Raw genomic sequence first — 55,938 nt, forward strand, 5'->3', positions numbered from 1 at the left:
CGGGAGGGCCGTTACCCTAGGTGATCGTGAACGAGGGGCGGGTGGTGCGACGGCGGCTCGGGTTCGGCGGGACGCTGCTGGCCGTGCTGTTCGCCTGCGTCTCCCTGACGCCGTCGCTGCTGCCCCGCTCGTGGCTCTACCAGGGGGTCATGGGCGCCGTCACCGCCATCATCGGCTACGGCGCCGGCGCGGCGCTGGGCGCGCTGGGCCGGTCGGTGATCGGCTACCGGCCGTCCGAGCGGGCGCGGTCGATCGCCTGGCGAGTCCTGATCGCCGGCTGCGCCGCGGTGGGGGCGACCACGCTCTGGTACAGCTACGACTGGCAGCGCGACCTGCGGGCGCTCATGGGCATGGACACGCACATCACCTGGTTCCCGCCGGTGATCCTCGCCGTGGCCCTCAGCCTGTTCACCGTGATCCTTGCCCTGTCCAGGCTGGTACGCCTCGGCGGCCGCAAGCTGATCGGCTGGCTCGACCGGTTCCTGCCGTCGTACGCGGGGCACGCCATCGGGGTGGCCGTCATCGGGCTCCTGGTGGCGGTGCTGGCGAACGACGTGCTGTTCAACGGGTTCGTGGCCAGGGTGAGCGACGTCTCTTCTGTGGCCAACAAGGGCACCAACCCGGGCGTGCGCCCGCCCGTCTCCCGCCAGTTGTCGGGCGGCCCCGCGTCGCTCGTGAGCTGGGAGTCGCTGGGCAGGGAGGGCCGCAGCTTCGCCGGCAGCGCGGTCACCCCGGCCCTGCTGACCGCCTTCTCCGGCCGTCCCGCCGCCGAGCCCATCCGGGTGTACGTCGGCCTCGACGCGGCGGCCACACCGCAGGCGCAGGCGGAGCTGGCCGTACGCGAGCTGGAGCGGACCGGCGCTTTCGAGCGGCAGATCATCGCCGTGCTCGGCACCACCGGCACCGGCTGGGTGGACGAGCACATCGCCGACTCGCTCGAATACATGTACAACGGCCGCTCCGCCATGGTCGCGGTGCAGTACTCCTACCTGCCGAGCTGGGTGTCGTTCCTGGTCGACAGGGGCAAGGCGGCGGCCGCGGGCAAGGCGCTGTTCGAGGCGGTGCACGCCCGGCTGGCCGAGGTGCCGCCCGGCGACCGTCCCCGGCTGGTGTTGTCGGGCGAGAGCCTCGGCACGTACGAGCTGGAGCGGGCGTTCAGCGACCTCGACGACATGGTGGCCAGGACGGACGGCGCGCTGTTCGTCGGCCCGCCGAACGCCGACCCGATCTGGCGGCGGCTCACCCAGGACCGCGAGCCCGGCAGCCCCGTGTGGCGGCCGGTCCACGAAGGCGGCAGGACGGCCAGGTTCGCCCAGCACCCCTCCGACCTGAGCCGCCCGCCCGGCCCGTGGCCGCATCCGCGCGTGGTCTACCTGCAGAACGCCTCCGACCCGGTGGTGTGGTGGACGCCGGAGCTGATCTACCGCAGGCCGGCCTGGCTGGAGGAGCCGCGCGCCCCCGGCATGAACCCGCAGATGAACTGGTTCCCGCTGGTGACCTTCTGGCAGGTGCTGGTCGACATGACGGCCGCGCTGTCGGTGCCTCCCGGGCACGGGCACCGCTATAACTCCGACATCGTGGACGGGTGGGCGGCGGTGGCCGCGCCGCCCGGCTGGAGCGCCGGCGACACCGGCAGGCTGCGCGAGCTGATCAGCTCGCGCTGACCCGGCCCTCGTCGTCGCTCTGCTGCGCGGGGCGCCGTACCGATCCGGGCGCGGACGGCTCGGGCCTGCCCTTGAGCCGGTCGGAGGAGTGCAGCTGCCAGGGCACGCTGGTCACCATGACTCCGGGTTTGAACAGCAGCCGCGCCTTCAGCCGGAGCGCGCTCTGGTTGTGCAGCAGGTGCTCCCACCAGTGGCCGACCACGTACTCGGGGATGAACACGGTCACCACGTCGCGCGGTGAGCGCCTGCGCAGCGTCTTGACGTAGTCGAGGACGGGCTGGGTGATCTCGCGGTAGGGCGAGTCGAGCATCTTGAGCGGCACGGGGATGCCGAGGCGCTCCCACTCCTCCCGCAGCCTGCGCGCGTCGTCTCCCTCGACGCCCACGGTGACGGCCTCCAGCGTGGACGGCCGGGTGACGCGGGCGTAGGCGAGGGCGCGCATGGTCGGCTTATGGATCTTCGAGACGAGGACGATCGCGTGGTTGCGCGCGGGCAGCAGGGTCGGCTCGTCGTCCTCCGCGATCTCCAGTTCGGCCGCCACGTTGTCGTAGTGGCGCCTGATGCCCTTCATCATGAGGAATAGGACCGGCATCACGATCACCACGATCCACGCCCCGACCAGGAACTTCGTCAGCAGCACGACGATGAGCACCAGCCCCGTCATGATCGCGCCGAAGGCGTTGATCGTCCGGGAGCGGTGCATCTGGTGCCGGACCCTGGGCTCGGTCTCGGTCCTGAGCCGGCGGGTCCAGTGGATGACCATGCCGGTCTGGCTCAGCGTGAACGACACGAAGACGCCGACGATGTAGAGGTTCAGCAGGCGGCTGACGTCGGCGTCGAACCCCCAGAGCAGCAGGCACGCGCCGAGCGCCAGGATGACGATGCCGTTGGAGAAGGCCAGCCGGTCGCCGCGGGTGTGCAGCTGGCGCGGCAGGAACCGGTCCTGCGCGAGGATCGCGCCGAGCACGGGGAAGCCGTTGAAGGCGGTGTTGGCGGCCAGGAAGAGGATGAGCGCCGTCGCCGCCGAGATGACGACGAAGGGCATCGACCCGCCCCCGAACACCGCGTCGGCCACCTGGGAGATGATCGGCTGCTGGTAGTAGCCGGGGCCGACGGGCGTGCCGTCCGGCCTGAGCAGGTCCTCGGCCACCACCGACGGCTCGGCCACCTTCACCCCGGACGCCAGGCCGAGGGCGATGATGCCGCTGAACATGCTGATCGCCACCAGCCCCATCATCAGCAGCGTGGTGGCGGCGTTCTTGCCCTTGGGCTTCCTGAACGCGGGCACGCCGTTGCTGATGGCCTCGACGCCGGTCAGGGCGGCACAGCCGGTCGAGAAGGCGCGCAGGATCAGGAACGCCGCGGCGAAGGCCGTGAGGTCGGTCTGCTCGGGCTTGATGGTGAAGTCGGCGCTGGGCGCCTGGATCTGCTCGCCCAGGACCAGCGACCGGAACCCGCCCCAGGCGATCAGCCCAAGGACGGCGGCCATGAACGCGTACGTCGGGACGGCGAACGCGGCACCCGACTCGCGGATGCCGCGCAGGTTCACCACGGTCAGCAGGACGACGATGCCGACGGCGACGGCGGTCTTGTGCTGGCCCACGAATGGGATCGTGGCGCCGACGTAGTCGACGCCGTTGGCGACGGACACCGCGACGGTCAGCACGTAGTCGACCATCAGAGCGCTGGCCACGGTGAGCCCGGCGTTGCTGCCGAGGTTGGTGGTCGCGATCTCGTAGTCGCCGCCGCCGCTGGGGTAGGCGTGCACGTTCTGCCGGTACGACGCCACGACCGTGAGCATCACGACCACGACGGCGAGCGCCACCCACGGGCTGTAGGCGTAGAAGGAGGCGCCGGCGAGGGAGAGGATGACGAGGATCTCCTGCGGCGCGTACGCCACGGACGAGAGGGCGTCACTCGCGAAGACAGGCAGGGCGATGCGTTTTCGCAAGAGCTGCTCGTGAAGTTGCCCGCTACGCAAGGCACGTCCCACGAGCACGCGTTTGACGAGATCCGTCACCTTCGACACGTAACGAGATGCTAGTCCTCTGCCAGGGGGATCGAACACGGCAGCCCCCATCGGGCCATACTGGTGTCGAGCAACCTGCCGACCGCGGACATGCGGGGGGAAATGCATATTGTGATCATGGGATGTGGCCGGGTGGGTTCGACCCTCGCGCACATCCTCGAGGACGGCGGTCATTCCGTCGCCATCATCGACCGCGACCCGCAGGCGTTCCGGCGGCTGCGGGCCGGGTTCCGGGGGCGGCGGGTGACGGGTGTGGGCTTCGATCGCGACGTGCTCACCGAGGCGGGCGTCGAGTCCGCGACCGCGTTCGTGGCGGTCTCCAGCGGCGACAACTCCAACATCATCTCCGCCCGCGTGGCGCGTGAGACGTTCGGCGTCGACAACGTGGTGGCCCGCATCTACGACCCCCGCAGGGCCGAGGTCTACCAGCGGCTGGGCATCCCGACGGTGGCGACCGTACGCTGGACCGCCGACCAGATCATGCGCCGCATCCTCCCCGAGGGCGCCGAGCCGCTCTGGCGCGACCCCACCGGCACCGTGGTCCTGGCCGAGGTGTCCGTGAACCCGGCCTGGATCGGCACGCGCGTCGTCGAGCTGGAGCAGCGGGCGCGGACGCGCGCCGCCTTCATCAACCGCATGGGTGAGGCCGTGACCATCGGGCCCGACACGGTGGCGCAGGAGGGCGACGTGCTGCACGTCATCGCCGCCGAGGGCGACATGGACCGGATCAACAAGGTGCTCGCCGCGGCACCGGAGGAGGACGACTGATGCGCGTCGCCATCGCCGGAGCGGGCGCCGTGGGCCGCTCCATCGCGGCCGAGCTCCTGGAGAACGGCCACGACGTGCTGCTCATCGACGTCGACCCCGCCGCCATCAAGATCGACAGTGTGCCGCGCGCGGAGTGGCTGCTCGCCGACGCCTGCGAGATCGCCTCCCTCGACGAGGCCGGGCTCAACAACTGCCACGTCGTGGTGGCCTCCACCGGCGACGACAAGGTCAACCTGGTGGTGTCGCTGCTGGCCAAGACCGAATACGGTGTGCCGCGCGTGGTCGCCCGCATCAACCACCCCAACAACGAGTGGCTGTTCAACGAGTCGTGGGGCGTCGACGTGGCCGTCTCGACCCCGCGCCTGCTGAGCGCGCTGGTGGAGGAGGCGGTGAGCGTCGGTGACCTGGTGCGCCTGATGACGTTCCGTCAGGGGCAGGCCAACCTCGTCGAGCTCACCCTCGCCGACGACGCCCCTGTGGTGGGCCAGCGGGCCGGCTCGGTGCCGTGGCCCGTCGACGCCGCGCTGGTGGCGATCCTGCGCGAGGGGCGGGTGCTCGTCCCCACGGCGGACGATCCGCTGGAGGCGGGCGACGAGCTGCTCTTCGTGGCCAACCAGGAGGTGGAGCAGGAGCTGGCCCACCTGCTGTCGCAACACTGAAGCCGGCCCGCGCCGGCGCGCTCAGGACTCCCAGACGAACTCGTTGACCCGGTTGGGGTCGTCCTTGTCGGCGCAGAACCTGTGGGTGCTGGGTGACTGGTCGGGAATGTAGACGTCGATCGCGCCGCTGATGTCCTTCCCGCAGACCAGGTTCCCGGGGTCGTCGTCGGCGATGGCGGGCACGGCCGCGAGCAGCAGGGCCGCGGCGGTCATGGCGAACGCGGCGGCAACACATCTGAACATGATGATCTCCGTACGAATGAGACGGCAGTTCGCCAGATTTCTTACCCTCTGTAGCGGATCGCGCACTTAACGGTTCCTTCCAGGCGTCTTTACGACTTTTCTGGATGTCCGGCGATCGGCGGGTAGGAGATGCCCATGCGCCACAACGTGCTGGCTTGTGACTATGACGAGACCCTGGCCCGCGGCGGCCACGTGTCCGAGACGACGATCGAGGCGCTGGAGCGGCTCTCCCGCACCGGCGTCAAACTCGTGCTGGTCACCGGACGCGAGCTCGACGATTTGCTCTCCGTGTTCCCGCACCCCGGCCTGTTCGATCTCATCGTCGCCGAGAACGGCGGCCTGCTGTACGACCCGGGGCAGCGCACCTGCGACGCCCTGGCCACGCCTCCGCCCCCCGCGCTGGCCGACCGGCTGCGCCGCGAAGGGGTCAGCCCGCTGGGCGTGGGTCAGGTGGTGGTCGCCACGCGCGAGCCGCACGACGTACGCGTGCTGGCGACCATCCGCGAGCTCGGGCTGGAGCTGCAGGTGATCTACAACAAGGGCGCCGTCATGGTGCTGCCGCCCGGCGTGAACAAGGCGAGCGGCCTGGCCGCCGCCCTCGACCGGCTGTCGTTGTCGCTGCACAGCACGGTCGCGGTCGGCGACGGGGAGAACGACCACGCGTTCCTGACCGCCGCCGAGTGCGGCGCCGCCGTCGCCAACGCGCTGCCCGCGCTCAGGGACTCGTGCGACCTGCGCCTGGCGGGCGAGGCGGACGACGGGGTGGCCGAACTGGCCGCGATGATGCTCTCGGGCGACCTGGACGCGGTGGAGGTGCCGCGCCGCCACGTCCTGCTCGGCCATCGCGACGGCGAGGAGGTGCGCCTGCGTCCGTACGGCTCCGGGCTGCTGGTGGCCGGCCCCTCGGGCAGCGGCAAGTCCACGGTGACGACGGCGCTGCTGGAGCGGCTCGTGGGCGAGGGCTACCAGTGCGTGATCGTGGACCCGGAGGGCGACTACGCCGACTACCCCGGCGTCACCGTGCTCGGCGACCCCGACCGGGTGCCCGGCGTCGAGGAGGTCGCGCACGTACTGGAACAGCCGCGGCAGAGCGTCGTGGTCAACCTGATCGGCCTGCAGTTGCGCGACCGTCCCGCGTACTTCGCCGAGTTGCTGCCCCGGCTGACCGGCGTACGCGCCAAGCTCGGCCACCCGCACTGGGTGGTGATCGACGAGGCGCACCACCTGCTGCCCGCCGAGGCGCGGCGCGTGCCGCTGGGCGAGGCCGCCGACCTCGGGTCGCTCCTGATGATCACCGTGCACCCCGAGGCGGTCAGCGCCGAGGCGCTGCGCCTGGTGACGGCCACGATCGCGGTGGGCAAGGAGCCAGAACGCACGCTCGCCGCGTTCGCCGAGGCCCTCGGAGAGGAGACCCCCTCGCTCGAGCCGGCCGACGGGGGCGACCTCGCGTTGTGGGAGCGGGGGGCCGGGACGGCCCGGCACCTGACCCTCACGCCCGCCACGGTCGACCGCACCCGCCACCGCCGCAAGTACGCGGCGGGCACCATGGCCAAGGACAAAAGCTTCTACTTCACCGGTCCGGGCGAGCGGCTGCGGCTGCGGGCGCGCAACCTGCACACCTTCGTCGAGCTGGCCGAGGGTGTGGACGACGACACCTGGCTGCATCACCTGCGCAGGGGCGACTACTCACAGTGGATCCGCGACTGCCTCGGGGACGCCGGCCTGGCCGACGAGGTGGCCGAGCTGGAACGGGCGGAGACGCCGGAGCCCGCGGAGAGCAGGCAGCGGGTGGCCGACCTCATCGGCGAGCGCTACACGCTGCCCGCCGAGCCCACCGCCTTCGACCCGGACCACGACGACCGCTGACCGGCCACGCCACTGATGCTCCAGCGGTAGTCCAGCGAATTGCTTTGACAATCAAACCTTCCATTGATTAGAGTTTTTGATTGTCAATGCAATCCGGCGTTGCAGCGCAGGCTTTCCAGCGGCACCCGCACCGACCCTCCATCCGGGGAACACTGCTGTGCCTGTTGCTGACTCTCCGCACGACCCTGAGTCAAACAAGGAGACAACCATGATCCTCGTCACTGGAGCCACCGGCAGTGTCGGCCGCCACGTCGTCGACGGGCTTCTCGAGGAAGGCCAGTTCGTCCGCGCGATCAGCAGGAACCCCGACAGCGCCAAGCTCCCCCCATCGGTCGAAGTCGTCGCGGGCGACCTCGAGACCCCCGAGGCGCTCCCGCTCGACGGTGTCAGGGCGGTCTACCTGGTCGCCATGGGCGACCGCCCGCACAGGACGGCGCAGGTGCTGGCGGACGCCGGCGTCACCACGGTCGTCCTGCTCTCGACCAGCGAAGTGCTGGACGACACCGACGAGCAGCCCGGCGCCATCGCGGCCCGGCACGCCGCGTTCGAGGACGCGCTGGAGCGGTCCGGGATGTTCTGGACGTTCCTGCGGCCGAACGAGTTCGCGGGCAACGCCCTGCAGTGGGCCGCCCAGATCCAGGAAGGCGACGTGGTCCACGCGCCGTACGGTGACGCCTGGTCGGCGCCGATCCACGAGCGCGACGTCGCCGCCGTGGCGGTGCGCGCCCTGGTCGACGACCACCTCCGCGGCGCCAGGCTGGTGCTCACCGGCCCCGAGGCGATGACCCATCGCGACCAGGTCGGCCACATCTCGGCGGTGCTCGGGCGGCCGCTGGCGTTCGAGGAGATCCCCGCCGCCGCCGTACGCGAGAAGATGGTGGCCTACGCGCCGCCGGAGATCGTGGACGCCCTGCTCGGCCGGCTCGCCGAGACCGTGGGCAAGCCGCCGACGGTGACCACCACCGTCCAGAACGTCACCGGCCGGCGGCCGCTCACCTTCCGCGAATGGGTTGCTGAGCATGAGCCCGAGTTCCGCTAAGCTCTGTCCATGCGCCAGCACCTCATCGACGAGCTCATGCTGGCTCTGACGGACCTGCAGAACGCCTCCGAGATGGCCGACGCGGCCGTCTCGGAGCGGCTCGGCCTCAACCGCACCGACTCCCGGTGCGTGGCCTATCTGATCACGCGAGGCCCGATGGCCTCCGGCGAGCTGGCGGAGCTGGCGGGCCTCACCCCCGGCGCCCTGACGGTCGCCGTCGACCGGCTGGAGAAGGCCGGTTTCGCCGAGCGTGTCCGCGACCAGGCCGACCGGCGGCGGGTGCTCATCCGTCCCACGGAGAAGGCCCGCGCGCTGGCCCGCGACTCATGGGGGCAGGCGGTCAAGGAGGCCGAGGCCCAGTTCTCCGCCTACACCGACGAGCAACTCGTCCTGCTCACCGAGTTCCTCAAGGGCCAGGTGGCGCAGCAACGGCGCAACGCCGAGCGCGTGCGCGACTCCTCCACCTGGTCGTGACGGTCCTCAGCCCCGCACCTCGATCGTGCCCGTGGGGCAGCGCCGGGCGGCCCCCCGCACCCGCTCGTGCAGCGCGGCCGGCGGCTCGGGAAGGAGCACCATGACGACGCACTCCTCCTCGTCCAACCCGAACACCTCGGGCACGGTCAGCGCGCACAGCCCGCTGCTGCAGCATCTCTCCGGATCAACGGTGACGTGCATGTCGCTCACCAGGTGATCGGAATCTCGACCAGGCTCTCGATGAGGGTCCCCTCCGTACGCCGCAGTTCCTCAGGCGGGATCGCAAGGCGCAGGGTCGCAAACCTGCGCAGCAGTGTTCCCAGCGCGATCTCCAGCTCCACCCGGGCCAGCGCGGCGCCTACGCAGAAGTGCGGTCCGACGCTGAAGGTGAGATGGGGGTTGTCCGCGCGGGTGATGTCGAGGTCGTCGGGCCGGTGGAACACCTGCTCGTCCCAGTTCGCCGACTCCACCGCCGGGATGACGCCGGACCCCTTGGGGATCGTCACGCCGCCGACCTCGATGTCCTCGGTCACGTAGCGCAGCATGGACAACGAGCCGCTCATGAGCTTCCAGCGCAGCAGCTCCTCCACCGCGCCCGGCAGCAGCGACTCGTCGGCGCGCAGCGCCTGCACCTGGCCGGGCTCCGCGAGCAGCTTGGCCACGGTCAGTCCGAGCTGGCTGGCGGTGGTCTCGTACCCGACGAGCAGGAGCAACCGGCACCACCAGTGCAGCTCGTACTCGCTCAGCCGGGTGTCGTCCTCGTCGTGAACCTGGATCAACGCGCTGACGAGGTCGTCGGCCGGCCGTTCGCGCTTCTCCTCGATCAGCGCGCTCATGTACGCGTTCAGCTCGCCCAGCGCGCCGTGGATCTCCTCCCTGGTGTACTTGCCGGTGGACAGGAAGTGGTCCGTCCACCGGCGGAAGCGGCCCTGCTCCTCCGGCGGGACGCCCAGCAGGTCGCAGATGACGCGGATGCTCAGCGGGAACGCCAGTTCCTCCGACACGTTCACGGGCGGGGACTTGGCCGCCATCGCCTCGATCAGCTCGTCCGTGATCTCCTGGACCCGCGGCCGTAACCGCTCCACCCGCGTCGCCGTGAACGCCTTCATCACCAGCCGCCGCACGCGGGTGTGTTCCGGCGGATCGGGATCCATCTTCGAGTCCTGGAACATCATGTTGTTCTTGGACACCCTCGGGGCGTCCGGCCGGTTGAGGTTACGGCTGACCCTCGGGTCCGTCAGCACGCTCTTCACGTCGTCGTACCGCGTGACCAGGTAAGCCTCGTCCCCGCTGGGGAGGATCACCCGCTGTACGGGCGCCTCCCGGATCGTGCCCAGCTCCTTGGGGACGGCGAGCGGTCCCGGGCGGCTGAACGGGTACGGGATGGGATTGGCGCTCACGGCTGCCTGCCTCTCTTGAATCGTTCACCACGCGACGGGGACCTCGCGCAGGCCCAGGTCCAGCGGGCTGTCATGGTGGCGCAGCGCGCTCGGCGGCACGGCAAGGCGCAGGGTCGGCACGTTGCGGATCAGGGCTTCCAGCGCCACCTGCAGCTCCAGCCGGGCCAGCGCCGCCCCCATGCAGAAGTGGGGCCCGGCGCTGAAGACGAGGTGCTGGTTGTTCTTCCTGGTGATGTCCAGCCGCATCGGGTCCGGGAAGACCGACTCGTCGAAGTTGGCGGACTCCAGGATCGGGATCAGTCCGGAGCCCCGGGGGATGGTCACGCCGCCGACCTCGATGTCGTCGGTCACGTAGCGGAGCATCGACAGCGAGTGGCCGGCGATCTGGCAGCGCAACAGCTCCTCGACCGCGTCGGGGATCAGCCCCGGGTCCTCACGCAAGCGTTCCAGCTGGCCCGGATGGGTGAGCAGCAGGACGGTGCCGCTGCCGAGCTGCGTCGCCGTGGTCTCGAACCCCGCCAGCAGCAGGATCACGCACCAGACGTGCAGCTCGTGGGCGCTCAGCCTGCCGTCGTCCTCGTCGTGCACCCCGATCAGAGCGCTGATCAGGTCGTCGCCGGGGTCGCGGCGCTTGCCGTCGATCAGTTCGCCCATGTACTGCCAGGCCTCGCCCAGCGAACCGCGGAAACGTGCCTGGTCCTCCGGCGGGACGCCGAGCAGGCCGCAGATGACCTGCAGGGTGAGCGGCACGGCGAACGCCTCGTGCAGGTCGACCGGCGGGCTCTGCTTGAGCAGGTCCGTGACCAGTTCCTCGGCGACCTGCCGCACGTGCGGGCGCAGGGCCTCCACACGGGTGGCGGTGAACGCCTTGGCCATCAGCCGCCGCATGCGGGTGTGCTCGGGCGGATCGCGATCGATCCGCGGGTTCTGAAACACCTTCGTCTTCTGCTCGGTCATACGCGGAGCCCCCGGACGGTCCCGGTTACGGCTCACGCGGGGGTCGGAGAGCACCCGGCGGATGTCCTCGTACCGCGTCACCAGGAACGCCTCGTCACCGCTCGGCAGAGTCACCCGGACGACCGGCTCCTCGCGCAGCGTGGCCAGCTCCACGGGCGGCTCGGCGGCGCGCGGCCAGGCGAACGGAAACCTCAGCGGCGAGGACTGCATGGATCGTCTCCCCATCAACGACGGATCACCGTGGTCCCCATCGTGGTGGGAGCCGCTTGAGGGTGGGCCGAGAAGCGCTGGAGGTGCCCGCCGCCGCCTCCAGCCATCCTCTAACAGGCCCTGAAATGGTGAGCGCGATCACGCAGTCGTCGAGGGAAGGATGGCCCATGCGTGTCTTGTTCGTCACCACGAACTGGGGTTCGCACTACTACCATCTCGTCCCGCTCGTCTGGGCGATGCGCGCCACCGGCCACGAGGTGTACGTGAGCTGCGAGCCGGCCTTCGCCGAGACGATCGTGCGTTCAGGGGCGACCGCCGTTCCGACCAGCCGGGACGTCGACCAGGACGAGCTGATGAAGCGGGTGCTGGCCGATCCGCCCGACTGGCCGGACATCGCCCCTGAGGGCGTGTCCCAGGCGGAGTGGGACGGCAGCTGGCGCGCCGTCTCCCGGCGGGCTTTCCCGATGTTCGCCGAGCTCGCCGCGGAACTCGCCGGTGACGTGCTGCGGCAGACCCGGGCGTTGCGGCCCGACCTGATCGTGTACGAGCCGACCAGCTTCGTCGCGCCCCTGGTCGGCGCAGCCATGGGGATTCCCGCGGTCCGCCATGTGCTGGGTGTGGACGTCATCTACATGGCGCGTAACATCGTGCCGCCCGTGCTGCGTCCGCTCGCGGACCGGCTCGGCGTCGGCGACGTGGACATCCTCGGCCTGGCCACGATCGACAACTGCCCGCCGGCCATGCAGTTGCCGTCGCAGGTGAACCGGATCAGAACGCGGTTCGTGCCGTACAACGGCTCGGGAGCGATGCCGGACTGGCTGCTCGAGCCGTCGCCCCGGCGCCGGGTGGGGATCAGCTGGGGCCTGTGCGCCTCGGACCGCGGTCGCGGATTCCTGGTTCCCGAGCTGGTCAAGGCGCTGTCCGAGTTCGACGTCGAGGTCGTCGTGACCCTGTCCGCCGCCGACCGCAAGAACCTGCCGGAGGGCGAACTGCCGGGCAACGCGCGGGTGGTGGAGTCGCTGCCGCTGCACCTGCTGATGCCGTCGTGCGACGCGATGCTGCACCAGAGCGGCATCAGCACGATGCTGACGGCGCTGAGCTACGGCGTGCCGCAGTTGGTGCTGCCGCAGATGCCCGACGAACTCATGGAGTCGCGACCGCTCATCGCCGCCGGGGCCGGCATCGCGGTGGCCCCGGAGGCCGGGCTCGACACGATCGCCGAACGCGCCGCCGAACTGGTCACCGTACCCTCCTACCGCGAGGCCGCAGGCAGGCTGCGCGAGGAGATCAGGCGGCAGCCCTCCCCCACCGAGACCGTCAAGGAGCTCGAAGCCTTCGTCCGGGGCTGAACGTCCCGAAGCCCGTCACGTCGATAGGAAGGTGCCAGCCCGTGATCGAATCAACCCAGCAGCCCGTCTCTCCCGCGGAGGCGGTCTTCCGACTGTCCAACGGCATGTCCGTCGCAGCCATCGTGCTGGCCGCGGCCCGCCTCCGGATCGCGGACGCGGTCGGCGACGGGCCCCGGTCCGTGAGCGACATCGCGGCAAGACTGGGCGCCGACGAGGACGCCCTGACCCGGATGTTGCGCGCACTGGCCGCGTTCGGCATCTTCCGTCAGGTGGACCCCACCACGTACGTTCACACCGAGATGTCGCTCGCCATGCGTACGGACCACCCGGAGCGGCTGCACGACAGGTTGATGACCGGCGGCGACTGGGGCTGGACGATGTGGGGCAGGCTCCCCGAGGCGATCCGGACCGGGGAGCGCGCCTTCGACAAGGAGTACGGCACCGACTTCTTCGCCTATCTCGATGCCGACCCGGACGCCCAGGACATGATCTACAACGGGGTGACCGCCTGGTCCGACCAGATGCTGCCGAGCATCGTGGACGCCCTCGACCTCACAGGGGTGCGCACGTTCGCCGACATGGGAGGCGGGAAGGGCGCCCTGCTCCGGCTGTTGCTCCAGCGCCACCCGCACGTCGAGGGGCTGCTGTACGAGGACGAGCGCACGTTGCGCGTGGTCATGGACGACCTCAGGACCGGTGAGCTGGCCAGTCGCTGCCGGCTGGCCTCCGGCGACTTCTTCGAGAAGGTGGAGCACGCGGCCGACCTGTATCTGTTCAAGCTGACCCTGCACATGTACGACGACGAGAAGGTCGCCAGGGCGCTGCGCAACTGCGCGGCGGCCGCGGCGCCGGGTGCACGGGTCGTCATCGCCGACCCGCTGCTGACCGATCCCCCGCAACATCCGTTCGCGCCGAGCATGGACCTGCACATGCTGCTGGTCATGGGCGGGCGTGAACGCACGGAGAGCGGCTACAGGGCCGTGTTCGAGCGGGCCGGGTTGCGCTTTCGCGGTGTGACGCCCACCGACAGCGTGCTGTTCCTCGCGGAGGGCGAAGTGGTGGGCTGAGTCCCCAGATCACAGGGCGGACGGCACACGCGGCCGCCCGCCCTCTCATGTTCCCGATGTCACCAGGGGATCTGCCGCCGGCTCCGGAGGAAGACGCCCGTGGGCCCGTCGTCGGGGAGGGTCGCCGCCCAGACGACGTCCGTGGCGGCGTCCTGCGGCGTCTGCTCCGCGTCCGGGTACATCCGGGTGCGCACCTTGCCGGGGTTGACGGCGTTCACCAGGACGCCGCGGTCGCGGGACTCCGCGGCGAGCAGCACCGTGACGGCGTTGAGCGCGGCCTTCGACACCGCGTAGGCGGGGGCGCCCGCGAACAGGCCGTTGCTGAACGCGCCCGCGCCGCTCGACACCATGACGATCCGGCCCCAGCCCCGCGCCAGCATGCCGGGCAGGAACGCCTGGCTCATCCGCCAGGCGCCCAGAGTGTTGACCTGGAGGTGCCGCTCCACCAGCGGGAGCGGCACCGAAGCCGGCGAGGTGCCGCCGTCGAGCAGCACGCCGGCGTTGTTGACCAGGATGTCCACCGCCTTGACCTGCTCGAAGCAGCGGCGCACGCTCGCGCCATCGGTGACGTCGAGCTCCACCGCCAGCGCGCCGCCGCCGCACGCGGCTGCGACGCGCTGGACGCCGCGCTCCTCCCGCCCGGCCACGATCACCCGGTGCCCGAGCCCGGCGAGCGCCTCGCAGACCGCCCTTCCGAGGCCGCGGCCGGCCCCCGTCACCAGTGCGGTCATGCGGGTCGCCGGCGTGCTCACGCCGATCCGGCCTTGTCGGCGACCGGTTGCTTCGCCTCGCCCTCCGCGGTGAAGCGCAGACGGCGTCCGAAGCCGGCCACCAGGAACCCGGCGCAGATGGCGAGCGCGCCGACGCCCAGGTAGTAGTACTGGTCGGGAACCACCTCGGCGATGTGGACGATCTGGCTGCTCAGCCCCGCGCCCAGGGCGCTGAAGAGCCAGACGAGACCGATCGTGCGCCCGATGAACGTCGAGGAGGTGACCTCGGCGGCGGCGGCGATACCCACCGGGCCGATGATGACCTCACCGCAGGCGATCAGGAAGAACACCGACAACAGCCAGAGGGGCGACACGGTGTTCCCGCCTTCGGCCGACGCGGCGGCGCCGCACATGATGACGAAGCCGGTGCCCGCCAGGATCAGGGCCGCTCCGAACTTCATGGCCGAACTGATCTTGGCGTCGAAACGCACCCACAACCAGGCGAACACCGGCGCGGAGACCAGGATGAAGAACGGGATCGCGGACTGGAACCAGCTGCCCGGGAGAACGAAGCCCAGCAGCTCGCGCTCGGTGGAGTGCTTGGCGAAGAGGTTGAGCATCGATCCCGCCTGTCCCGCCAGCATCCAGAACAGCGAGAATGACAGCAGCAACCAGAAGAACGCGCGAAGACGCTGCCGGCCGCCGCCGTCCAGCTCCGGGTTGCGCGAGAGAAGCCGGAAGTAGAGGAACGGCACGGTCAGCGCGACCAGGCCGAAGAGGCCGATGAGGTGCATGGGGGCGAAGGTGCCGGCGACCACGTCCACCGTGATCAGGGCGGCGAGCACGACGACGGCCGTGACCGCCCGGCGCGACATCTTCGCGCGCTCCTCCTCGCCGGCCGGATGCGGCGCGTGCTGACCGACCTCGCCGAAGTGGCGCGAGCCCATCGCGAACTGCGCGACACCGAACGTCATCCCGACGCCCGCGGCGGCGAAACCCCAGTGCCAGCCGAGTGTCTCCCCGAGAAAGCCGACCACCAGGGGCGCGATCAGCGCGCTGATCTGGATGCTGACGTAGAGGATGGAGAAGGAGGCCTCGCGCTTGGCCCGCTGGCCGGTCCCGAAGAACCCGCTGATCAGCGCGAACATGTTGGGCTTGAGTAGGCCGGTGCCCAGCGCGATCAGCACCAGGCCCGCGTAGGAGCCGACGTCTCCCGGGACGGCCATGCTGTAGTGACCGAGCGCGATGAGCACGCCGCCCCACAACACCGCCCGCCAGGCGCCGAAGACCCGGTCGCCGAGCCATCCGCCGGGCAGGGAGAGCACGAAGACCAGGCCGATGTAGGCGCCGAACAACGCCGAGGCCTCGCCCATGGACAGTCCGAGCCCGCCCTCGTCCCTGCTGGAGGCGGCGTACAACGTGAGGATGGCCATCATCCCGTAGAAGCTGAAACGCTCCCAGATGTCGGTGAGGAAGATGGTGGTGAACCATCGCGGGTAGCCAAAAGCTGATCTTCTACTCATGTCGCGCTCCAGGCGGCACTCGAGGAGCATGCTCCTCATGATCTTGAAGCGGGTCCGACGACCCCTGTTCAGCGGCTCACGAGCAGCCGCCGTGCTCCCGCAGGATGGGCAGGAGCCGGTTCGGCTCGGTGGGGAGGAGGTCCGGTCCGGCGTCCTCGGCGGCCATGGCCGCGGTCTTGACAGCCGTCACCTGGTCCAGGGTCATGCCCATGAAGTAGACGATCTCCTCGTGGTTCGTCGTCTCGGCGAAGCTCTCGAACCCCGTCTTGTAGTAGAGATCCACCCGTGTCGGAACCGGTGACAGATCCGGGTCACGGCCCGCGCGCAACTCGGCCACGATCCGCGGCACCGGGAAGCCCAGTTCGACGCCCCTGCGCAGGTGGTATTGCTCGCCCTCCACCTCGACCAGGGGCGGCGGCGGAGCCGTACGGCGCTCGCCCTCCTTGTGGTAGACCGGCAGGGTGAGCAGGTCGTACCGGAAGATCTCGTCGAGCAGGGCGGCGGTTCCGCCGGGCAGCGTCGGGCTCATCGACTCGGCCCACCACCGTCCCAGCAGGTCGCGGGCGTCCTCGCTGCCGTAGAGGTAACCGAGGGCGGGACCGTACGCCTGCTGGTCGGCGGCGGCCAGCGCCTGCGCCGTCAGGAGCGGCGCCGCCCGCGGGTCGTCGCTCTTCTCCACCCACGACTCGAAGTCGCGCAGGATCTGGGACTGGGTCAGGCCGGCCAGCCTCAGCGCCGGAACCCAGATGTTGCGCAGCACCATGTACTCCGCCATGATCCGCGCCCAGTACAGGAAGCGCTGCATGCGCTCGTTCTCTTCGAACGTCATCGTGTTGTGGCTGAGCACGTACTCGAAGTCGTCCGTGTCACCGCGGACGGAGACGATGCCGTATTGCGCCTTCTTCTCCGAGTACTCGGTGTTGGGCAACATCAGGAGCGGATAGACGGCGATGCGCGAGACCTTGCGGGCCAGCCGGTCGTAGCCCTCGAAGAAGGAGTCGATCGTCTCGCCCGGCGCTCCCCACAGCAGCTCGGCGTAGCATTCGAGACCCTCTTCGCTCAACCAGGCGACGAGGTCCTCCCACGCGTTGACCTTCATGTTCTTCCGGTTCATCTCGCGCAGAGCGGTGTCATTCAGCGTCTGCAGGGCGAGGGTGAAGGAGCTGCGCAGCCCGGCCTGCTTCATCTTCCGCACGATGGAGTAGAAGACCTTGGACTTGTTCTTCGCCCACGAGCTCTCGAGGGCTTTCGGATAGCCGTACCGCTCGCGGATCCCGATCAGGTCGTCGACGAACTCCTCGTCGATGGGCAGCAGCCCGAAGTTGGCGTCGCACAACGCGATCGTGTGCACGTTGAGCTTGGCGAGGAGCTCCAGTTCCTCCCGCAGCCGCTGCCTGGAGAACGCCCGCACGCGTTGCCCGGTCGCGCCGCCCCAGTAACAGAACGAACACTTGTACGGGCAGCCGCGGTTGGTCTCCATCAGCGCCACGTCGTAGCGGAACCTGCCGTCGTCGCCGATCAGTTCGATGGCCCCGGTGAGGATCGGCGACGGGATGATGTCGAGGTCGCTGATCCGTTCCCGTTCCGCCGTCGTCACCGTGGCGCCGGACACGTCGCGAAAGGAGATCCCGGAGATCGCGTGGAGGTCGTGCCGCGAGCGGCCGTCCAGGCAGGCTCCGAGCAGGTCGCGGAAAACGAGCTCGCCCTCGCCGTTGACGATGACGTCGACGTCCGGGAACATGCCGAAGACGCGGTCGGCCTGGTTGGCCACGTGCGTCCCGCCGAAGATGATCCAGCCGTCGGGGTTCAGCTGTTTGAAGGTCTCCGCGAGCGTGCCGAAGGCCCGGTAGTTCCAGCCCAGGACCGAGCAGGCGAGAATATCCGGCATCTCTCCCCTGAACAGGTCGGCGGCCATGACGGGCAGCGTCACAGCGCCTCGGTAGTTGCAGATTCTGATATCTGCCCCAGCCGCTATCCTGGGCTCGGACAACGCGGTGGACTTAAGATATCCAGCGGCTAGCGGCATGGACTCGTACGGCATGTCCCAGACGCCTTGCTGAAGAATGTTGACGACGATCCGGCCATCGGCTTGCATGTAGATCTCCCATCGCGATCTACTAAATCCCGAACAGTCCCGTCAATAAACGACGGACCGCTCGCGAATAACTGGAGCCGGGTTGGCGCGACGGTCGAATGCGACGTCGCCCGGCTGGATCACTCTCATTTCGTCGATCAGCGCCGTGGTGTGCTTGGCCGCCCGGTACACCGGATGGCCGAGCACCTCACGGAGGAAATCGCGGGTCGTGCACATTCCCGGGCCCTCGACGTGGAACTCCTCCAGCGCGCGCTCCGCCCGGGCGATGGCCTGGCGCCGGTCGGGAGCCCAGACGGCGACCTTGGCGAGCAGCGGGTCGTAGTCCGGCGTCACCCGCATGCCAGGCTCCCCGTGGGTGTCCACTCGGACGAACGGCCCCGCCGGGGGCACGAACCGCCGCACGGTTCCCGGCGTGGGCAGGAAGCCCCGGCGCGGGTCCTCCGCGTTGACCCGGCACTCGATGGCCACCCCCCGGGGGACGATGTCCTCCTGCCGATGGGCCAGCCCGTATCCGGCGGCCACCTGCAACTGCTCGCGCACGAGGTCGATGCCGGTCACCATCTCCGTCACCGGATGCTCCACCTGGATGCGGCAGTTGACCTCCATCGCGTGGAACCCGTCCTCGTCGTCGACGAGGAACTCGTACGTCCCCGCGCCGGCGTACCCCACGGCCTGGGCGGCCCGTACGGTGGCGGCGCAGATGCGGCCGGTCAGCTCGCGCGACAACCCGGGTGCCGGGGTCTCCTCGACCAGCTTCTGCCGCCGGCGCTGCACGGAGCAGTCGCGCTCGCCGAGGTGGATCACGTTGCCGTGGCCGTCGCCGAGGATCTGCACCTCGATGTGCCGGGCGTTGTCCAGGTATTTCTCCAGGTACACCCGGGAGTCGCCGAACGCCGTCTGGGCGCCGGCCCTGGCCTGGGCATACTCGCGCGCCATGTCGCGGGGATCCCGTACGACGCGCATGCCCCGTCCCCCGCCGCCCGCGACGGCCTTGAGGATCACGGGATAGCCGATCTCGGCGGCGAGCGAGCGGGCCTGCGCCAGCGTCGCCAGCGGCTTGGTGCTGCCCGGCAGCACCGGCAGCCCGGCCGCCCTGGCGATGTTGCGCGCCTCCGCCTTGTCGCCGAGCCTGGCCAGCACGGAAGGGGCCGGGCCGATGAAGGTCAGCCCCGCGTCCTGGCAGATCTCGGCGAAGTCCGGGTCCTCGGACAGGAAGCCGTAGCCGGGATGCACCGCGTCGGCCCCTGCCTGCAGGGCCGCCGTGACGAGCGCGGCCGGGTTGAGGTAGCTGCGCCGCGCCTCCGAAGGCCCGATGCAGACCGTCTCGTCGGCGAAGCGGGCCACCATGGAGTTCCGGTCGCTGTCGGAGCACACGGCGACGGTGCGGATGCCGAGTTCACGGCAGGTACGGGCGATGCGCAGCGCGATCTCGCCGCGGTTGGCGATGAGAACCGTCGAGAACATGCGTTCCTCTCGTTCAGTGGCCGCTGTCCGGGTTGTGGGGTTCGAGCACGAACAGGGACTCGCCGTACTCCACCGGGTCGCCGTTCTTCACGAGCACCTCGACCACACGGCCTGGCCGGTCGGCGTGGACCGCGTTCATCAGCTTCATCGCCTCGATGATCGCCACCTGCTGTCCGGCCTCGACCGTGTCTCCGACCTCGACGAACGCGCTGCTCTCCGGGGAGATCGCGCGATAGAAGGTGCCGACCAGGGGCGCCTCGATCATGATGGCGCCGGGCGAGTCGCGCGCGTCGGCCGCCGCGGTCTCCGCCGCCACGCCGTCGGCCTGGGGCACGCCGGGGCCGCCGGCCTGGGCCGCGACCGCACCGGGCCATTCGAGCTCGACGCTCATGTCGCCCGCCTGCACGCGTACACGTCTCAGCGGGCCGGGGGCCGTGTTGAGAATCTCGCCGGCGTGCCTGCACAGCTCGCCGATGCTGGTGTGCTCGTCGGTCATGTGTTCCTCGCGTCCTCGATGCCGTAGCGGCGGAAGCGGCGCCTGCGGCCTTCCACCAGTTCGCGGGGGGTCAATCGGGTCAGCTCGGACAACATCGCGGCGAGGGCGGCGCGCAGGGCCTCGGCCGCGGCCACCGGGTCCTCGTGCGCCCCGCCCGCGGGCTCCGGCAGGACCGCGTCGACGATGCCCTGCCGGAGCAGGTCGCGGGCGTCGAGCCGCAGTGCCGCCGCGGCGCGGGGTGCCTCGCCCCGGTCCTTCCACAGGATCGCCGCGCAGCCCTCGGGACTGATCACCGAGTACACCGCGTTGGAGAACGCGAGCACCCGGTCCGCGACCGCCAGCGCCAGCGCGCCGCCGCTGCCGCCCTCGCCCGTGATCACGGACACGACGGGAACCTTGAGCCCCGACATCAGCCGCAGGTTCTCCGCGATCGCCCACGCCTGGCCGCGCTCCTCCGCCTCGACGCCGGGATGCGCACCCGGCGTGTCCACGAGCGCGACGACCGGCAGGCCCAGCTTCTCCGCCAGCCGCATCAGCCGGGCCGCCTTGCGGTAGCCCTCGGGCAGGGCCATGCCGAAGTTGCGGCTGACCCGCTGGGCGGTGTCGTGGCCCTTCTGGTGCCCGACCAGGACGATCGGCCGGCCGTCGAGGCGGCCGAGGCCGCCTACGATCGCGGGACAGTCGCCGGAGAGCCGGTCGCCCTTCAACTCCTGGAAGTCGTCGAGCAGCTGGTAGACGTAGTCGAGCGTGGTGGGGCGGCCCTCGTGCCTGGCCAGGCGCACCACGTGCCAGGGCTCGCGCTCCGGCAACTCCCCGGGGTCACGGACCAGCCGCGCGGTCCTGGGCCCGCGGGCGTGCGGCGCGTCCTGGCGCACCATGCCGAGCAGCGCCCCGAGCACGGGCCGAAGGGCCGACCGCGGCACGACGGCGTCGAGGAAGCCCCGCGCCTGCATGAACTCGGCGCTCTGGAAGCCCTCCGGCAGCTCCTGTTGAATCGTCTGCTGGATCACCCGGGGCCCGGCGAAGCCGATGCGCGCCCCCGACTCGGCCAGAATGACGTCGGTCAAGGTCGCGAAGGACGCCGCCACGCCGCCGTAGGTGGGGTTGGTGACGAGCGAGATGGTCAGGATCCCCGCTTCGTCCAGCTCGGCCAGCGCCTGTGCCGTCTTCGCCATCTGCATCAGGGCGTAGGCGCCCTCCTGCATACGAGCGCCGCCGGAGGCGGTGACCAGGAGCAGCGGCGTGCGCGTGCGCAGCGCCGTCTCGCAGGCCCGGACGATGCGCTCACCGACGCCCGCACCGAGGCTGCCGCCGAGAAACCGGAAGTCCATGACAGCGGCGACCACCGGATGGTTCATCACCGAGGCGGTGACGCAGATGACCGCCTCACCCACGCCGGTACGCTCGCGGGCCTGCCTGAGCCGGTCCGGGTAGGGCAGGGAGTCGGTGAACCCGATCGGGTCCTCGACGGTCGAGGGGGACTCGAAGGGCACGATCGAACGGTCGTCCAGCAGGTGCGCCATCCGTTCCGACGCGTGCAGCCGGGAATGCGCCCCGCAGCCCGGGCAGACGCCCAGATCGCGCTGGTGTCGCTTGACATAGACGAGTTCGCGGCACTCGGGACAACTGATCCACTGTGCCGCCTCGGAGGTCTCCGTATGCACTCCCACGCCCAGCAGCTTGATCCGGGCCTCTCAACGACCACTGGTCAACGGCTGTAGGGACCGCGCCCGGCGGCGGCCGTCGCTCCACGAGTCCTCGAGCGACCGTGGAGTGCGACCTTCGACACTCCGGCCTGTGTCCGTCGGAACTTCGGTGGGATCGCACCTCACGCGTCCGCACGACGACATGCCGCGGCGACGGGCCCCGTACATCAAACCGCAGGGAGTTCCCTATGCGTTTTCTTCCCGACTCGCGCGAGCCGAGGGTGGCGATCGTGGGTTTCGGATACGTCGGCTGCTGCCTCGGCGTGACGCTGGCCGAACAGGGCCTGCACGTGACGGGCATCGACCGTGATGCGCGGCTGATCGCCCAGCTGGAAGAGGGACGATGCCATATCTCCGAGCCCGGGATGGCGGAGGCCCTCACGCGGCTGCGCGGCACCTCGCGGCTCACCTTCAGCACCGGCTACGACGCGATCGGCAGCGCCGACGTCATCGTCATCGCGGTCGGCACCCCGATCGGCGAAGACCGCTCACTCGTCACGCGGCAACTGGAGGAGGTCTGCGCCGAGCTGGCGCCCCGGCTGCGCCGCGGCCACCTGGTGGTGCTGAAGAGCACCGTCGCTCCTGGCACCACCCGCGGTCTCGTCCGGCCGCGGCTTGAGGCCGGCAGGCTGGTCCAGGGCGACGATTTCGGCCTGGTCTTCTGCCCGGAACGGCTGTCGGAGGGCAACGCCCTGTCCGAGTTGCGGGCGCTGCCCATCATCGTGGGCGGCTGCGACCCGGAGAGCACGCACTCGGCGACCGAGTTCTGGAAGCGGGCACTTGACGTACCGGCGTGGGAGTACACCTCCCCGGAGGTGGCCGAGATCGTCAAGCTCGCCGACAACTGGTGGATCGACCACAACATCGCCCTGGCCAACGATCTGGCCCGGCTGTGCGACGCGTTCCAGGTCGACGTCCTGGAGGTGATCGGGGGCGCCAACTCGCTGCCCAAAGGCGGCGGTCACGTCAACATCCTGCTGCCCAGCGTCGGGGTGGGCGGCTACTGCCTGACCAAGGATCCGTGGATCACCTGGAACGCGGCCCGCGAGCATGGGGTACGCCTCAGAACCGTCGAGGCGGTGCGCGCGGTCAACGACGCGATGCCCGGCTACACCCACGAGACGATCTGCGCCGAGCTGGCGCGGGCCGGACGGCACCCGGACGGCGCCAAGGTCGCGGTGCTCGGCGCCGCGTTCAAGAACAACACCGGCGATCTGCGCAGCACGCCGGTCAAACCGGTCGTCGACGGCCTGCTCGCCGCCGGCGTCGCGGTGTCGCTCCACGACCCGCTCGCCGATGCGGAAGAGCTCCGCGCGCTGACGGGCGTCGAGCCGTCGGCGTCCCTGGAGGAGGCGGTGGCCGGCGCCCACTGCCTGGCCGTGCTCGCCGGCCACGAGCCGTTCCAGCAGCTCGACTTCGCCGCCTTGCGCGAACGGGTCTCGATGCCATGCCTGATCTTCGACGGGCGGGCCTACTACCCGCAGGAAACCATCGAGCACGTGCGGCGGCTGGGCTTCGGCTACCGCGGAATCGGACGGTGAGGGCATGTCCAGGATCGTGGTCACCGGAGGATGCGGGTTCATCGGCAGCCATCTCGTCGAACGGCTGGCCGCGGAGGGGCACGAGGTGATCGCCTATGACACGTCGTCGCCACCGCCCGACACGCCGCTGCACAACCTGAGCAGCGTCCGCTACGTCAAGGACGACATCACCCACGAGTCGTCGCTGGCGAACGTGATCACCTCCGACGTCGACTTGGTGTACCACCTGTCGGCCGTCGTCGGGGTGGACCGCTACCTGCGGCAGCCGCTCGACGTCATCGACGTCAACGTGCTCGGCACCCGCAACGTCCTGCGCAGGGCGCTGGAGGCCGGCGTCAGGGTGGTGGTGGCCAGCACCAGCGAGATCTACGGCAAGAACCCCCAGGTTCCGTGGTCCGAGGAGTCCGACCGCGTGCTGGGCGTCACGTCGGCCGATCGGTGGACCTACTCGACGAGCAAGGCGCTGGCCGAGCACATGACGTTCGCCCTCGTCCGCGAGCAGGGTCTCCGCGCCACGGTGGTGCGCTACTTCAACGTGTACGGCCCGCGCCAGAGGCCGGCGTACGTGGTGAGCCGGAGCATCCAGCACGTCCTCACCGGCCGGGCGCCGGAGATGTACGACGGCGGCGGCCAGACCCGCTGCTTCACCTACGTCGACGACGCGATCGACGGCACCGTCCGGGCCGCGTCGAGCCCGGCCGCGGTGGGCGAGTGCTTCAACATCGGCTCCCACCAGGAGACCACCATTCGTGAGGTGATCGAGCTGGTAGGGGAGGCGGCGGGGTTCACCGGCCGCAACGTTCACCTGGACACCGGGGCCGCTTTCGGGGCCGTCTACCAGGACATCGAGCGCCGGGTCCCCGACACGGCCAAGGCGCGCGCGATGCTCGGCTGGCAGTGCGCCGTCCCGCTGCGAGAGGGCATCGCCAGGACGATCGAGTGGGCCCGGCAGAATCCCTGGTGGCTGCACGGGCCCGCCGACTGATCACCATCCGGCCTTGATCGTGTCCACGATGTACCGGCGGTCCTCGTCGGACACCCATCTCCCGACCGGCAGGCACACCAGCTGCTCGACGGCCCGGTCGAGCCCCGGCAGCAGGGCCGCGTACCGGCGCAGCGCCGTGTGGCGGTCGTTGCGCTCGTGCACCTGGCTCACCATGACGCCGGCCTCGGTCATGTGCTTGATGAACGCGTCCTTGCCCTGAACCAGCAGCGGGTAGACCCAGAAGGAGGACTGCCTGTCGGCCGCGCGCTCGGTGACACGCACCCCGTCGGCCGTGGCCAGCTCGCGGTCGTAGAAGGCGGCGTTGTCGCGGTAGCGGCGGATCACCTCGTCGGTCTCCGTCAGGTTCGCCAGGCCGATGGCCGCGTTGATGTCGTTCATGTGGAACTTGTAGCCCCACTCCGGGATGTCGGCGCGGACCAGGCCGCGTCCGGGCGCCGAACGGTCGATGCCGAACCACCTGAGCCGCCTGGCCCGCTCGGCGAGCTGCGCGTTGGGCAGCACCATCAGCCCTCCGTCGCCGGTGGTGAAGTGCTTGACCGACTGGAAGCTGTAGACCGCGACGTTGCCGTGGTTGCCCAGCGGCGTGCCGCGGTAGGTGGCGCCCCACGCGTGCGCGCAGTCCTCGATCACCGGCGGGCGGAAACCGTACGCGGCCTCCGCCTCGTCCAGGATGTCGCTGAGGCGGGCGAGGTCGACCGGATAGCCGGCGAAGTGCACGATGACGATCGCCCGGGTGGCCGGGGTGATCTTCCTGGCCAGGTCGTCGAGGTCCACGTTGAGCGTCATGGGGTCCACGTCCACCCACTTGGGACGCAGGCCGTTGGCGAGGATCGCCCAGTTGGCCGCGACCATGGTCAGCGGCGTGGTGAGGACCTCGCCTCCGTCCACGCCCGTGCCGGTTCCCGAAGGGTCGGTCGCCAGGCGCAGGGCGAGGTGCAGGCCCGAGGTGCCGCTGTTGACCGTGGCGACGTACGGGTTGCCGATGCGCTCGCGCAGCGCCTGCTCGAACTCGTCGACCACCGGCCCTTGGCCGACCATCCCGCTGGCGAGCACACGGGACACCGCGGCGCCCGCCTCCTGCGACATCTCCACCCGCATCAAGGGGATCACTCGTGCCTCCCCGCGAGCGCGTCGGCTTCCCTGCACAGCTCCTCATGGCGTGCGCGGCAGTCGGCGTAGCTAGGCAGCACACCGCGTTCCCACGCCTCACGCAGGCTGGGAGCGCCGCGGTCCTTGGCGGACAGGAGCCGCTCGCTCTCCGGCGGCCATGGCAGCGCCAGCTCGGGGTCGAGCGGGTCGACCAGGATCTCCTTGTGGGGAGCGTACGTGCTGGAAACCAGGTAGACCACGGTGGCCTCGTCAGTCAGCGGGGCGAAGGCATGGGCGTGCCCCTCCGCGAGGTACAACCCGTGCCTGTTGCCGTCGCCCAGCCGGACCGCCTCCCACTCGCCGAACGTGGGCGAGCCGACCCGGATGTCGACGACGATGTCCAGGATCTCGCCATGAGGGCAGGTGATGTAGCGGGACTGCCCGGGCGGCAGCGAGAAGGCGTGGATGCCCCTGATCGTGCCGCGCCGCGATCGCGAGCAGTTCGCCTGCGCCACCCTCAGCGGGTGGCCGACGGCCTCGCGAAAGGCCGGCTCGCTGAAAACCTCCAGAAACTCACCCCTGGTGTCCGGGAAAATCTCCGGCTTGATCAGGAAAGCACCGTCGATTCCGAGTGGGTCGATCTGCATTTCGCGCCTTTCTCACCTGATCGTCATCCGACAACAGTGAATATGCCAGCGTCGATGAGCGCGGGCAATCCCCGTACGCGGCTCTGCCGATAGTCGAGCGCGACACCAGTGAGAAGAGATTCCATTTCTAGCGGAAGTCACCAGGATAACGCCGTGCACCGTTCCCAGAAACGGCGCCGGACAGCGGAGTCAGCCGTCCGGCATTCCGAAAATGCGATCGCGGTAAAAGGGACGTCTCATGCCTAAGTCATGGTCGTACAGCTTCCAGTACAAGACCGGGATGGCCCGCTGGGCCGGGCGCCTGGGACTCGAACTGCGGGACCTGGTGACGTCGGGCCGGATATCCCCTGAGACGCATCCACGGGTCGTGGACCTCGGCTGCGGGCGCGGCGAGGCCGCCGTCTTCCTCGCCAAGCGCGGTTTCCAGGTCGTGGGGGTGGACTTCTCCTCCGTGGCGCTGAGCGAGGCCAGGGCGGCCGCGGCCAGGGAGGGAGTCGCGGACCGCTGCCGGTTCGTCAAGGGCGATCTGACCGCCGCGCACATCCCCGGCGTGGAGGGGGCCTTCGACCTGGTGATCGACCTGGGAACGCTCGACGACCTGCAGGGAAGGGCCCGGGAGGCGATGGCCGCCACGGTCAAGCGGCTGTCGGGCCCCGGCAGCCTGTACTTCCTGTGGTGCGTGCACCACGACGGCGATCTGCCGTTCACCCTCAAGGGCATCCTGCTGCGGCTCAACCCGAAGCTGGTGCCGGGCGAGGAGGACGACCTCTTCGGCGACGTCTTCAAGATCGAGCGGCTGCCCTCGCCCCCGCCGTCCTCGTACTTCGCCGGCTTCCTCATGACCCGTCAGTGAACGCACAAAGAAAGGCAGGCAGCGTGACCGGCCCCTGGCGCATCGACACCCACAATCACGCCGTACCACCGAAGATGCAGCGGTGGGCTGTGCAGGCCGGCATCCTGCCGCCCGACCAGTCGAAGTGGCCGACCTGGGCGCGCTGGAGCCAGGCCGCCACCGAGCAGGTCATGGAGGAGAACGACATCGCAGCCGCGGTGACCTCCTCACCCGCGCCGTTCGAGGTCTTCGAGGACGCCGCCCAGGTCGCGACCGGCGCCAGGGTCATCAACGAGTCGCTGGCCGGCCTCGTCAGGGAGCAGCCGCAGCGGTTCGGCTTCTTCGCCTATCTGCCGCTGACCGACGTCGACGCCGCGCTGGCCGAGGCCGACTACGCCCTCGGCACCCTCGGAGCCGAGGGCGTGCTCCTGTTGACGCACGTGAACGGCACCTATCTCGGCGACCCGTCGTTCGAGCCACTCTTCGCCGAACTCGACCGGCGGCGCGCGGTACTCTTCGTGCACCCGCAGTTCCTGCCAGGCGGCACGCCGCCCGGAATTCCCGACTTCATGGGCGACTTCCTGCTCGACACGACCAGGGCGGCACTGAGCCTGATGATCGGAGGCACCCTGGAGCGGCACAGGAACCTGTCGGTCATCCTGTCGCACGGAGGCGGCTTCCTGCCGTACATGGCGGCGCGGATCGACTCCCGCTCGCATGACGAGGAGGGCGTGGATCCCGCGACCCTGCGCTCCTACGTGCGGCGCTTCTACTACGACACCGCCATGCCCACCTCGCCGTACGCGACGCCGACGCTGCTCGCGGCCGCCGACCACGGGCGCATCCTCTACGGGACCGACTACAGCATGCGGACGGCCGAAGCCACCCGATACATGACGGACGGGCTGGCCGGCGACCCGCTGATCGGGCCGGAGTTGCACCGCGCGATCGAGCGCGACAACGCGCTGCGCCTGCTCCCGTCGCTGGCCGAGCGGATGAGCGTCACCGTCTGACCACGGTCCGCCGCGCGAGTTCGGCGGCCTGCCTCCCCCCGGCACCGAACCGGCGGGCCCCGGCGGGCCGTCTTCAGCCGGTCCGGCGGTGCCCGCGATGCGGCGCACGGCCGGACCGGAACCGCTCGGCCGGCCTCATCCCGGCCACGGCTGCGGGTCACGGTTACGGGTCACGGTTACGGGTCACGGCTGCGGGTCACGGTTACGGGTCACGGCTGCGGGGCACGGGCGGGTCACGGCTGCGGGGTCTCGGCGTCACGAACCGGCGGCACACCGTTGCCCTCCGCGAGGGTCTCCCCCTGCCTGATTCGGTCGGCCTGGCGCGCGTGCCGGCTGACCGTGGCCCGCAGGAAGTCACGGATGAGGATGAGTTCTCCCACGGTGTGCCCGGCGAGCCCGGCCTCGTCCTCCTCGCTCAGCTGCCCCCACACGGCCTGCGCGACGTACTCCGCCTGCGGGGTCGGCACGACGGTCACCCGGCGCCGGTCGTTGACGTCGCGGACCCGCCGGGCGTAGCCGGCCCGCTCCAGCCGGTCGATCGCAATGGTGGCCGCGCTCGGGGACAGGCGGGCCGCGCCGGCCAACTCGCCGGCCGTCATCGGGCCGAGCGCGAAGACGCAGCCCATGCAGCGCATGTCTGTCCGGTTGACACCTAAACGCGCCGCCGCTGCCTCGTCCACCGCGTCGGAGACGTTCTGCAACTGCATGACGGCGACCTGGACCTCGTCGACGAGCGACTTCCAGACATCCTTTGACATTTGAAATATCCATGGATTAGACTTATTAATTGTCAAAGTATACATCTATCTTCCTGGGAGTACAGCCTGGCGCGAGGTGACGACCTCGGCAGGACGCACCGGGACCAATCCCTCCAAGGAGGTGTGAGGATGAGCCAGCGCCGCGGAAACCCATGGATCGTCATGGTGACGCTCTGCATCGGGTTCTTCATGACCATCCTGGACACCACGATCGTCAACATCGCGATCCCCGACATCCTCGAAGACCTGGACGCGACGATCAGCGAAGTGCTGTGGGTGATGAGCGCCTACATCCTCGTGGTCGCCGTACTCGTGATCACGGCCGGCCGCCTGGGCGACATCGTCGGACCCCGCAAGGTCTTCATCGCCGGCATGATCCTTTTCACGGTCGCCTCCGCGCTCTGCGGAGCCGCCATGGAGCCCTGGCAGCTCATCGCGGCCCGGGCCCTGCAGGGCATCGGCGCCGCGTTGATCACGCCGCAGACCCTCACCATCCTGACCGGGGTCTTCCCGCCCGAGAAGCGCGGCCTGCCCAGCGCCATCTGGGGCATCACGGCGGGCGTGGCCGGTCTGGCCGGCCCGACGCTCGGCGGGCTGCTCGTCGCCGAGGGCAACTGGCGCTGGGTCTTCTACGTCAACGTGCCGCTCGGGCTGATCACCATCGCCATGGCCTTCGCCCTCATCCCCGACGTCCGCCCGGACAAGCGCCTCCGGCTCGACATCACCGGGGTCGTCCTGGCCAGCGCCGCGCTCGGGGCGATCACGTACGGGCTGCTCGAGGGCGACCGCTACGGATGGGGCACGATCACCTCCTTCCTCAGCATTCCCATGGTCATCGCGGCCGGCCTCGTGCTGCTCGTGGTGTTCCTGGCGACGCAGGCGCGTGTGAACGATCCCCTGATGCCTCTGGGGATCTTCAAGGACCGCGGCTTCTCACTGATGAGCTTCGTGATCGTCGCCGTCTCCTTCGGCATGATGGGGTTGTCGCTGACCCTCACGATCTATTTGCAGCAGGTCCTCGGGCTCAGCGCGCTCCAGGCCGGCCTCACGCTCGCGCCGACCGCGCTGGCCATGATGTTCTCGTTCCCCGTCGTCGGGTTCCTGATCGACAAGATCGGCGGGAAGTACGTGCTCATCTGCGGCCTGGCCCTCTACCCGGTCAGCCTCGCGCTCATCGGCAACATGGCGCAGACCGACTCCGGCCAGTGGTCGCTCCTTGGGCCGCTGATCCTGGCGGGCATCAGCCAGGCGGCCGCCTTCGCCCCGACCGTCACGATGGCCATGCAGGACGTGCGGACGGAGTTCGCGGGGGCCGCCTCAGGCGCCTTCAACGCGATCCGCCAGCTGGGCTTCCTGATCGCCGTCGCCGCGATGGGCGCGGTGCTGCAGAGCCGCTTGACCAGCGAGCTGCACGGCGAGGCGGAGCGCCAGGCGGCGCAGCTGCCCGGTGAGTTCAGGGAGGGCTTCGTCGACGCCGTCACCTCGGCGGGCGGCAGCATCGATGCGGGAGCCGGCGACGTGCAGTTGCCCGCCGGCGCGAGCGGTCAGCTCGCCCAGCAGATGCGGGAGATCGCCCAGTCGGTCTTCGACCAGGCCTTCGTCGGCGCCCTGCGCTTCACCCTCCTGGCCTGCGCCGCAGTGGTGGTCGTCGCCTGCCTGCTCAGCTTCGCCGCCAAGCGGCCGGACCCCGCGAAGGCGCCCACGGCCGAGGAGGAACTGGCCCTGATGTGACCGGTCAGCCGGTCGTTGCCGCCACGTATTCGTTCACGACACCACAGGGGACGGACCGGGAGGAAGTCGGCGCCTGCCACGATCACTTCCGGTCTCGACTTCGAGCGTTTCTCTAGTAATAATCAAGGGTAATACTCGAGGATCGTCTCTGGTGTCCCGATCAAGGAAATAAAGGCGCAGACCCTCAACAAGGAATAAGCGCTCGCCGGTCACCAGTCACAGCAGACGGCACACCAACGGGGGTTGAATCAATGCCGCGGACAGTTCGCGCTTGTGTCACCTGCTGGAAATCGAGCGAATCGCCCGGCGAAACCCTATCGCGCAACAATTCGACGAGGAGCCGCCGACGGCGGCCGAGCCACCTTTCGGCGAAACTCCCGCCTGTCGCCGCGTACGCAGACGTCGCTCCTGGACCTGAGCTTCTTGCTTGGTGAACACCGACGGAACCACCGAACCAGTGGATCGAATTAACTCTTTCCGACGATGGTTAGGAGATTCTAGCGAGGTCGGATGCACGGCGCAAGCATCGCGCATTCTGACCTCGCCTGCCATAGAAAGGTCGATTGCCTTCACGCTTGGGGATCAAGATGAGATTCTGTGTCCTGGGAACTCTGAGAGTGCTCGACGGCAGCCGGGAGGTGACTCCTTCAGCCCCAAAACTTCGACAGGTGCTCACTTTTCTTCTTCTGCGGCGCAACAACATCGTACAGACCACCGAGCTCATCGACGAACTGTGGGGAGAAAATCCACCCAGCAGCGCGCTCTCCACTCTGCAGACCTACATCTACAAGCTGCGAAAGATCCTCTCCAACGATGAGGTCGACTCGTTCGAGGAGATTTTGCAGACGCAGTCGTGGGGATACATGCTGACCATCGACCACGACCAGCTCGACCTGAACCAGTTCGAACGGCTGCTCGCCGAAGGTGTGGCGGCGCTGAAGCGGAATGAGACCGAGATGGCCGCCAAGTGCCTGGCCGAGGCACTCTCGCTGTGGCGCGGCCTGGCACTGGCCGATGTGGCCGCGGGCAACCTGCTGTCGGCCTACGTGGCCTCCCTCGAGGAGAGCCGGCTGCGCGCGCTCGAGCTGCGCATCGAAAGCGATCTGCGGCTCGGCCGGCATCGTGAGGTCGTGGGCGAGCTCAAGCACCTGATCTCGGTGCACCCCCTCCATGAGGCCTTCTACGCGCAGCTGATGAACGCCCTGCATCGCTCAGGCCGGCGCTGGGAGGCGCTGGAGGTGTACCAGCGGCTGCGGGCGACCCTGGTGGAAGAGGTGGGGATCGAGCCGTCCGCGGACACACAACGGCTGCACCAGTCGCTCCTGTCGGAGGAGACCACCGCGCACCCCGCCAAGCTGGAGCCGCAGGCCGGCCAGGGCCGCAGGAACACGGCCGTGATCGAAAGGCCGAGGAACGCTGTGAGGACGCTCCTGCCGGCCCAGCTGCCACCGGACATCTGGGACTTCACCGGCCGCCAGTCCAGCATCAACGACCTGGTCGCCGCCGCCACCATGACGGAGCCCGCGGCCACCACGCCGCCCACCGTGCTGATCGCGGGAATGCCGGGCGTCGGCAAGACGGCCCTCGCGGTGCACCTGGCGCACCTGATCAAGCGGGATTTCCCCGACGGCCAGTTCTACTGCACGCTGCGCGGGAGCGACGGCGAGCCCGCCGACCCCGGCCAGGTGCTCTACAACTGGCTGATAGCGACCGACATGTACACGAAGAAGCTGCCGAGCAGCGCCGAGGAACGCTCGAAGATGTTCAGAAGCTGGTGCTCGGCGCATCGTGTGCTGATCGTCCTCGACAACGCCGCCTCGGCCGCGCAGATCTCTCCGCTTCTGCCCGGCAGCGAGCACTGCACGACGATCATCACCAGCAGGTCCGGCTTATACGGGTTCCCCTGCAGGAAGCGCCTCGACCTGGCGCCGCTCACCCTTGAAGAAGGCGTACGCCTGCTGGGCGCGGTCGCGGGCAGGCAGCGCATCGAGCGCGAGAAGGGCGACGCGCAGAGCGTGGTGCGCTTCTGCGAGGGCCTGCCGCTGGCGGTGCGCGCCGCAGGCGCCCGGCTGACCGCGTCGCCGACCCTGCCGCTGCGGACCCTGGCCGCCCGCCTGGCCGATCCGGAGTTGCGCCTCAAAGAGCTGAACTCCACCGACTTCGACATCTACCACAGCTTCGACCTCAACTACCAGGAGCTCGAGCCCCGCGAGCGCAGCGCCCTATGGCTGCTCTACCTGCGACGCAGCACGCGCTTCAACCTCAAGAGCGCCGCGGAGACGGTCGGCTGCGACATCGACACGAGCGAGACGATCCTCACCCGGCTGGTCTCAGCCCACTTTCTCCGCATCGTCGGCTACAACGGCGCACGGGACGACGTCGTGTACGCCATCAATGAGCTGGCCCACCTGTACGCGGAGAAGAAGCTGGAGAACGAGCTGGCCGAGCGAGGCACGCCGGACGAGGTGAGCCTGGACGCCGGGGAGACGACGGCGATCGAGGCGCCCGCCGGCCCAGGCCGTCCCGCCGCCCCGGGCCGGCTCGTACGCCGTGATCTGCGCTGGAACAACTGACCCGCCGTGGAGGCGAAACCCTGCCCCGAACGCAGAGCACTGAAATTCTTTTCCATGAAAATTTTTTCACCCGGCCACCGGCGCAGGGTCCTCAATCGCCCGGCGGGCCACGTGACAACGCCCGGAGCACGAAAAGGTGCTCCGGGCGTTGTCACGATACGGCCGGGTCCGTGCAGGGTGCGTCATGGACGCGGGACCGCCGAATGGGCGGCGAACTCCTCCGCGACGGCGCACACGTACCGCCCGTAGTCGGACGGCGCCAGTCTCTCGCCGAGTTCGCGGCACTCCTCGGCCCGGATGAAGCCCATCCGCAGCGCGACCTCCTCGATGCACGCGATCCGTACGCCCTGCCTGCTCTCCAGCGCGCTGACGTACTGCGCGGCCTGCAACAGCGAGGCGGGGGTGCCCGCGTCCAGCCACGCGCATCCGCGTCCCAGGTCCACCAGCCGGGCCTTGCCACGTTCCAGATAGTCGCGGTTGACGTCGGTGATCTCCAGCTCGCCACGGGCCGACGGCGACAGGTTCTTGGCGATGTCGAGCACCTGGTTGTCATAGAGGTAGAGGCCGACGATCGCGCGGTTGGACCGCGGCCTGGCAGGCTTCTCCTCGATCGAGACCAGCTTGCCCTCCGTGTCGGTCTCGCCGACTCCGTACCTCTCGGGATCGGTCACCGGGTAGCCGAAGAGCACGCACCCGTCGATGTCCCGGGCCTGCTCCTGCAGGATGTCGTCGAACCTGTGCCCGTGGAAGATGTTGTCGCCGAGCACCAGGGCCACCGGATCGTCGCCGACGTGGTCCGCGCCGACGATGAACGCGTCGGCCAGCCCGCGCGGCTCCTGCTGTCTGGCGTACCGCAGGCTCAGCCCCAGCTGTGCGCCGTCGCCCAGCAGCCGCTGGATCTGCGGCAGGTCCACCGGCGTGGAGATGATGAGAATGTCGCGGATGCCCGCCAGCATCAGGGCCGACAGCGGATAGTAGATCAGCGGCTTGTCGTTCACCGGCAGCAGCTGCTTGGACACCGCGAGGGTGATGGGGTGCAGGCGGGTTCCCCGCCCGCCCGCAAGGATGATCCCCTTCATGTCCGTGCGGCCCGCGCCAGCAGGTCCACCTGATCCGGGTCGCCGGAGCAGGGGAAGAAGACGAGCTCGTCGCACCCTGCGGAGTCGTACTCCTTGATGGTGCGCTGGAGCTCGCTCTCGGTCGTCACGGTCTGGGCGGCCGCGCGGTCGGCGTACGGGCCCGCCTGCTCGTAGTAGCGGCGCATGTGCGCGACGGCCCGCTCGGCGCCGTCCGCGCCGAACGAGAAGTAGGCCAGCGCCACCATGCGCGGCCGATCCGTCCTGCCCTCGGCCGACCAGGCGGCGCGGGCGCGCGCCGCCAGTTCCGCGTACGGGACCGACGACGAGCCGCCGGCGATCCAGCCCTGTCCCAGGCGGGCGGCCCGCCGCAGGGCCGCGTCCGTGTGCCCGCCGACCCAGATGGGCGGCCCGCCGGCGCCGGGCTCCGGGCCGATCCCGGAGCCCGGCGCCCAGGCCTCGCGCAGCTCCGTGATCAGGGCGTCGAGCCGCCTGCCCCGTCGCCGGTACGGCTGCCCCGCGGCCTCGAAGTCGTCGGCGCGGCCTCCCGCGGCCACCCCGACCGCCAGCCGGCCGCCCGACAGTTCGTCCACGGTGGCCAGCTGCTTGGCCAGGACCGCGGCCCCGCCTCTGTACGCGGCGATCAGGACCGTCGTGGCGAGCCTGATCCGCCGGGTCACGGCGGCGGCGGCCGCGAGCGTGACGACGGGTTCGTGATTGCCGGCCACCAACCGGTCGAGCACCCCGAGCGAGGACAGGCCACGCGCGTCGGCGCGACGTGCCCACTCGAGGAGGGTGGGGCCGTCCACTCCGCGCACCGTCGTCGGCAGGCCGACTCCGACGTCCACGGATCAGCCCCCCTTTCTCGCCACGATGAGCGTGTCGTGCTCGCCGAGCGGCCGGGCCGGCTCGACGGTGAAGCCCGCCTCCTCGAGCCAGTCGCGGCACTCCCCTGCGAGGTACTCCGACCCACCGTCCGTCGTGAGCAGCATGTCCAGGCTGATCACCAGATTCTCGGCGTCGACCGGCTCGTCGGCCAGCATCCGGTCGTAGATGATCAGCGCGCCACCGGGATTGACCGCCTGGTACGCCTTCTTGATCAACGTACGTCGCTCGGCCGGGGCCCAGTTGTGCAGGACGTGGCCGATGGTCAGCACGTCGGCCTCCGGCAGCGGGTCGGCGAAGAAGTCGCCCGCGTGGAACGTGGCGCGCTCGGCCACTCCGAGTCGCTCCGCGTGCTCGTGGAACGGCTGCTCCATCGGAGGCAGGTCGAAGACGTGCACGGACAGGTGCGGGTGCGCCTGCGCGACCCGGCCCGCGAGGTTGCCCCTGGCACCGCCGATGTCGGCGTAGGACTTCACGGTGTCCCAGTCGAAGGCTTGCGCGATCAGCGGTGCCAGCATGGTGCTGAGCGCGTCCATCATGGCGAGGTAGCTGATCCGCCGGTCGGGGTCGTCGAGCATCTCGCGGAAGGCGTTCGTCACGCGAGGCTTGCCGGTGCGCAGCGCCCCGGTCAGGTCGCCCCAGGCGGGGTACAGAACCCGGTCGGAACGTTCGAGGAAGCCGCCCACGTAGGCCGCCTTGCCCGGCACGAGGTGCTCTTTCGCGGCGGGGGCGTTGGAGTAGCGCCCCTCCGCGCGCACCAGCAGCCCGAGGGCCACCAGGGTGTCGAAGAAGTCCCTGGAGGCCCGAGGATGCAGTCCGAGCCGCTCCTCGAGCTGCGGCCCGGTGAGCGGCAGCTCGTCGAGCACGGCGAACACCCTCAGCTCAAGGGCGCCGAGCAGCACCTTGGCCGTGCAGAAGGCGGTCTTGCCCAGCTGGATCAGCTCGGCGGGGCTGGTGATCTGCGGTGGCTGCGTGGTCATCGTGTGGCTCCGTTCTTCGGTGGCAGGCTCGCTCCGAGCCGGCGCTTGGGCAGCTCACTGATCACCGCGGCGTCCTGGTCGCCCAGGCCGGCGGCGACCGCGTCGGCCATGAGGTCGCCCGCGCCCTCCGTCAGCGGAAGGTAGATCCCTCTGGCCATGGCGTCGTTGGCGGCCAGCCGGAGGTCCTTCTCCATCAGCCGCGCCTTGAAGGCCGCGGGCTCGTAGCAGCGCTCGCGCATGAACGCGGCGCGGAAGGCTAGAACCGGTGAGCTGAATCCGCTGTTGGCGATGACGTCGATGAGCAGGTCACGGTCGAGCCCGGCGCTGACGCCGTACGAGATCGCCTCGGTGAAGCCCACGGTCTGCACGCCGAGCAGAAGGTTGAAGGCCAGCTTCATCGTGGCGGCCGCACCCGCCGAACCCAGGTAGCGGATGTCCTGCCCGAGCACTCCGAGCAGCCCGCCGGCGGCCTCCACCTCGTCGTGCTCGCCCGCGGTGAAGATCCGCAGACCGCCGCTGCGCGCCATCGCCGGGTTGCCCAGGACGCACGCCTCGACCCGGGCGATCCCCGCGGCGGACAGCCGCGTGGCCGCCATGCGGGCGTACAGCGGTGAGGTGGTGGTGGTGTCCACCACCACGGTGCCCCTCCTCAGCTCCGGCAGCATGGCCTCGAACAGCACCTGCTCGACGGCCGACTCGTCGCTCAGGCTGAGCAGCACGATCGGCGTGTCCGCCGCGGCCTGCGGGCTGGTGGCCGCCCGCGCGCCCGCCTCCACGAGCGAGGCGACCTTGGCGGGGGTGCGGTTGTAGACGGAAAGGGGATGGCCCGCCTCGAGCAGCCGGTGTCCCATGCCCGCACCCATCGCGCCGCTCCCGACGAGTGCGACGTGTGGCAGGCTCATGGCGTCCGAGCTCCGGCCGGCAGGGTGTCGGCGGACAGCTGCGAGATGCAACGCATGGTCGCGTCGCGAAAATACCGCCCGAACGCCTCGGGCGTGCCGGTGTCACGGGTCTCGGCGAGATAGGGCGCCAGTTTCGCTTCCAGCTCGTGCACGCCCTTGTGCCTGGCCATGTTCCTGGCCACGTGCACCAGGTCGCCCTCGTAGTGGATGACCCGGATCATCACCTCACCCTTGATGAACACCGCCGTGCCCACCAGGCGGCCCGCCTCCTTGCCCTCGCCGTCGACCAGCACCGGCGTGGGGACACGCTGGAATGCGGCGAAGATCTCCGCGATCTCGTCCTCGTGGCCGGGCTTGACCGCGTACGTGATGGCTGCGTACGGCATCAGATTCCTCCATCGACGTTCAGAGTGGTCCCGGTGACGTACCGGGACAGGTCGCTGGCGAAGAACAGCACGGCGCCGACCACGTCGTCGGTCGTGCCCAGCCGCCCCAGGGCGGTCATCCCGGCCAGCCGTTCCCGCAGCGGGGGCGGCGGGCCCAGGCCCTCCCCCTTGTCGATCACGCCAGGCGCTACGGTGTTGAGCCGGATGCCGCGGGGGCCCAGCTCTTTGGCCAGGGATCTGGTCAGCCCGATCAGCGCGGCCTTGGAAGCCGTGTAGTGGGCGGTCGCCGGGCGTCCGCGCAGCGCGGCGGAGGCGCCCACGTAGATCACGGATCCGCCCTCGGACAGCAGCGGCAGCGTCGCCTGGGTGACCAGGAACGAGGCAGTGAGGTTCGCGTCCATCACGCGGTCCCACTCCTCGCCCGTCAGCTCGCCCACGGGCGCCTCGCCGGCCACGCCGACGTTGTTGATCACAACGTCGAGCCCGCCGTACGCGTCCGCGCAGGCACCGGCCAGGCGGTTCACGTCGTCCTCGCTGGTGACGTCCGCGCGGACGACGTGGTGGTGGTCGCCGAGCTCCTTGAGCTCCCGGGCCAGGTCGTCGGCCTCCGCGCCGGCTCTGCCGTGGCAGGCCACCACCTTGGCGCCGCCACGGGCGAGGGCGAGCGCGCTCGCCCTTCCCAGACCCCGCGTCCCGCCCGTGACGAGGACGCGCTTGCCGGATATCGCCAGGTCCATCATTCCTCCGTTCGTTTGCGATCCGGTTCATGCCACCGCGACGGCGGCCGCGTTGACGGCCAGTGCCACCACGGCGAGTACGGTCCGCAGCAGGTGCCACCTGCGCCACACCGGGCGAGGGTCCGCCCAGTCGGCCGGGATCGCCGCGGGGTCGAGCACCTTGACGCGCCGGTTGATGGGCACGTTGCACAGGTGCGACACCAGCGACACCCCCACCGTCAGCACGGCGGCGGCCACGAAGAGCGACCGCGGCCCGCCCGCCGGCGTCATGATGGCCAGCAGCACGTCCACCAGCGCCGTGGTCAGCACGATCAGCGGCATCGTGGGGTCGTAGTTGCGGCCGAGCAGCTCGTGGGTCTGCACGTAGCGGTCGGGAGGCAGGGCACGCAGCGCCGGCACGACACTGAGCGCGACGCAGAAGAGCACTCCCGCGGTCAGGCCACTGCCCAGCACCGCCACGGCGCCCAACAACTCCCGCATGCGCGCCTCACCTCCCCTCGGCGTACGCCGTGCTCCTGCCGCTGTACTCGGCCTGGACCGTGTAGACGCCGAACGACGCGCCCCGCGAGCGGTCCTGCAGGGGACGCAGCGGCGCGGTGGTCGAGCGGTGCGACTCCCCCTCCTCCCAGGCGCGGAAGGCGTCGAGGTCACGCCACTCGCTCAGCACCACGAACCCGTCGCGGTCGTGCTCGGAGCGGAGGAGTTCGTTGCCGAGCAGTCCGGGCGTTCCCGTCAGACCGCGGCTGATCCGGTGGTAGGCATCCTCCACGGCCTGCGTCCCGGCGCCGGCCGCCGTGACGAAGACGAGGACGCGCACCCGGCCGCTCATGGCCGCCGTACCGTCTCGCGCGACATGTCGTAGACCACGTTCATGGTGGTCATCGAGCCGCCCGACCGGTACGGATGCAGCTTCGTACGGTGCTCCAGGTGGCGCTCGCTCCGTTCGAACTCCCTGAAGCGCTGCTCGTCGACCCAGTCGCTGATGATGTAGTAGACGCCCGCCTCTTCCGCGCTCTTGGACAGCCACTGGCCGCGGTTGGCCGGGTGCTGCGTCACCGCGTCGCCGACCTCGTACCACGTCTGTTCGAATGCTTCGTCCATGCCGGGCTTGATCTGCATGCGCAACATCACCCGGAAGGTCCCAGCGGTCATGTCAGATGCCCCCGTCCACGTGGATCGTCTCGCCACTCACGAAGCTCGACAGGTCACTGGCCAGGAAGAGCACCACGTTGGCGATCTCCTCGGAGGCGCCGAGCCGGCCGAGCGCGATCAGGTTCCTGTAGCGCTCGCGCACCGGGGCGGGGATGTCCATCCCGGTGTCCACCGGTCCGGGCGCGACGACGTTGACGCGGATCCCCTGGGGACCGAGCTCCTTGGCCAGCGACCGGGTCAGCCCGATGAGGCCGCTCTTGGCCGCGGTGTAGTGGGCGCGCAGCGGCACTCCCACGGTGGCCACCCGGGAGCCCACGTTGACGATGGAAGCGCCCTGTCCCAGCAGCGGCAGCGCCTTTCCGACGACGAAGGCGGCACCCGTGAGGTTGGTGTCGACGACGCGCCGCCACTCCTCGGCCGTCAGCTCCGCGAACGGGATGTGGCTGATCGCGCCCGCGTTGTTGACGATGACGTCGAGCGCGCCGTACCGAGACCGGCACTCCTCGACGAGCCGCTCGACCTCCTCCGGCCGGCCGACGTCCGCCTTGATCACGTGGTGGTCGTCACCGAGTTCCTTCAGCTCCCTGGCGAGTTGCTCGGCCGCCTCGCCCTCCTGCCGGTAACACGTGATGACGTCGGCGCCCGCCCGGGCCAGCCCGAGCACGATGGCCCGTCCGATGCCCCGGGTGCCGCCGGTGACGATCGCCTTCTTCCCGGCGAGTCGCAGTTCCATGGTCGTCCCTTCACATTGAGATGAGGGCGGTCGCGGCCCAGGCGTTCACGCCGAACGCCACCAGGGCCAGGACCGTGCGGGTGAGGTTCCAGCCGCGCCAGCGCATCCGCGGATCCCGCCGCTCCCAGTCGGGCGGGCGGGCGGCGGGGTCGAGCGAGGTCACGTACCGGTTGATGGGCACGTTCTTGACGATGGAGATCGTCATTACGACGAGCAGCAGCCCGGCCGCGGCCGCGAACAGGGTCCGGGGCACGGCCGCCGGCACCACGAAGATCAGCACGACATCCAGCACGCACGTGAGCGCGTTGACGATCGGCATGAACGGGTCGTACCGCGACCACAGGAAGCGGGTCGCCACGACGTACCTGTCGTACGGCTGCGCCAGCATCCACGGCACGACCCCGATGACGGTCGAGAGCATGACGCCGGCCGCGAGACCGTTGCCGACCAGCGCCAGCGGCACCAATACCTGGACGAGCACGTCATGCCGGAGTCGACGCCGCGCGGGCGGCGCTCTCGACTCGTTCCTTGATGCGGCGCATCTGCACGACCGTGTTGTGGTTGATGCGATCGGTCATGGCCGCGTCGTCGACGGGGGCTTCGGGCTTCATGTGGAAGTCCTGGATCCAGCGCATCCGCACCCCGTCCTGGGTGGCGGTGTAGTCCCACCGGATCTTCATGTACTCGAACGGCCCGGTCTCGACCCGCTGCGCGCGGGCGGTGCCGGCCTGCCGATCGATCACGCGTTCGGAGACCCAGCTCCAGACCTTGCCGTTCTCGTCGGGGTGCATCGTCAGCCGGAAGCGCACCATGTCTCCCTCGCGGTGCAGAATCTCCGCCGAGGCGTACTCGCTGAACAGTCCCGGCCACGACTCCACGTCGTTGGTCATCTCCCAGACCAGGTCGAAAGGCGCCGCGATGACGATCTCGTTGTCCGTGTGACCTGCCATGACGTCACTCCTAAGCAGCCGACAGGCGGTGGTTGACGAAGTCGAGCGTCTGGCGGGGCGTCTTCAGCTCCTCCATGGCGTCGTCGGGCACCTCGATGCCGTAGTCGCGCTCGACGCGGGCCCCCATCTCCAGAACCGCCAGCGAGTCCAGGCCCAGCTCCTTGAACGACACGTCGAGGATGTCGGCGTCGAGGTCTGCCGGTCCGCCGCATTCGCGCATGATCCGCTTCAGCTCGTCCAGCCGGAGTTCTGTCTTGTCCACGTCTTCCTCCTTCTGTGGTGATGTGCGGCCTCAGCCGCCTGCCGCGCGAACCACCACGGCGGAGTTGAATCCGCCGTGGCCACGGGCCACGACCAGCGCGGTCCTGACCCTGGCCGCCCTGGGCACGTCCAGGACGAGGTCGATGTCGCAGCCCGGCGCCGGCCGGGTGACGTTCGTGGTCGGGGGGATGACGGAGTGGTGCACGGCCAGCAGTGCCGCGGCCACGTCGAGTGCCGCGCCGCCGGCGTAGAGCCGGCCCGTCATGGTCTTGGGCGCCGTCACCGGCACACCGCCGGGCCCGAAGATCTCGGCCAGCACCCCGGCCTCCTGAAGATCCGCCTCCGGGACGCCCTTCGCGTCGGCGAAGACCACGTCGACGTCGCCGGGCGCGATCCCGGCGTCCGCGAGCGCCCCCTTGACGGCCCTGAGCAGTCCCGGCGGCCGGCCGGAGCCAGGCGCCGGGTCGAAGGTCGCCGCGTACCCCGCGATCTCGCCGTAGATCCGTGCGGCGCCGCGCGCCCTGGCTGCCCTCTCCTCCTCCATGACCAGGATCGCGCCGCCCTCCCCCGGCACGTAGCCACAGGCCTCGGCGTCGAAGGGCAGGTAGGCGCGGGCGGGGTCGGCGGATCGGCTCAGCATTCCGGTGGGGAGCTGGGTGACCAGACCGTACGGACTCAGCGAGGCGTCGGTCCCGCCGGTCAGCACCATCCCGGCCCCCTGGCGCAACGCCCGCCGCGCCTGCGACAGGGCGTCCAGGCCGCCGGCCTGCTCCGTGGCGATCACCCCGCAGGGGCCGCGCATGCCGTGACGGATGGAGATCTGGCCGGTGGAGGCGGCGTAGAACCAGGCGATGGACTGGTACGCGCCCACGTGGCGCGGGCCGTTGCTCCACAGCGCCTGGATCTCTCGCTGCCCGAACTCGTTGCCTCCCGAGGAGTTGGCCGTCATCACGGCCATCTCGTACTCGGGCTGCCGCGCCGGGTCGATCCCGGCGTCGGCGAGGGCCATTTCGGAGGCCACCAGCGCGAGATGGGTCATGAGGTCGGTCTGCACCGTGATCTTCGCGGGCAGGTGCTCGTCCGCGGCGAACCCGCGAACCTGACCGGCCAGGGTCAACGGATACGGCTCAGGGTCGAACCGGGTGATGCGGCCGATCCCGCTGCGGCCCGCGAGCGTGGCGGACCAGAACTCCTCGGTGCCGAGCCCGTTGGGAGCGGTCGCGCCGATGCCGGTGACGACGTACCTCGTGGTCACGGGCTCACCTCCCGGGGTGCGCGAGCACCATCGCGGTCTGGAAGCCGCCGAACCCGCTGCCCACGGTCAGGACGCCCTCCACGACCTGCTCCCGGGCGGTCAGCGGCACGTAGTCCAGATCGCACTCCGGGTCGGGGTCGCGCAGGTTGGCCGTGGGAGGGACGGCCTGATGCTCGATCGCCAGCGCGCACGCGGCGACCTCGATGGAGCCGATGGCGCCCAGCGAATGGCCGACCATCGACTTGATCGAACTCACGGGCACCTCGTGGGCACGCGGGCCCAGGCTGCGCTTGAACGCGGCGGTTTCGTGGCGGTCGTTCTGCTTGGTGCCCGAGCCGTGCGCGTTGACGTAGTCGATGTCCTCGGGTACGAATCGGGCCTCGTCCATCGCGGCCCTGATCGCCTCGGCCATCTCCCTGCCGTCGGGTTTGAGCCCGGTCATGTGGAAGGCGTTGCTGCGGGCGGCGAAGCCCACCACCTCGCAGTAGATGTGAGCGCCGCGGCGGATCGCCAGCTCCCGCTCTTCGAGCACCATCACCGCCGCGCCCTCCCCGAGCACGAAGCCGTTGCGGCTGGCGTCGAAGGGGCGGGCCGCATGCTCGGGATCGTCGTTCCTGGGAGTGGTGGCCCTGATCGCGTCGAAGCACGCCACGGTGATCGGCGATATGGGGGCGTCGGTGGCGCCCACCACGGCGACGTCGGCGGCGTGCTCCTGGATGAGGTGGTAGCCGTGTCCGACGGCGTCCAGCCCCGACGTGCACCCGGTCGAGGTCAGCGAGACGGGTCCTTCCGCCCCGCACGCCCAGGCCACCTCGACGGCCAGGGTGCTGGGGACCAGGTAGTCGTACAGGTGCGGGACTGCGTACGCGTGGTCGACGTGCCATCGGCTGCCTCCGTCGCTGGCCACGACGTACTCCTGCTCGAGGCTGATCGTGTTGCCGACCGCGCTGCCCACGCTGACCGCGAGGCGCTCGGGCGGCACACTCTCCCCGTCCAGCCCGCTGTCCTGCCACGCCTCCCTCGCGGAGATCACCGCGAGCTGCGCGGCGCGGTCCATCCTGCGGGCCTCCTGCGGCGACAGCCCCTCCGCGCGCGGATCGAAGTCACACTCGGCGGCCACCCGGGAGCGGAAGCCCGTGGGGTCGAAGAGCGAGATCGTCCGGGTCGCCGTCCGTCCCGCCATGAGCAGCTCCCAGAAGGCCTTGGTCCCGATGCCCCCTGGGGTCGCCGTGCCGATGCCGGTGATGACCACCCGCCGTCCGCCCGTCACGGCTCCACCTCGCCGGCCTCTTCCGGGTACGGCTCGGTGTCGACATGGCCCAGGTCCGGCCTCGGAGCGAGCGGGCACATCATGAAGATCGCGAACGCCTCTCCGCCGCCGCGGTTCATCACACGGTGCCGGGCGTTCTTGGGGATCACCATGCCCTCGCCCTCGGCGAGTTCCAGCTCCTGGTCGCCGTCGATCCGCACCACCATCGTCCCGCGGGACACATAGAGGAACTCCTCCGAGTACGGGTGGTAGTGCTCGGAGACGTACTCGCCGGGCTGGAGTGTGAGCACCCCCATGAAACCGGAGCTGGTCCGCGTGGTCTTGGGGCTCAGCAGCACGCGGATCTCACCACCCCGGCGCCTGTTCACCACTGTCTCGGCCAGGCCGACCTTGCTGAGAGGTCCTTCGTCCGTCGTCGGGCTCGCCTCGGAAGGCGCGACACCGGTGTCAGACACGCCGTCCACCATGTCCTTTCTCCCATTCGTAGAACGGGGTGGCCATCGCGTCGCGCGGGCCACGCCAGCTGGGGTCGTAGGGCAGTACGTACGGAGCCAGCCGGTCGCTGACGTCCCGGAACAGCCGGTGCTGCCGTACCTCGTCCACGCGCGCGGGAACGTCGGTCTCCGCCTCGGCCAGATGGAAGTACAGGTCGTGGAAGTGAAAGAGCGTGCGACGGGTGACGCCGACCAGCCCTGGCAGTTCCGTGGCGTCGGAGTCGGCGAAGATGTCCGCCACCGAGTCGGCGTCGGCAGGCTCCATCCTGGCGACGATCAAGGTACGGCGCATGTGCGTCTCCTTTCAGTCCAGCACGATGGCGCGGGGCCCTTCCTGATGCCGGTGCGCTCATACCGCCGCCCGGCCACCGTCACGGGTCCCGGCCAGCTGCTCCAGTTCGGTGACCAGAGTCGCCGGGGCCGGGTGCGCGGCCATCTCCACGCCGAGGCGCCCGGCCGCACGTTCGTGATCGGCTGAGGCGAGCAGGCCTGCGACCGTGTCGCGGATCTCCGCCATGCCGAAACCGTCAGCCGGCTCCATGGCGGCCCCCGCGCCGGTGGCCGCCAGCCGCCTGGCGTGTCCGATGTGGTCGGGGAGCTGCGGCAGCGCGAGCTGTGGCAGCCCGTTCACCAGGCCGGTGAGCATCGAGCCCGCTCCTCCGTGGTGCACCAGCAGGTCGGCGCCGCGCGTGAGCAGGCGGAGCGGGACCGACTCCACCACCCGTACGCCAGGTGGCAGCGGTCCGAGCAGGGCGCGCTGCCCGGAGGCGATCGCCAGGACGATCTCCACGTCCAGGCCGGCCAGGGCGCGGGCCACGTGCCCGGCGAGGAAATGCTCATGGCCGAGCCTGGCCATCGTCGTCCCCCAGGTCACGCAGACGACGGGGCGGTCCCGCCGTTCCGGCGGCTCGGCGGGGACGCGGTCGTGCACGCCCTGGTAGGGCAGATAGCGCATCCGCCGCCTGGTTCCGGGCACCTGGCCCTGCAGCGTGACAGGGCAGGGATCGATGGTCAGCGCGCCCATGGGATCCACCGGGCCGACGCCGAGCTTGTCACCGACGGGCTCCAGCGCCCCGATGATCGCTTCCCTGGCCGGGACGAGCAGGTCCGTCCCGTACAGCTGACGGACCGCCGGCACGCCGGCCACCGCCGCAGCCAGCGGGCCGGCCCAGGCGGTGGGGTCGTACACGACCAGGCCGGGCTTCCAGTCGCGGGCGAAGGCCGCCAGGTCGTCGGCCATCGCCACGGCCAGATCGACGAACATGCTCAGCGCACGCGGCGTCCGCGCCGCCGGGTCGCCCGCCACCGGGCGTGACGGCCGTCCGTTGCCGGTCCTCGGCCCTTTGACGAAGCCGCGTATGACACCCGTCACATCCACCGCCCGGCCGACGCTGACGGGGGTGAGGCCCGCTCGGAGGATCACGTCCTGGGCGTCCGGCGGGACGGCCACGCGTACCTCGTGCCCCGCCGCCAGGCAGGCCCAGGCCAGAGGGACCATGGGATACAGGTGCGAGGGCCAGGCCCACCCTGTGAACAGCACGCGCATGGACCGACGCCTCCTGTCGTGTCGGGATCCGGTCATCCGAACCCTGACAGCTCCCCCTCGAAGGCCGGACGATGACGCGGCCCGCCCGGAGCGGCGTCATCGACCGCTCTTCGAGCATTCTGCGAGCGAAGCTCCTTAGCGTGACTCGACATCTAACTGGTTCGCCCGTCGATCGTCAGGGAGTGGTTCATGGATCTCGGCCTCGCCGGCAAAGTCGTCCTGATCACGGGTGGCAGCGGCTCGATCGGCGGCCACCTCGCGCGCGCGTTCGCCGCAGAAGGCGCCAGTGTGGCCGTCACCTACCACCGCAACGAGTCCGGCGCGTACCGGGTGGCGCAGGACGTGCGGGCCCTGGGCGGCAAAGCGACCACCGTCCGGTACGACCTGACGGATCGCGGCTCCATTCAGGCCGCCTTCGACGCCGTCGCCGCAGAGTGGGGTGGCGTGGACGTGGTCATCGTCAACGCCTCGGCCATCCCGGGGACGAAAGTGCATCCCGTCGCCTTCGAGGACATCCCCGTCGAGGAGTGGCAGCCGTTCCTGCGTGCCGACGTCGAGGGCTCCTTCCACACCGTGCAGGCGGCCCTGCCCTGGATGAAGAAGCAGGGGTGGGGGCGCATCGTGTTCATCTCGGCCAACATCGTCCAGCGCGGGGCCGCCGGCGACGAGGCGTTCGTCGCGAGCAAGATGGCTCTGCACGGGCTGAGCAGGACGCTGGCGACCGAGCTCGCGCCGCAGGGAATCCTCGTCAACGTCGTCGCGCCGGGCCCCACCGTCACGCGCGGCTTCCTCGCCCGGGTCCCGGAGGAGTTCAGGAAGGATCTGGCCGGCAAGTCGCCGGAGCAGATCAAGCGCGCTCTCAACAAGGGCAGACCGGCCGGCCACATCTCCACGCCCGATGACATAGCCGGGCTCGTCCTGTACTTCGCCTCCACGGTCAACGGCAACGTCACGGGCAGCGTGGTGCACGTCGCCGGAGGCAACTAGGCGCCCTGCCGGCCCGGGGTCCGGCTCCGGGCCGGCTCCGGAAGCCAGGGTCCGGCTTCCGGGCATGGGTGCGGCCGATCCCGGCCTCGCGGGCCGGGATCGGCCGGGGGCGGCGATCAGTAACGCACCGCCGTGGTGCGGGACTCGATCGTCTCGGTCTGGTTCCCGCTCGTGTCGTAGACCGTGCCGGTTCCCGACGACGAGAAGGTCTTCTGTGTCACGGTGCCTGAATGAGCGATGTCCAGGGTGCCCACCCAGGTGCCGTCAGGCATGAACATGTGGTGCCTGAAGGTGAAGTCGAAGCGGAACGAGCCGTGTGCCGTCCACTTGCCCAGCCCGAGATCTCTGATCCGGGTGTTGGTGCAGATGACCAGCCCCGTGTTGGTGAACAGGAAGAGCCCCTTCTCCGCCGGGTTAGGCCCGGGGAACACGATGTCCACGTGCCAGGTGCCGATGAGGGAGTGCGCCCGCCCTTCGATGTCCGCGTTCGCCACGTCGGCGCTGAGCAGCGCCGCCAGTCCCGCAGCGGGCGCGAGCACCGCGCTCCTCGACAAGAGCCTACGACGATCGATCGTCTTTGCCACTGACCCTCCAACGTGAATCCACCCCGTGACCCCCAGCTTGCTCTGGACGTCTCCTCCCGGGAGTGTCTGGGAGGTTAGGACCGCCGCCTCTGGGATCACTCGAGCCTCGCTGGTCTTCGAACAGCGCCCGGTCCGCAGCCGGCGGATCAAGGAAAGCGAACCCGGTCAGCGCCAGTCCCTCGGTCAACCACCTGGTCACCACGTCGTACGCACGCCGCCAACGCGCCTGGTCAAACATTTCCCGCCTCCCCGTCCGAACCGTCACCAGGGCGAGTGTGGCAACCCGTTCTCCAAGCTCGATCGAGCCTTACTGGCCGCAGGACCGCGGCACGTCTTCCTTCCCGAGCGGTGGTGAGGACGGCTCTATCCGGTAACCACCAGATCTCCAGCGGTGACTGTCAGCATCACGACGGCACCGGTCCCAACAGCTCCGGTGTCCTCGACGAGGAGACCTTCGGCACCCGATGGAGGGAACATGACGAACGAGCCCTCGCCCATGGCGCTCAGCACGCCGCCGTACAGCGACGACCGTCCCGACCAGGAGCAGGTCCTGCTGATGCTGGCGGGCAAGTGGATCACGGGCGTGCTGCACGTGGTCGCCCGCCTGGGCATCGCCGACCTGCTGGCCGACGGGCCGCGCACCGTGGAGGACCTGGCCGGGGCCACCGAGGCGCACGAGCGTACGCTCTACCGGTTCCTGCGCGCGGCGGCCTCCGTAGGCGTGTTCGCCGAGCGGCCCGACGGCCGTTTCGAGCTCACGCCCAAGGCTCAGTACCTGCGCAGCGACGTCCCCGGGAGCCTGCGCAACCTCGCCTACTTCTACGGTGAGACGACCGTGTGGAACTGCTGGGGCCACGTGATGGACACGGTCCGCACCGGCGAGGCCGTGGGCCCGAAACTGCGCGGGGGTAAGACCTGGTTCCAGTACCTCGAGCAGGACGCGTCGGAATTCGCCGAGGTGTTCCACGGGTCCATGACGGCGCTCAACGACGCCCGCGCTCCGCGCATCGCCGACTCCTTCGATTTCGGCCGTTTCCCCGTGGTCGCCGACATCGGGGGCGGGCAGGGGCAACTGCTCTCGGCGATCCTGCGGCGCCACCCGGCGGTGCGCGGCATCCTGTACGACATCCCCACCGCCATCAAGGGCGCCCGCGAGTTGCTCGCGCGTGAGGGTGTGGGCGAACGGGTGCACTGTGAGGAGGGCAGCTTCTTCGAGAGCGTCCCGAGCGGCGCCGACGCGTACGTCCTCAAGGCGATCATGCACGACTGGAGCGACGCCGAGTGCGAAGGCATCCTGCGCCGCGTGCGCCAGGCGATCGGCGGCAAGCATGAGGGGCGGCTGCTGATCATTGACGGGGTGCTGCCCGAGTTGAACGCATGGCACTACAGCAAGCTCATGGACCTCGCCATGCTTGTGAACGACAAGGGCGCCGAGCGCACCGCTGAGGAGTGGCGCCGGCTGCTGCAGGTCTCCGGGTTCGAGTTGGTCGGCATCCATCCGACTGCTCCGCCGCACGGCATCGTCGAGGGCAGGCCCGCCTGAGCCGTGTGACCTCCCCGCGACCAGTCAGCCCCGGAAGGAGCCATGGCCATGAGGCTCGGTGTCAACCTCACCTACCAGAGCGCGGTACGGGTGGCGCAGGAGGCCGAGCGGCTCGGCTACGACCTCGCGCTCGCGCCCGAAGGGTACCGGTCCGACGCCGCCACCGTGCTCGGCACGGTGGCGATGCGCACGCGGACCATCGACCTGGCGTCCGCTGTGTTCCAGATCCCAGGCCGGACCCCGGCGCTCACCGCGTTGACGGCATCGACGCTGGACGCTCTGTCCGACGGACGCTTCCGCCTGGGACTGGGCGTCTCCAATCCCGACATCAGCGAGGGTTGGTACGGCGTGCCGTTCGACCGACCGTTGGGACGTACCCGCGAATATGTAGACATTGTGCGACGCGCCCTCAACCGCGAGCAGGTCGTCCACGTAGGCGAGCACTACCGGCTGCCGCCCCAGGGGAGCACCGCGACGCCCTTCACGCTGCTCACCCAGCCGGTCCGGCGGCACATCCCCATCTATCTGGCGGCGGTCGGCCCGCGGAACCTGGAACTGGCGGGCGAGATCTCCGACGGCTGGCTGGGCGTCTTCTGCACCCCCGAAACGCTCACGCAGGCCCTGGACCACCTGCGGACCGGCCGGAACAAAGCCGGAAAGAACCTCGACGGCTTCGAGGTGCTGCCCGGGCTGCCGGTGTCCGTGAACGACGACCCGGACCAGGCCATGGACGCGGTGCGCGGCTACTTCGCTCACTTCCTCGGCATGGGCGATCGCAGGCGGAACTTCTACTGCAAGCTTGCCGGGCGGATGGGCTTCGGTCAGGAGGCCGCCGCTGTCCACGAGCGCTACGCCGCGGGCGACCTCAAGGGGGCGCGGGCGGCCGTGCCCGCCGGGTTCGCCGACCGCGTCTCCCTGCTGGGCCCGGTCACCCGGATAGCCGACCGGATGCGGGAATATCTGAAGAGCGGGGCCACGACCCTCGTCGTCTCGCCCTTCGCCACGACCGGCGACGGGCAGCTCGACATCCTTCACGCCGTGGCCGCCGCCCGCGAGAGCATCGAACGCTAGGACGAGCAGCCAGGACCGGGCCCGTGGACAGGCATCGGCCGCCGGCCCTGGGCAAGGGTCACGCCCGCGACAGCAGGAACAACGTATAGGCGGCCAGCGAACCGGCGTCCCTGACCGCGCCCGCGCGGACCATCTGCTCGAACTCGGCCCGTGGCACCCAGCGCTGGCGCATGTCCTGCTCACTGTGCTCGCGGGCGCTGGCGCCGTGCTCAAGGCCCGTCGCGAGGTAGACGTTGGATCGTTCGGTGCTGATGGCGTGCGCCACGTCGATGGTGCCGAGCAGCGTGAGGCCGGCAGGACGTAATCCGGTCTCCTGCTCGAGTTCCTGACGTGCCGCCTCCTCGAGCGTTGGCGCGGGCGCGAACCCCTGCGGAAAGCTCCACGAGCGCCGCCGCATCGGATAACGGTATTCCTCGACGAGATGGAAACCGTCGTCCTCCAGCGGGATCACCAGCACGGCGTTGGGCCGCTCCAGATAACCGTAGACGCCGCGCGACCCGTCGGGCCGCTCGATCTCGTCCTCGCGCAGCGTCATCCAGGTGTTGGAATAGATGACCTCGGTGGAGACCTGCCGGATCGAGGGGTGGTTCATGCCGCACAGCCCGCAGCCGGATCAGGACCTGCCGCGGCCCGCACACGCGGGCCCACCGCGGCGTCCACCATGGAACCACGTCCTCCCGGGAGAAGTCGTCGCGTGCCGCTCAGCGGCTCGCCTGAGCAAGGATCAGCGTAACTCTCCCGGAGAGCGTGCGCCGGGGCACGATCGCACACCGCCGGCGACAGGCCCGGCCGGCCCCAGGGCCCCCTGGTCGGCCGGCGAGCGGGTCAGGCCGGTGCGACCGGTTTGATCGGGGTGCGGCCGCGGCCGAGCACCCACAACATCGCGGCGAACGCGGCCACCTGGAGCGGCCAGCCCATCACGATCTTGGCGAAGCCGAGGGCCGCCACCGCCTGGTCGCCGCCCCCGAACAGGTAGACCGGCCCCTGGACGGCCACCCGCACCGCGCACGGCAACATGAGCAGCCACGTCAGCCGGGTGCAGAGGCGCACGATGCCCGGGTCCTTGTGCCAGGCCGTCGGGTCGCCCGTGACCGAGCCGATCAGGAACCCGACGACCGGCCAGCGCGTGACGATCGACACCAGCATGCCGACCATGTAGGTGGCGTTCCAGAGAATGCCGGGCAGGAAATAGTCCTTCGCGTCGCCCGTGCGGCTGGCGAAGAACGCGCCGATCGCGATGCCGATCAGGCTGTTGATCACGAACTGCGGCGTGGAGCGCTGCACGATCCGCACCACCAGCAGCAGGACCGCCAGGGCGACGCTGATGATCAGCGACAGCTTCAGGTCTTCGGTGGTGAGCCAGGACACCGTGAAGGCGATCGTCGGGACCGCCGCCTCGATGATGCCGCGCACCCCGCCGAAGGCCTTGGCGAGCTGGGCCCGCACCGCCGCCTCAACCGTGTCGTGGGCGGCCTCTTCTGCCTCGGCACTCACTCGATCAACTCCCTGGGCGCAGCTCGTAACGCGGATTGAACATCACCTTGCGCCCGTCCTGCATGCTGACCAGGCCCTCGGCCTTGACCGTGCGGCCGGGCTCGATGCCCGCGATCTTGCGACGGCCGAGCCAGACCAGGTCGATCACGTCCGACCCGTCGTAGAGCTCGGCCTCGAGCGCGGGAGCACCGCCCCTCGGGCGCAATGTCACTGTACGTAGCGTACCCGCCACGCAGAAGCGCCGGCGCCCGCCACACGAAGCGATGGGGGTGGCGCCGACCTCATCGGCGTCCTCCCGCAGCTCCTGGGCCTCGATCTCGGACTGGGACGAGGCCAGCCGAGTCAGGAACCCGCGCAATCCCCTGCGTTTCCGGGGCTCTGCCGTACTCATGATGGAGCCAGCCTATGTGATGTCAGCCGTCAGCGAATCTCGCTGATTTCCGGCCCTCTCCTGAACGGGTTGAACCCCTGCTCGTCCTCCTGCTGCTCAGCGCCCGGATCGCTGGGCCTGCGCAGCGGGATCGGCTCCTCGCGGGCCATCGGCTCGTCACCCCGCACGACCACGACGTCCTTGATGAAGTCGATGTACGCCGTCGCGATCGTCTCGTCGACGGCCGCCTTGCCGGAGATCACCGCGAGCAGGAACCAGCGCGGCCCGTCGACGCCGAGGTAGCGGGCCGGCCTGGCGGCGCCGTCGACCTTCATCTCGCCGGTCAGCTCGCTGCCGAAGGGGCCCTCCTGCTCCTCCAGGTGCTTGGCCTGGGCCAGGATCTTGGCCTTCACCTCGTCCCACAACCCCGAACTGCGCGGCGCGGCCAGGGCCTGCAGTTGCAGCGAGCTGTCTTCGTACAGGGCCACGACGCCGACGTGCTGGTCGCCGACCGACGCCAGCCGTACGTCGAAGTCGGGATTGTGCGGCAGCCGCAGGCCGCCGAGGTCGATCCTGTCCGTGTCGGGGTGGGGCTCGTCGGCGTCCCACGGGCCGGACTCTCGGTCGGGCGCGGCAGGCTCCTGCTCGATCGCCCGTTCCGGCTGCTCACGACGACGACGTCGGAACACGTTCCTCACTCTCCTTGCTCACCGGGCCGCCTGGCGGCCCGCCATGTCGAAGGGCCGCGGGCGCGGCCCGCCGGTCAGCGTCCTGTCGATCCGAATCCGTTGGCGCCGCGCACCGAACCGGGCAGGCGTCGGACCTCGTAGAAGGCCGCGCGCTCCACCCGCTGCACCACGAGCTGCGCCATGCGGTCGCCCCGCTGGAGACGGAACGGCTCCTTGGCGTCGGTGTTGATCAGCGTCACCTTGATCTCGCCGCGGTATCCGGCGTCGACCGTGCCGGGCGCGTTGACCAGGGTGACACCGTGCCGTGACGCGAGCCCCGACCGCGGGTGCACGAACGCCGCGTATCCGTCGGGAAGGGCGATCGCCACTCCCGTGCCGACGACGGCCCGCTCGCCCGGCATCAGCTCGACGTCCCGCACCGCGTAGAGGTCCGCGCCCGCGTCACCCGGGTGGGCGTAGGACGGCATCGGCAGCCCGTCGTCGAGCCGGTGGATGAGGACCTCGGGGCCCGCACCTGCGTTGGTCAAGGGTTCACCTCGTAGTCGTGTTCGGCGGCGATCGCGGCCAGATCGCCGTGCTCGGCGAAGTGTTCCATGTTCACCTCGATGAACAGCGCTGCCGCGCGGACGGCGACCGGTCCGCCGGGGGCGCCGATCCGCCCCTCAGCCTCAAGGTACGCCTTCCTGCCCGCGATGCCGTTGCACCAGGCACGCAGGTGGAGTGTCGTGCCCACGGGGACGGGGAGGAGATAGTCGGTCTCCAGACGTCCCGTCACATAAGGCTTGCGGAACAGGTAGACGGACATCCCGATGACCTCGTCCATCGCCGCGGCCAGCACGCCGCCGTGCGCCAGCATCGGCGCTCCCTGATGCGCCTCCCCCACGGTGAACTCCGCCTCGACGGTGGACCCGTCGGGTGTCCTGGCCGTGAGGTGCAGGCCGTGGCGCTGGTCGGCGCCGCAGCCGAAGCAGTGGTTGTAGTGGCTGCGCAGGCCGGTGCCGGGCGGCGGCGCCTCAGGATGCACCGCGGGCGGGGCGGCGCCCGGCTGCGGGGTCGTCAGGGGAGAACGCGTCACGGGTGATGAGGTTACTCCGTGTCGGGCCGTCCGCTGTCATCGTCACGGCCCGGTGGCCTGCGCCATCCGCGACCCCGGTCACGGCGCTCTAGTCACGCGGGCCGGTCTCGTCCCCGCGTTCCTCGGGGTCCTCACCGCGTGGCCCGGCGGTGGTCCGGTCCTGCCGGCCGGAGGGCTCGCGACGCGGCTCCCCGGCTCCGGAGTGCTCGCCGGCGTCGCCGTCCCTGGGCCTGGGGACCTCTGCGGCCTCACCCGGGCCGGCGGCCGGACGGGCGCGGGGGGTGTCGCCAGGAGTGGGAGGTTCCGGCCCGGCCGGGGTGAGGGACGTGCCGTCCGGGGCCGGCAGTGCGGGCGGGCGGGATCGCAGTTCCGGCAGCGCCCGGTAGATCACCGCCGCCACGGGCACCGCCACGGCGGCCCCCGCGATGCCCGCGAGGATGCCGCCGACCGCCAGGACCAGGATGATCGCCAGCGGGTGGAAGTTGAGGGCCCGTCCGACGATCAGCGGCTGGAGCACGTGGTTCTCCAGCTGCTGCTCGATGATGAGGATGCCGAGGAAGATCAGCGCGAAGATGAGGCCCTTGGCGCCCAGCGTGACGAGCGTGGCGACGGTGCCCGCGAAGAAGATGCCGACGATGGGGATGAAGCTGGCGAAGAAGATCAGCACGGCCAGCGGCGCCCACAGCGGCACCCCCATGCCGGCCAGCACGACCCCCATGATCAGACCGTGCACGGCGGCCACGGCCACGGTGCCCTGGACGTAGTGGGAGAGCGTGGTCCACGCGGCCCGCCCGGCACGGTCGACGCGCGGAGCCACGCTGCCGAACGCCTTGAGGAACCACGTCCAGATGCGGTCGCCGTCCTTGAGCAGGAAGAACGTCACGAAGAGCAGCAGCACGATGGACGCGAGCACCTCGAAGGCCACCGCGCCGGCCGACAGGACGGTGCCCGTGATGGCCGTGCGCTGCGCGTTGACCATGTCGACGACCTCGTCGACATAGCCGGTGATCTGCGCCTCTTCCAGCTGCAGCGGGCCGCTGATCAGCCACTCCTGCACGGACCTGGCGGTCTCCTGGACCTGCCGGACGAGGTTGGGGAACTCCTCGCTGGCCCGCGCCCCGACGAGCCAGCCGGTGCCGGCCAGCACGGCCAGCGCCACCAGCATGGTGATCCAGGTGGCGTAGATGGGCCGCATGCCGGCGTGGCGCAGGGCGTTGGTCAGCGGGAACAGCAGCGCGGTCAGCAACAGCGCGATCGCCACGGGCAGCGCCACGAACGTGAGCCCGGCGATGACCTGGACGAAGTAGTAGACGACCACGCCGACGAGGATCAGGCACCCGCACCATGCGGCCATCTTGGCCAGGACGGGCGGCACGAGATTGGTTGGGCGGTCGGGAAGCACGATTCAAGACTGGCACGTCCAGGCGGCGGATGCGCGCGGTTATCGCCCTGGCGTGATCTCGTGCGGGCCGCGCCGACGCCGTCGTGCCCGGCGCGCGTGGCTAGCGCCGGTCACCGGTCATGGGCAGCTCGCGCATGCCGCGCAGCGGCGAGGTGACCAGCCACAGGAACGGCAGGCAGACGCCGGCGGCGGCGGCCAGCAGCGTGTGCCTGACCCCGACCGCCTCGCTGAGCACTCCGCCGAACAGCGCGCCGAGCGGCATCATGCCCCACACGAGGAAGCGGATGGTGGCGTTCATCCGGCCGAGCAGCTGCTCCGGCGTGATGGCCTGGCGGAAGCTGAGCTGGGTGACGTTGAAGACGACCGCCCCTGCTCCGAAGAAGAACTCGAACACCACGAACAGCGCGAGCCGCCAGTCGGCCGCCACCCACTGGAGCAGGAACATCAGCGGCGCGGTCAGCGCGATGGCCAGCCACATCGTCGGTCCCTGCCCGAACCTGCGGGCCAGCCGGGCGTTGAGCAGCGCGCCGGACACACCGCCGACCCCGCCCGCGGCCATGAGCAGGCCGATCGTGCCCGCCTCCAGGCGGAGCTCCCTGGCCAGCAGCAGCAGGATCGCCGGCTGACTCATCGAGACGAACAGGTTGGCGGTGGCGGCGCATGCCGCGATGCGGCGTAACAGCGGGTGCCCGAGCACGAACCGGACGCCCTCGCCGATCTCCTTGCCCAGGTGGGCGCGCGGGTGCTTCTGGCGGGGCTCGGGCCGGCGGATCGTCGCCAGGCAGACGGCCGACCAGGCGAACCCGGCCACCGTCACGGCCAGCGCGAACGGCGCCGTGAGGAACTGGATGAGGTAGCCGCCCACTCCGGGCCCGCCGAGCTGGGCCACCGTGCGCACGCCCTCCAGCGCCGAGTTCCCCTCGACGAGCCGCTCACGCCCCACGAGGTGCGGGAGATAGCTCTGGTACGCGGCGTCGAAGAACACGGTGCACACGCCGAGCGCGAGCGCCACGGCGTACAGCTGGTGGATCGAGAGCGCGCCGAGCCACCAGGCCGCCGGCACCGACGCGAGCACGAGGGCGCGCACCCAATCGGCGACCACCATCACGGCCCGCTTGGGCAACCGGTCGACGATCGCGCCCGCGGGCAGCCCGATCAGCACGAAGGCCAGGGTCTGGAACGCGGCC

At 70.1% G+C, this 55,938-nt stretch carries 58 protein-coding genes (1 of these 58 only partly in view); 17 read left to right on the forward strand and 41 right to left on the reverse strand.

What is annotated here, in order from left to right:
• Positions 1–26 precede the first annotated feature (26 nt).
• Entirely contained in the window at positions 27–1,664 is a 1,638-nt protein-coding gene (locus E1295_RS12420) for an alpha/beta hydrolase (RefSeq protein WP_246079996.1), read from the forward strand.
• On the opposite strand, the gene E1295_RS12425 is transcribed toward E1295_RS12420, so the two are convergent.
• Positions 1,651–3,615 (reverse strand): APC family permease, encoded by a 1,965-nt coding sequence (locus tag E1295_RS12425; protein WP_425465339.1) that lies wholly within the window; start codon positions 3,613–3,615, stop codon positions 1,651–1,653. The two genes, E1295_RS12420 and E1295_RS12425, sit on opposite strands and share 14 nt — an antisense overlap.
• A 180-nt stretch (positions 3,616–3,795) precedes the next feature.
• On the opposite strand from E1295_RS12425, the gene E1295_RS12430 reads away from it, so the two are divergent.
• Together E1295_RS12430 and E1295_RS12435 are read left to right on the forward strand one after the other, a co-directional pair.
• The gene (locus E1295_RS12430) at positions 3,796–4,461 is read left to right on the forward strand and encodes a potassium channel family protein (protein ID WP_132630410.1); all 666 of its coding nucleotides are present in this window, start codon (positions 3,796–3,798) and stop codon (positions 4,459–4,461) included.
• Positions 4,461–5,120, forward strand: coding sequence for a potassium channel family protein (locus E1295_RS12435; protein WP_132332330.1), 660 nt, complete (start codon positions 4,461–4,463; stop codon positions 5,118–5,120). Before E1295_RS12430 ends, E1295_RS12435 begins: the two co-directional genes overlap by 1 nt.
• Positions 5,121–5,141: 21 nt before the next feature.
• Here the strand turns inward: E1295_RS12435 and E1295_RS12440 are convergent, their stop codons facing one another.
• A complete protein-coding gene (locus E1295_RS12440) occupies positions 5,142–5,363 on the reverse strand; it encodes a hypothetical protein (protein ID WP_132630411.1) in 222 nt (73 codons plus the stop codon).
• A gap of 135 nt (positions 5,364–5,498) precedes the next feature.
• Here E1295_RS12440 and E1295_RS12445 point away from each other — a divergent pair, with 135 nt between their 5' ends.
• The 3 genes from E1295_RS12445 (at position 5,499) to E1295_RS12455 (ending at position 8,742) form a co-directional block, all read left to right on the forward strand.
• A complete protein-coding gene (locus tag E1295_RS12445; protein ID WP_132630412.1) occupies positions 5,499–7,229 on the forward strand; it encodes an HAD hydrolase family protein in 1,731 nt (576 codons plus the stop codon).
• Between the two features lie 208 nt (positions 7,230–7,437).
• Positions 7,438–8,268: an SDR family oxidoreductase gene (locus E1295_RS12450; RefSeq protein ID WP_132630413.1), complete on the forward strand. Its 831-nt coding sequence runs from the start codon at positions 7,438–7,440 to the stop codon at positions 8,266–8,268.
• Positions 8,269–8,277: 9 nt separating this feature from the next.
• Complete coding sequence (locus E1295_RS12455) at positions 8,278–8,742, forward strand: MarR family winged helix-turn-helix transcriptional regulator (RefSeq protein WP_132630414.1); 465 nt, start codon at positions 8,278–8,280, stop codon at positions 8,740–8,742.
• Positions 8,743–8,748: 6 nt separating this feature from the next.
• Here E1295_RS12455 and E1295_RS12460 read toward each other — a convergent pair whose 3' ends face one another.
• The 3 genes from E1295_RS12460 to E1295_RS12470 are packed head-to-tail and all read right to left on the reverse strand — an operon-like array spanning position 8,749 to position 11,309.
• Positions 8,749–8,943 carry a ferredoxin gene (locus E1295_RS12460; protein WP_132630469.1) on the reverse strand — a complete coding sequence of 65 codons (195 nt, stop codon included), beginning with the start codon at positions 8,941–8,943 and terminating at the stop codon, positions 8,749–8,751.
• Between the two features lie 5 nt (positions 8,944–8,948).
• On the reverse strand, positions 8,949–10,142 hold the full coding sequence (locus E1295_RS12465) for a cytochrome P450 (RefSeq protein WP_132630415.1): 1,194 nt from the start codon (positions 10,140–10,142) through the stop codon (positions 8,949–8,951).
• 24 nt (positions 10,143–10,166) lie between these two features.
• On the reverse strand, positions 10,167–11,309 hold the full coding sequence (locus E1295_RS12470) for a cytochrome P450 (protein ID WP_132630416.1): 1,143 nt from the start codon (positions 11,307–11,309) through the stop codon (positions 10,167–10,169).
• Between the two features lie 167 nt (positions 11,310–11,476).
• On the opposite strand from E1295_RS12470, the gene E1295_RS12475 reads away from it, so the two are divergent.
• The gene (locus E1295_RS12475) at positions 11,477–12,658 is read left to right on the forward strand and encodes a nucleotide disphospho-sugar-binding domain-containing protein (protein ID WP_132630417.1); all 1,182 of its coding nucleotides are present in this window, start codon (positions 11,477–11,479) and stop codon (positions 12,656–12,658) included.
• Positions 12,659–12,699: 41 nt separating this feature from the next.
• Positions 12,700–13,725, forward strand: coding sequence for a methyltransferase (locus tag E1295_RS12480; protein ID WP_132630418.1), 1,026 nt, complete (start codon positions 12,700–12,702; stop codon positions 13,723–13,725).
• Positions 13,726–13,784: 59 nt separating this feature from the next.
• Here E1295_RS12480 and E1295_RS12485 read toward each other — a convergent pair whose 3' ends face one another.
• The 6 genes from E1295_RS12485 to E1295_RS12510 are packed head-to-tail and all read right to left on the reverse strand — an operon-like array spanning position 13,785 to position 21,683.
• Positions 13,785–14,477 carry an SDR family NAD(P)-dependent oxidoreductase gene (locus E1295_RS12485; protein ID WP_246079997.1) on the reverse strand — a complete coding sequence of 231 codons (693 nt, stop codon included), beginning with the start codon at positions 14,475–14,477 and terminating at the stop codon, positions 13,785–13,787.
• A complete protein-coding gene (locus tag E1295_RS12490; RefSeq protein ID WP_166427191.1) occupies positions 14,474–15,988 on the reverse strand; it encodes a peptide MFS transporter in 1,515 nt (504 codons plus the stop codon). Before E1295_RS12490 ends, E1295_RS12485 begins: the two co-directional genes overlap by 4 nt.
• A gap of 46 nt (positions 15,989–16,034) precedes the next feature.
• The gene (locus tag E1295_RS12495; RefSeq protein WP_132630420.1) at positions 16,035–18,053 is read right to left on the reverse strand and encodes a KedN5 family methylcobalamin-dependent radical SAM C-methyltransferase; all 2,019 of its coding nucleotides are present in this window, start codon (positions 18,051–18,053) and stop codon (positions 16,035–16,037) included.
• A 42-nt stretch (positions 18,054–18,095) separates the two neighbouring features.
• Positions 18,096–19,517: an acetyl-CoA carboxylase biotin carboxylase subunit gene (locus E1295_RS12500; RefSeq protein ID WP_132630421.1), complete on the reverse strand. Its 1,422-nt coding sequence runs from the start codon at positions 19,515–19,517 to the stop codon at positions 18,096–18,098.
• A 13-nt stretch (positions 19,518–19,530) separates the two neighbouring features.
• Positions 19,531–20,013 (reverse strand): acetyl-CoA carboxylase biotin carboxyl carrier protein, encoded by a 483-nt coding sequence (gene accB / locus E1295_RS12505; protein WP_132630422.1) that lies wholly within the window; start codon positions 20,011–20,013, stop codon positions 19,531–19,533.
• A complete protein-coding gene (locus E1295_RS12510) occupies positions 20,010–21,683 on the reverse strand; it encodes an acetyl-CoA carboxylase carboxyltransferase subunit alpha (protein WP_246079998.1) in 1,674 nt (557 codons plus the stop codon). Before E1295_RS12510 ends, accB begins: the two co-directional genes overlap by 4 nt.
• 224 nt (positions 21,684–21,907) lie before the next feature.
• On the opposite strand from E1295_RS12510, the gene E1295_RS12515 reads away from it, so the two are divergent.
• Positions 21,908–23,260 carry a nucleotide sugar dehydrogenase gene (locus E1295_RS12515; protein ID WP_132630423.1) on the forward strand — a complete coding sequence of 451 codons (1,353 nt, stop codon included), beginning with the start codon at positions 21,908–21,910 and terminating at the stop codon, positions 23,258–23,260.
• A 4-nt stretch (positions 23,261–23,264) separates the two neighbouring features.
• On the forward strand, positions 23,265–24,245 hold the full coding sequence (locus tag E1295_RS12520) for an NAD-dependent epimerase/dehydratase family protein (RefSeq protein ID WP_132630424.1): 981 nt from the start codon (positions 23,265–23,267) through the stop codon (positions 24,243–24,245).
• Here E1295_RS12520 and E1295_RS12525 read toward each other — a convergent pair whose 3' ends face one another.
• Together E1295_RS12525 and E1295_RS12530 are read right to left on the reverse strand one after the other, a co-directional pair.
• A complete protein-coding gene (locus E1295_RS12525) occupies positions 24,246–25,376 on the reverse strand; it encodes a DegT/DnrJ/EryC1/StrS family aminotransferase (RefSeq protein ID WP_132630425.1) in 1,131 nt (376 codons plus the stop codon).
• Positions 25,373–26,002, reverse strand: a complete 630-nt coding sequence (locus tag E1295_RS12530) for a dTDP-4-dehydrorhamnose 3,5-epimerase family protein (RefSeq protein ID WP_220448676.1) — start codon at positions 26,000–26,002, stop codon at positions 25,373–25,375. Before E1295_RS12530 ends, E1295_RS12525 begins: the two co-directional genes overlap by 4 nt.
• 238 nt (positions 26,003–26,240) lie before the next feature.
• Between E1295_RS12530 and E1295_RS12535 the strand changes: the two genes are divergently transcribed.
• A complete protein-coding gene (locus tag E1295_RS12535) occupies positions 26,241–26,855 on the forward strand; it encodes a class I SAM-dependent methyltransferase (protein ID WP_132630426.1) in 615 nt (204 codons plus the stop codon).
• A gap of 23 nt (positions 26,856–26,878) precedes the next feature.
• Positions 26,879–27,847, forward strand: coding sequence for an amidohydrolase family protein (locus tag E1295_RS12540; protein WP_132630427.1), 969 nt, complete (start codon positions 26,879–26,881; stop codon positions 27,845–27,847).
• A 233-nt stretch (positions 27,848–28,080) separates the two neighbouring features.
• Here E1295_RS12540 and E1295_RS12545 read toward each other — a convergent pair whose 3' ends face one another.
• Positions 28,081–28,605: a MarR family winged helix-turn-helix transcriptional regulator gene (locus E1295_RS12545; protein WP_166427192.1), complete on the reverse strand. Its 525-nt coding sequence runs from the start codon at positions 28,603–28,605 to the stop codon at positions 28,081–28,083.
• Between the two features lie 129 nt (positions 28,606–28,734).
• Here E1295_RS12545 and E1295_RS12550 point away from each other — a divergent pair, with 129 nt between their 5' ends.
• On the forward strand, positions 28,735–30,336 hold the full coding sequence (locus E1295_RS12550) for a DHA2 family efflux MFS transporter permease subunit (RefSeq protein ID WP_132630429.1): 1,602 nt from the start codon (positions 28,735–28,737) through the stop codon (positions 30,334–30,336).
• Positions 30,337–30,923: 587 nt separating this feature from the next.
• Positions 30,924–32,909, forward strand: a complete 1,986-nt coding sequence (locus E1295_RS12555) for an AfsR/SARP family transcriptional regulator (RefSeq protein ID WP_132630430.1) — start codon at positions 30,924–30,926, stop codon at positions 32,907–32,909.
• A 182-nt stretch (positions 32,910–33,091) separates the two neighbouring features.
• On the opposite strand, the gene rfbA is transcribed toward E1295_RS12555, so the two are convergent.
• From rfbA to E1295_RS12645, 18 genes are read right to left on the reverse strand one after another with little or no spacing between them, the layout of a single operon-like run.
• Positions 33,092–33,988, reverse strand: a complete 897-nt coding sequence (gene rfbA / locus E1295_RS12560) for a glucose-1-phosphate thymidylyltransferase RfbA (protein ID WP_132630431.1) — start codon at positions 33,986–33,988, stop codon at positions 33,092–33,094.
• Positions 33,985–34,833 carry an LLM class flavin-dependent oxidoreductase gene (locus E1295_RS12565; RefSeq protein ID WP_132630432.1) on the reverse strand — a complete coding sequence of 283 codons (849 nt, stop codon included), beginning with the start codon at positions 34,831–34,833 and terminating at the stop codon, positions 33,985–33,987. The genes rfbA and E1295_RS12565 overlap by 4 nt, the downstream gene beginning before the upstream one ends.
• Before the next feature lie 3 nt (positions 34,834–34,836).
• Positions 34,837–35,850 (reverse strand): methyltransferase, encoded by a 1,014-nt coding sequence (locus E1295_RS12570; protein ID WP_132630433.1) that lies wholly within the window; start codon positions 35,848–35,850, stop codon positions 34,837–34,839.
• Positions 35,847–36,752: an NAD(P)-dependent oxidoreductase gene (locus E1295_RS12575; protein WP_132630434.1), complete on the reverse strand. Its 906-nt coding sequence runs from the start codon at positions 36,750–36,752 to the stop codon at positions 35,847–35,849. The genes E1295_RS12570 and E1295_RS12575 overlap by 4 nt, the downstream gene beginning before the upstream one ends.
• Positions 36,749–37,138: a SchA/CurD-like domain-containing protein gene (locus E1295_RS12580; RefSeq protein ID WP_132630435.1), complete on the reverse strand. Its 390-nt coding sequence runs from the start codon at positions 37,136–37,138 to the stop codon at positions 36,749–36,751. The genes E1295_RS12575 and E1295_RS12580 overlap by 4 nt, the downstream gene beginning before the upstream one ends.
• Positions 37,138–37,875, reverse strand: coding sequence for an SDR family NAD(P)-dependent oxidoreductase (locus E1295_RS12585; RefSeq protein WP_132630436.1), 738 nt, complete (start codon positions 37,873–37,875; stop codon positions 37,138–37,140). The genes E1295_RS12580 and E1295_RS12585 overlap by 1 nt, the downstream gene beginning before the upstream one ends.
• Before the next feature lie 27 nt (positions 37,876–37,902).
• Positions 37,903–38,355 (reverse strand): anthrone oxygenase family protein, encoded by a 453-nt coding sequence (locus E1295_RS12590; protein ID WP_132630437.1) that lies wholly within the window; start codon positions 38,353–38,355, stop codon positions 37,903–37,905.
• Positions 38,356–38,362: 7 nt separating this feature from the next.
• Positions 38,363–38,704: an antibiotic biosynthesis monooxygenase family protein gene (locus tag E1295_RS12595; RefSeq protein WP_132630438.1), complete on the reverse strand. Its 342-nt coding sequence runs from the start codon at positions 38,702–38,704 to the stop codon at positions 38,363–38,365.
• Positions 38,701–39,027, reverse strand: coding sequence for an antibiotic biosynthesis monooxygenase family protein (locus E1295_RS12600; protein WP_132630439.1), 327 nt, complete (start codon positions 39,025–39,027; stop codon positions 38,701–38,703). Before E1295_RS12600 ends, E1295_RS12595 begins: the two co-directional genes overlap by 4 nt.
• A 1-nt stretch (position 39,028) precedes the next feature.
• Positions 39,029–39,760 (reverse strand): SDR family NAD(P)-dependent oxidoreductase, encoded by a 732-nt coding sequence (locus E1295_RS12605; protein ID WP_132630440.1) that lies wholly within the window; start codon positions 39,758–39,760, stop codon positions 39,029–39,031.
• Between the two features lie 10 nt (positions 39,761–39,770).
• Positions 39,771–40,241 carry an anthrone oxygenase family protein gene (locus E1295_RS12610; RefSeq protein ID WP_220448677.1) on the reverse strand — a complete coding sequence of 157 codons (471 nt, stop codon included), beginning with the start codon at positions 40,239–40,241 and terminating at the stop codon, positions 39,771–39,773.
• A 1-nt stretch (position 40,242) separates the two neighbouring features.
• Positions 40,243–40,710 carry an SRPBCC family protein gene (locus tag E1295_RS12615; RefSeq protein ID WP_132630441.1) on the reverse strand — a complete coding sequence of 156 codons (468 nt, stop codon included), beginning with the start codon at positions 40,708–40,710 and terminating at the stop codon, positions 40,243–40,245.
• Positions 40,711–40,720: 10 nt separating this feature from the next.
• The gene (locus E1295_RS12620) at positions 40,721–40,972 is read right to left on the reverse strand and encodes an acyl carrier protein (protein ID WP_246063724.1); all 252 of its coding nucleotides are present in this window, start codon (positions 40,970–40,972) and stop codon (positions 40,721–40,723) included.
• 30 nt (positions 40,973–41,002) lie between these two features.
• Positions 41,003–42,226 (reverse strand): ketosynthase chain-length factor, encoded by a 1,224-nt coding sequence (locus E1295_RS12625; RefSeq protein WP_132630442.1) that lies wholly within the window; start codon positions 42,224–42,226, stop codon positions 41,003–41,005.
• 4 nt (positions 42,227–42,230) lie between these two features.
• Positions 42,231–43,496 (reverse strand): beta-ketoacyl-[acyl-carrier-protein] synthase family protein, encoded by a 1,266-nt coding sequence (locus tag E1295_RS12630; protein WP_132630443.1) that lies wholly within the window; start codon positions 43,494–43,496, stop codon positions 42,231–42,233.
• Positions 43,493–43,951, reverse strand: coding sequence for a cupin domain-containing protein (locus E1295_RS12635; protein WP_246063725.1), 459 nt, complete (start codon positions 43,949–43,951; stop codon positions 43,493–43,495). Before E1295_RS12635 ends, E1295_RS12630 begins: the two co-directional genes overlap by 4 nt.
• Entirely contained in the window at positions 43,944–44,282 is a 339-nt protein-coding gene (locus E1295_RS12640) for a TcmI family type II polyketide cyclase (RefSeq protein ID WP_132630445.1), read from the reverse strand. The genes E1295_RS12635 and E1295_RS12640 overlap by 8 nt, the downstream gene beginning before the upstream one ends.
• 57 nt (positions 44,283–44,339) lie before the next feature.
• The gene (locus E1295_RS12645) at positions 44,340–45,536 is read right to left on the reverse strand and encodes a nucleotide disphospho-sugar-binding domain-containing protein (RefSeq protein ID WP_132630446.1); all 1,197 of its coding nucleotides are present in this window, start codon (positions 45,534–45,536) and stop codon (positions 44,340–44,342) included.
• A 189-nt stretch (positions 45,537–45,725) separates the two neighbouring features.
• Here E1295_RS12645 and E1295_RS12650 point away from each other — a divergent pair, with 189 nt between their 5' ends.
• On the forward strand, positions 45,726–46,523 hold the full coding sequence (locus tag E1295_RS12650; protein ID WP_132630447.1) for an SDR family NAD(P)-dependent oxidoreductase: 798 nt from the start codon (positions 45,726–45,728) through the stop codon (positions 46,521–46,523).
• 116 nt (positions 46,524–46,639) lie between these two features.
• On the opposite strand, the gene E1295_RS12655 is transcribed toward E1295_RS12650, so the two are convergent.
• Positions 46,640–47,062 carry a hypothetical protein gene (locus E1295_RS12655; protein WP_132630448.1) on the reverse strand — a complete coding sequence of 141 codons (423 nt, stop codon included), beginning with the start codon at positions 47,060–47,062 and terminating at the stop codon, positions 46,640–46,642.
• 520 nt (positions 47,063–47,582) lie between these two features.
• Here E1295_RS12655 and E1295_RS12660 point away from each other — a divergent pair.
• The gene (locus E1295_RS12660) at positions 47,583–48,650 is read left to right on the forward strand and encodes a methyltransferase (RefSeq protein WP_132630449.1); all 1,068 of its coding nucleotides are present in this window, start codon (positions 47,583–47,585) and stop codon (positions 48,648–48,650) included.
• Between the two features lie 48 nt (positions 48,651–48,698).
• Positions 48,699–49,721 carry an LLM class flavin-dependent oxidoreductase gene (locus E1295_RS12665; RefSeq protein WP_132630450.1) on the forward strand — a complete coding sequence of 341 codons (1,023 nt, stop codon included), beginning with the start codon at positions 48,699–48,701 and terminating at the stop codon, positions 49,719–49,721.
• A gap of 58 nt (positions 49,722–49,779) precedes the next feature.
• Here the strand turns inward: E1295_RS12665 and E1295_RS12670 are convergent, their stop codons facing one another.
• The 8 genes from E1295_RS12670 to E1295_RS12705 all read right to left on the reverse strand — a co-directional run.
• Positions 49,780–50,313, reverse strand: coding sequence for an NUDIX domain-containing protein (locus E1295_RS12670; RefSeq protein ID WP_181957980.1), 534 nt, complete (start codon positions 50,311–50,313; stop codon positions 49,780–49,782).
• A gap of 233 nt (positions 50,314–50,546) precedes the next feature.
• Entirely contained in the window at positions 50,547–51,215 is a 669-nt protein-coding gene (locus E1295_RS12675; protein ID WP_166427194.1) for a DUF3159 domain-containing protein, read from the reverse strand.
• Positions 51,216–51,219: 4 nt separating this feature from the next.
• Positions 51,220–51,426, reverse strand: a complete 207-nt coding sequence (locus tag E1295_RS52400; RefSeq protein ID WP_225289212.1) for an OB-fold nucleic acid binding domain-containing protein — start codon at positions 51,424–51,426, stop codon at positions 51,220–51,222.
• Between the two features lie 209 nt (positions 51,427–51,635).
• Entirely contained in the window at positions 51,636–52,274 is a 639-nt protein-coding gene (locus E1295_RS12685) for a DUF3710 domain-containing protein (protein ID WP_132630451.1), read from the reverse strand.
• A 74-nt stretch (positions 52,275–52,348) separates the two neighbouring features.
• On the reverse strand, positions 52,349–52,801 hold the full coding sequence (dut, locus tag E1295_RS12690) for a dUTP diphosphatase (RefSeq protein ID WP_132630452.1): 453 nt from the start codon (positions 52,799–52,801) through the stop codon (positions 52,349–52,351).
• Complete coding sequence (locus E1295_RS12695; RefSeq protein ID WP_132630453.1) at positions 52,798–53,349, reverse strand: PaaI family thioesterase; 552 nt, start codon at positions 53,347–53,349, stop codon at positions 52,798–52,800. Before E1295_RS12695 ends, dut begins: the two co-directional genes overlap by 4 nt.
• Before the next feature lie 88 nt (positions 53,350–53,437).
• Entirely contained in the window at positions 53,438–54,751 is a 1,314-nt protein-coding gene (locus tag E1295_RS12700) for an AI-2E family transporter (RefSeq protein WP_132630454.1), read from the reverse strand.
• A gap of 100 nt (positions 54,752–54,851) precedes the next feature.
• Positions 54,852–55,938, reverse strand: partial view of an MFS transporter gene (locus E1295_RS12705; protein WP_246079999.1) — the 3' portion only. 143 nt of this gene lie beyond the right edge of the window; the window shows 1,087 of its 1,230 coding nt (coding positions 144–1,230); its start codon lies beyond the right edge, outside the window; it ends in the stop codon at positions 54,852–54,854.

This window comes from Nonomuraea mesophila (assembly GCF_004352805.1).
Taxonomy (GTDB): Bacteria; Actinomycetota; Actinomycetes; order Streptosporangiales; family Streptosporangiaceae; genus Nonomuraea; species Nonomuraea longispora.

Excerpts from the sequence above, each read along its gene's own strand:
- E1295_RS12430 (WP_132630410.1), top strand. The coding sequence starts at position 3,796 with ATGCATATTGTGATCATGGGATGTGGCCGGGTGGGTTCGACCCTCGCG.
- E1295_RS12435 (WP_132332330.1), top strand. The coding sequence starts at position 4,461 with ATGCGCGTCGCCATCGCCGGAGCGGGCGCCGTGGGCCGCTCCATCGCG.
- E1295_RS12440 (WP_132630411.1), bottom strand. The coding sequence starts at position 5,363 with ATGTTCAGATGTGTTGCCGCCGCGTTCGCCATGACCGCCGCGGCCCTG.
- E1295_RS12445 (WP_132630412.1), top strand. The coding sequence starts at position 5,499 with ATGCGCCACAACGTGCTGGCTTGTGACTATGACGAGACCCTGGCCCGC.
- E1295_RS12450 (WP_132630413.1), top strand. The coding sequence starts at position 7,438 with ATGATCCTCGTCACTGGAGCCACCGGCAGTGTCGGCCGCCACGTCGTC.
- E1295_RS12455 (WP_132630414.1), top strand. The coding sequence starts at position 8,278 with ATGCGCCAGCACCTCATCGACGAGCTCATGCTGGCTCTGACGGACCTG.
- E1295_RS12460 (WP_132630469.1), bottom strand. The coding sequence starts at position 8,943 with ATGCACGTCACCGTTGATCCGGAGAGATGCTGCAGCAGCGGGCTGTGC.
- E1295_RS12470 (WP_132630416.1), bottom strand. The coding sequence starts at position 11,309 with ATGCAGTCCTCGCCGCTGAGGTTTCCGTTCGCCTGGCCGCGCGCCGCC.
- E1295_RS12475 (WP_132630417.1), top strand. The coding sequence starts at position 11,477 with ATGCGTGTCTTGTTCGTCACCACGAACTGGGGTTCGCACTACTACCAT.
- E1295_RS12490 (WP_166427191.1), bottom strand. The coding sequence starts at position 15,988 with ATGCTCCTCGAGTGCCGCCTGGAGCGCGACATGAGTAGAAGATCAGCT.
- E1295_RS12495 (WP_132630420.1), bottom strand. The coding sequence starts at position 18,053 with ATGCAAGCCGATGGCCGGATCGTCGTCAACATTCTTCAGCAAGGCGTC.
- E1295_RS12500 (WP_132630421.1), bottom strand. The coding sequence starts at position 19,517 with ATGTTCTCGACGGTTCTCATCGCCAACCGCGGCGAGATCGCGCTGCGC.
- accB (WP_132630422.1), bottom strand. The coding sequence starts at position 20,013 with ATGACCGACGAGCACACCAGCATCGGCGAGCTGTGCAGGCACGCCGGC.
- E1295_RS12515 (WP_132630423.1), top strand. The coding sequence starts at position 21,908 with ATGCGTTTTCTTCCCGACTCGCGCGAGCCGAGGGTGGCGATCGTGGGT.
- E1295_RS12520 (WP_132630424.1), top strand. The coding sequence starts at position 23,265 with ATGTCCAGGATCGTGGTCACCGGAGGATGCGGGTTCATCGGCAGCCAT.
- E1295_RS12530 (WP_220448676.1), bottom strand. The coding sequence starts at position 26,002 with ATGCAGATCGACCCACTCGGAATCGACGGTGCTTTCCTGATCAAGCCG.
- E1295_RS12535 (WP_132630426.1), top strand. The coding sequence starts at position 26,241 with ATGCCTAAGTCATGGTCGTACAGCTTCCAGTACAAGACCGGGATGGCC.
- E1295_RS12545 (WP_166427192.1), bottom strand. The coding sequence starts at position 28,605 with ATGTCAAAGGATGTCTGGAAGTCGCTCGTCGACGAGGTCCAGGTCGCC.
- E1295_RS12550 (WP_132630429.1), top strand. The coding sequence starts at position 28,735 with ATGAGCCAGCGCCGCGGAAACCCATGGATCGTCATGGTGACGCTCTGC.
- E1295_RS12555 (WP_132630430.1), top strand. The coding sequence starts at position 30,924 with ATGAGATTCTGTGTCCTGGGAACTCTGAGAGTGCTCGACGGCAGCCGG.
- rfbA (WP_132630431.1), bottom strand. The coding sequence starts at position 33,988 with ATGAAGGGGATCATCCTTGCGGGCGGGCGGGGAACCCGCCTGCACCCC.
- E1295_RS12570 (WP_132630433.1), bottom strand. The coding sequence starts at position 35,850 with ATGACCACGCAGCCACCGCAGATCACCAGCCCCGCCGAGCTGATCCAG.
- E1295_RS12575 (WP_132630434.1), bottom strand. The coding sequence starts at position 36,752 with ATGAGCCTGCCACACGTCGCACTCGTCGGGAGCGGCGCGATGGGTGCG.
- E1295_RS12580 (WP_132630435.1), bottom strand. The coding sequence starts at position 37,138 with ATGCCGTACGCAGCCATCACGTACGCGGTCAAGCCCGGCCACGAGGAC.
- E1295_RS12585 (WP_132630436.1), bottom strand. The coding sequence starts at position 37,875 with ATGGACCTGGCGATATCCGGCAAGCGCGTCCTCGTCACGGGCGGGACG.
- E1295_RS12590 (WP_132630437.1), bottom strand. The coding sequence starts at position 38,355 with ATGCGGGAGTTGTTGGGCGCCGTGGCGGTGCTGGGCAGTGGCCTGACC.
- E1295_RS12595 (WP_132630438.1), bottom strand. The coding sequence starts at position 38,704 with ATGAGCGGCCGGGTGCGCGTCCTCGTCTTCGTCACGGCGGCCGGCGCC.
- E1295_RS12600 (WP_132630439.1), bottom strand. The coding sequence starts at position 39,027 with ATGACCGCTGGGACCTTCCGGGTGATGTTGCGCATGCAGATCAAGCCC.
- E1295_RS12605 (WP_132630440.1), bottom strand. The coding sequence starts at position 39,760 with ATGGAACTGCGACTCGCCGGGAAGAAGGCGATCGTCACCGGCGGCACC.
- E1295_RS12615 (WP_132630441.1), bottom strand. The coding sequence starts at position 40,710 with ATGGCAGGTCACACGGACAACGAGATCGTCATCGCGGCGCCTTTCGAC.
- E1295_RS12640 (WP_132630445.1), bottom strand. The coding sequence starts at position 44,282 with ATGCGCCGTACCTTGATCGTCGCCAGGATGGAGCCTGCCGACGCCGAC.
- E1295_RS12645 (WP_132630446.1), bottom strand. The coding sequence starts at position 45,536 with ATGCGCGTGCTGTTCACAGGGTGGGCCTGGCCCTCGCACCTGTATCCC.
- E1295_RS12650 (WP_132630447.1), top strand. The coding sequence starts at position 45,726 with ATGGATCTCGGCCTCGCCGGCAAAGTCGTCCTGATCACGGGTGGCAGC.
- E1295_RS12660 (WP_132630449.1), top strand. The coding sequence starts at position 47,583 with ATGACGAACGAGCCCTCGCCCATGGCGCTCAGCACGCCGCCGTACAGC.
- E1295_RS12665 (WP_132630450.1), top strand. The coding sequence starts at position 48,699 with ATGAGGCTCGGTGTCAACCTCACCTACCAGAGCGCGGTACGGGTGGCG.
- E1295_RS12670 (WP_181957980.1), bottom strand. The coding sequence starts at position 50,313 with ATGAACCACCCCTCGATCCGGCAGGTCTCCACCGAGGTCATCTATTCC.